The following is a 55565-nucleotide window of genomic DNA, read 5'->3' as shown; positions in this document are numbered from 1 at the left end:
ATGCCGTAGCGCGTGTTGACGGTGGTGCCTTCGACCAGCGGCAGCAGGTCGCGCTGCACGCCCTGGCGGGACACATCCGCGCCGCCGGATTCCTGGCGCGCGGCGATCTTGTCGATTTCGTCCAGGAAGACGATGCCGTTCTGCTCGACGTTGGTGATCGCCACGGCGCGCAGGTCTTCTTCGTTGACGCGCTTGGCGGCTTCTTCGTCGACGATCAGCTTGAAGGCTTCGCGGACCTTCATTTTCTTGGGCTTTTTCTTGTCGCGGGCCAGGCCGGCGAACATGCCGCGCAGCTGTTCGGCCATTTCTTCCATGCCGGGCGGCGTCATGACGTCCATCTGGGGCGCGGCCTGGGCGACTTCGATCTCGATTTCAAGATCGTCGATCTTGCCTTCGCGCAGGCGCTTCCTGAAGGTCTGGCGCGCGCTGTTGTCTTCGCCGCGCAGCGGTTCGCCGGAGGCGCCGCGGGGGGGCGGGACCAGGGCGTCCAGGATGCGGTCCTCGGCGGCGTCCTCGGCCTGGGTGCGCACGCGGCGCATTTCCAGCTCGCGCGTCTGCTTGATGGAGTATTCCGTCAGGTCGCGGATGATGGTGTCCACGTCGCGGCCCACGTAGCCGACTTCGGTGAACTTGGTGGCTTCGATCTTGATGAACGGGGCGTTGGCCAGCTTGGCCAGGCGGCGCGCGATTTCGGTCTTGCCGACGCCGGTCGGGCCGATCATCAGGATGTTCTTGGGGTGGATTTCGTGGCGCAGGGGTTCCGCGACCTGCTGGCGGCGCCAGCGGTTGCGCAGGGCTACCGCGACGGCGCGCTTGGCGCGGTTCTGGCCGACGATGTACTTGTCGAGTTCGGAGACGATCTCTCCGGGCGTCATGTTGGATGCGGACATGAGGGCGGATCCTTGGAGCTAAGGCGGGCTGGGAGGGCGCCGCGGCGCAGGCTGCGCCGCGCGGCGGGCGTCAGTCGCCCAGCGTTTCGATGACGTGGTTCTGGTTGGTGTAGATGCACAGGTCGCCGGCGATCTCGAGCGACTGCTTGATGATCGTTTCGGGCGGCAGATCGGTGTTGCGCAAGAGCGCCAGCGCGGCCGACTGGGCATAGGCGCCGCCGGAGCCGATGGCGGCCAGGCCGTGTTCGGGCTCCAGGACGTCGCCGTTGCCGGTGAGCACCAGCGTGTGCTCGGCGTCGGCCACGATCAGCATGGCTTCCAGCCGGCGCAGGACGCGGTCGGTGCGCCAGTCGCGGGTCAGCTCGACGGCCGCGCGCATCAGGTTGCCCTGGTGCTTTTCGAGTTTGGCTTCGAAGCGTTCCTGCAGGGTGAACGCGTCGGCGGTGGCGCCGGCAAAGCCAGCGAGGATCTTGTCGTGGTAGAGGCGGCGGATCTTGCGGGCCGTGCCCTTGATGACGATGTTGCCCAGGGTGACCTGGCCATCGCCGCCGAGCGCGACGCGGTTGCCGCGGCGCACACACACGATAGTGGTGGCGTGAAATTGTTCCATGCGTTCCTTCCTTTGAAAGGATTAGCTGGGGGCGGTCGCAGGGATATCAAGGTCTGGCCAGTGCGACAAAAAAGGCCATGCTGAACCAGCATGGCCTTGCAGTGGCGGTGCGAATGCGGGACGGGTCAGTCGCCGTACAGCTTTTGGCGCATCTCGCGGCGTTCCTGCGCTTCCAGCGACAGGGTGGCCGTGGGGCGGGCGAGCAGGCGGGGGATGCCGATGGGCTCGCCGGTTTCTTCACACCAGCCGTATTCGCCGCTGTCGATGCGGGCGATGGACTGCTGCACCTTCTTGAGCAGCTTGCGCTCACGGTCGCGGGTGCGCAGTTCCAGGGCGTGCTCTTCCTCGATGGTGGCGCGGTCGGCGGGATCCGGCACGAATTGCGTTTCACGCAGGTGCTCGGTGGTTTCGCCGGCGTTGGCCAGGATGTCCTGCTCGAGTTGTTTGAGCCGTTCCTTGAAGAACGCCAGTTGGCGGTCGTTCATGTAGTCGGACTCGGGCATGGCCAGCAATTCCTTTTCGCTGGGCAGATCAATCGCCGTATCGCTCGTCGACTTGCTTGATTTTTTGGTTGCTGCCTTGGTAGCCATGTAAACACTCCACTATGAATCGATCCTGGCGCGGGCGTCCATTCCCGGTCCGTGTTACTTGTTGCCTACGCTATCCGTACCTCACAGTACTGCCTTCGTCGCATCACGTCACGCAGGAATGGGGATTACCCCGCCAGGCACTGCTCCAAGCCCCGGGTGAAAATCTCCTGGGGCAGCTTACGTCCGATGAACACCATCTTGGTGGACGGTTTCTCGGCCGCGGTCCACGGCTTGCCGGGTTCGGCGCCCATCATCATGTGCACACCCTGGAACAACATGCGGCGGTTGATGCCCTTCATGTACAGGATGCCCTTGTAGCGCATCAGGTCGGGGCCGTAGACCTGCACGACGCCGCCCAGGAATTCCTCGAGGCGCGCGGGGTCGAACGGCTTGTTCGAACGGAACACGAAGGCGCCGATTTCGTCGTCGTGCTTCGGGTGGTGATGATGGGCATGATTGCAGTGCGCGCCGCATTCGCCATCGTGGTCGTGATCATGGTCATGGTCGTGACCGTGGTCATGGCCGTGATCGTGCCCATGGTCGTGATCGTGGGCATGGCTGTGGGCGGCGTCCGGATGCTCATCGGCCAGGAATTCCGGGTCGATGTCCAGAATGGAATTCAGGTTGAAGCCGCTGATGTCGATGATGGACTTGAGGTCGACGTCGCCGAAGTTGACGGCGGTGATGGGCGCGCGCGGGTTCATGTGAACCAGGCGGTGGCGCAGCGCTTCGTAGTCGACGTCGTTGACCAGGTCTTTCTTCGAGATCAGGATGCGGTCGGCGAAACCGACCTGCTTCTGGGCTTCGGGCTGGTTGTCGAGGGTGGCCATGCCGTGCTTGGCATCGACCACGGTGACCACCGCGTCCAGGCGGTAGTACTCGGCGATGTCGTCATCCATGAAGAACGTCTGGCAGACGGGGCCGGGGTTGGCCATGCCGGTCGTTTCGAGGATGACGCGTTCGAAAGTCAGTTCGCCCGCTTCGCGCTTGGCGCGCAGGTCGGACAGCGTGCGCATCAGGTCGCCGCGCACCGTGCAGCAGACGCAGCCGTTGGACAGTTCGATGATTTCTTCGTCGCTGTCCTGCACGAGCAGGTCGTTGTCGATGCTTTCCGGTCCGAATTCGTTTTCGATGACCGCGACGCGGCGGCCGTGGAATTCGGTCAGGATGCGTTTGAGCAGGGTGGTCTTGCCCGCACCGAGAAAGCCGGTGAGGATGGTGACGGGAACCATTTTGTCCAAACTGCGCGGGGTATTCATGGCGAAGCTGCTAGCGTGAAGTCAGGGCGTGGAACACAGCGCCTGACGGGGTTTTCAGTCCCTGCCGATTGATGTCTGCCACAGGCTGCGAAGGCCGCCGATGGCGGCCGGACGCAGGATTACAGCACAGTCGGGGGCAGGGGGCAAACCCCGGGCCAACCCGGGGGGCCGAGGCCGCCCGATGGCAGCCGTACGCCGTCAAGATATCAGGCGATAACTCTATTTGGGGGCGGTTTGCCGGCTTTCAAGGGCGGCTTGCGCGGCGGGCGCGGATGGCCCGGCCGTCGGGACGCATCCAAAGGATGAGCGGGGCGGCGCGGGGTCAGCCGTTCAGTGGTGGTGGTGATGATGTCCGGCGTCGGCCGGCTGCTTCTTCTGGCACTGCGGGCACAGCGCGCGGATTTCGGTTTCGTGCGTGGCCAGCGCAAAGCCCGTCTGGGCGACGCGTTCGGCCAGTTGCCGGCTCATGGCCGGATCGGAGACTTCGGCCACCGCGCCGCAACCGGTACAGACCACCAGCAGGTCGTGGGGCGCGCCGCCGGCGTCGTGGCAGGCGCTCCAGGCATTCACGGCGTCCAGGCGGTGGATCAGGCCTTCGTCCATCAGGAAATCCAGGGCTCGGTACACCGTGGGGGGCGCGGCGCCGGGGTGGACGGCGCGCATCGCGTCCAGCAGTTCGTAGGCTTTCAGGCTGCGGCCGTGACGCAGCAGGAGTTCAAGCACCTTGCGGCGGATGGGCGTGAGGCGGCGTCCGCGCTGCGCGCAGAGCGTTTCGGCGACGCTGAGCTGAGCGCCTACGGTATCGCTGCGGGGTGGACGGGACGGAGCGGACATGGCGGGCTTTATCTGAATGGAAAACGCGCGCGACGCGCGCGTGAGATGCCTGGAAGGTAGCAGAAAACCCCGGGGTGCGGGAGCCGGCGCCGGCGTCCGGATGGTTTGGTTATGATATAACATAATAAAACTGTCATTGCCGCGTTCCCTGTCGTCCCCCCATGTCCCATTTCACGCTCCTGCCCCCGCGGCCCGGCGCCGCGCCCGGCCGGGGCACGCCGCCCCGATCCGCGTTTCTCGTTTCCGCCTGCCGGCGCATGGCCTGGGCGCTGGCCGCGTCGGTCCTGCTGTGGGGCCTGACCGGCTGGGCGCTGGACTGGTGGCCGCGATGAATGCGGCGCCCATCACGGTGGAGCTGGCCGACGCATCGTTCGGCTGGCACGGGCGCGCGGCGCTGCGTTCGGTGTCAGGCAGCTTCGCGCCCGGCGGCATGACGGCCGTGGTCGGACCCAACGGCGCGGGTAAGTCGACGCTCATCAAGGGCATCATGGGCGTGCTGCGCCCGATGACGGGCAGCGTGCGCATACGCGGCGCGGGACGCTCCGCGCTGGCCTGGCTGCCGCAGGCGGCGGAGCTGGACCGGTCGTTTCCCACCACCGTGCTCGACCTGGTTGCGATGGGCGCGTGGCGCCGCGTGGGCGGATGGCGCGGTTTCGGCCGCGAGGAGCTGGACCGCTGCATGCAGGCGCTGGAAACGGTCAACCTGGCCGATGCCGCGGACCGGGGCGTGGATACGCTGTCGGGCGGGCAGATGCAGCGCACGCTGTTTGCCCGGATGCTGGTGCAGGATGCGCCGGTGCTGCTGCTGGACGAACCCTTCGCCGCGGTCGACAGCCACACGGCCGAGGAACTGATGGCGCTGCTTTGCGGCCTGCATGGCCAGGGCCGGACCGTGATCGCGGTCCTGCACGACCTGGACCTGGTGCGGGACCATTTCCCGGAATGCCTGCTCCTGTCCGGGTCGGTGGTGGCCTGGGGCGATACGTGCACGACGCTGAGCGACGCGCACCTGAAAGCCGCGCGGCAGCGGCAGGCGGGGGCCTGGGCATGACGCTGGCGCAGTGGGTGGTATCGCCGTTCGTGGATTTTGGCTTCATGCGTCGCGCGCTGGCGGGCGCCTGCGCGCTGTCGCTGGGCGCCGCGCCGCTGGGCGTCTTTCTGGTGCTGCGGCGCATGAGCCTGATGGGCGATGCGATGTCGCACGCCATCCTGCCCGGCGTGGCCGTCGGCTTCCTGATGGCGGGCCTGTCGCTGGGGGCGATGATGCTGGGAGGCATCGTCACCGGTCTGGCCGTGGCGTTGCTGGCCGGGCTGGTGGCGCGGTTGACGCCGCTGCGCGAAGACGCGAGCTTTGCCGCGTTCTACCTGATATCGCTGGGGCTGGGCGTGCTGCTGGTATCGCTGCGCGGCTCCAACATGGACCTGCTGCATGTCCTGTTCGGCACGGTGCTGGGGCTGGACGACGCCGCGCTGCTGCTCGTGACGGCCACGGCCAGCGTGACCCTGCTGGCGCTGGCCGCGATCTACCGCCTGCTGGTGGCCGAATGCCTGGACCCCGGTTTCCTGCGCGCAAGCGGCGGGCGCGGCGGCGTGGTGCACATGGGCTTTCTGGTGCTGGTCGTGGTGAACCTGGTGGCGGGCTTCCAGGTGCTGGGCACGCTGATGGTGGTGGGCATCATGATGCTGCCCGCGGCCGCGGCGCGCTTCTGGGTGCGCAGCGCGGCCCGCCAGATTCCGCTGTCGGCGGCGATCGGGGTGGCCGCGTCGGTGGCCGGCCTGCTGGTCTCCTATCACTTCGACGTGCCGGCCTCGCCCGCCATCATCCTGGCGGCCGGCGCCTGCTATCTGTTTTCCATCGTGGGCGGCCCGCATGGCGGCCTGCTGCGGGCGGCGCGACGCGCGCGCCCTGCCTGAGACTACTTAAGGAGATTCGCTATGCGTTCGAATTCGCCGGCCCGCCGCCGGGCGTTGCTGGCCATGGCCGGCCTGTGCCTGTCGGCCATCCTGGGGACCGCACAGGCGGCCGAGCCGCTGAAGGTGGTGGCCAGCTTTTCCATCCTGGGCGACATCGTGCGCGAGGTCGGGGGCGCCGACGTCAGCGTGACCACGCTGGTCGGGCCGGACGGCGACGCCCACGGCTACGAGCCCACGCCTGGCGACGCCAGGAAGCTGGCCGAGGCGCGCGTGCTGATCGTGAATGGCCTGGATTTCGAGACCTGGCTGCCCCGGCTGACCAAGGCGTCCGGATTCTCCGGGCAGACGGTGACGGCTTCGAAGGGCGTCAAGCCGCGCGCGTTCGGGAGCCCGGGCGAGGGCCATGGCGGCACCGACGGACACGATGACCACGACCACGACCACGACCACGACCATGACCACGATGACGATCACAAGCAGGGCCATCATCATCACCATGGCGCCGATCCGCACGCCTGGCAGAACCTGGCGAACGGCGTGATCTACGCGCGCAATGTGGCCGATGGCCTGGCAGCGGCCGATCCGGCGCACGCGCAGGCCTACCGCCAGCGCGCCGACGCGTACATCGCGCGGCTCAATGCGCTGGATGCCAGCGTGCGCAAGGCCTTCGACGCCATCGCCGCCGATCGCCGCAAGGTCGTCACTTCGCACGACGCGTTCGGCTATTTCGGCGATGCCTACGGCGTGACGTTCATTCCCGCGATGGGCGTGTCGACCGACGCCGAGCCGTCGGCGCGCGAGGTGGCCGCCATCATCGAGCAGGTGCGGCGCGAGAAGGTGCCCGCGGTGTTCGTCGAGAACATCAGCAGCCCCAAGCTCGTCCAGCAGATCGCGCGCGAGACCGGCGCCAAGGTGGGTGGTACGCTTTACTCCGATGCCCTGTCCAAGCCCGGACAGCCGGGCGCCACCTACCTGGAAATGTTTGAATGGAACGCACGTCAGCTTGCCACGGCCTTGCAGCCCTGAGCGCCGTGGCGGCGCTGCTGGCGGCGGGCGCCGCCAGCGCGCATCCGCACATGTGGATCGACGCCCGCGCGCAGATCGAGATCGATGCCGGGCAGCGCATCACCGCCGTCCGCCAGGTCTGGCGGTTCGACGAGATGTTCGGGGCCTATGCCACGCAGGGGCTGAAAAAGGGCAAGGACGGTTCGCTGCCCGCCGAGACGCTGAACGGCATGGCGCAGGACTGGATGAAGGCGCTGGGCGAGCCGATCTCCCATTACTTCACTCGGGTGACGGTGGACGGCAAAAGCGCCGCCTTCGCCGCGCCGCGCGATGCCCGCGTCGACTGGAATCCCAAGGCCTCGCGGCTGACGCTGACGTTCACTTTGCCGCTGGCCCAGCCCGTTGCGCCGGGCGCGGGCGGCGCGCAGGTGGATATCTACGACCCCACCTATTTCGTGGCCTACGCTTTTGACGAGAAGGGCGCGGTGTCGCTGGGCGGTCCGCGGAGCGCGGCCTGCACCGCCGACTATCGCAAGCCCAAGGAACTGGATTGGAAAACCATGCAGCAGCTGGCCGCGATCCCGGCCGACCCGGACGCGTTGCCGGACGAACTCTTTGCCATCACCAAGGGACTCACGCACCGGATCGACGTGCGGTGCCCCTAGGCCGTCGCGCGGCGGCGCTGGCGCTCCTGCTTGCGATGCTGGGCGAGATGTCCGCCGCGTTCGCGCAGGGCGCGCATCCCTTCGGGGTGCCGGAAAGCGGAACGGGACTTGCCGGCCCCGGCTGGCTCTCCAGCTTCTTCGGCAGCGTGTCCGTCTGGCAGTCGCATTTCTACCGGCAGTTGACGGGCGCGGTGCGCGCCTGGCAGGCAGACGGCGGCGCGGCGTGGGCGTTGGTGGGCCTGTCTTTCGCCTATGGCGTCTTTCATGCGCTGGGGCCCGGTCATGGCAAGGCGGTGATTTCCTCTTACGTGCTGGCCAACCGGCAGACCGCGCGCAATGGCGCGCTGCTGGCGCTGGCGTCCTCGCTGATCCAGGCGCTGGTAGCGATCCTGCTGGTGGCCGTCCTGGCCATGGTGTTCAACGCGACCGCGGCGACGATGAACGAGGCCACGCGCTGGCTGGAACTGGCGTCTTATGGGCTGGTGACGCTGCTGGGGGCCTGGCTGGTGTGGATCAAGGCGGTGCGGCCGCTGGTGCGGCGGGCGGCGGGCGCGAAGGGCGGGCGGGAGCACGGCCACGGCCACGGCCACGATCATGACCACAGCCACAGCCACAGCCACAGCCACGACCACGCGCACGCGCACGGTCACTCGCATGACCACTCGGCCAGCCACATCCCCGTCCATTCCCATTGCCACCACGGCCTCGATTGCGGCTGCGGCCATGCGCATGTGCCGGCGCCGGAGCAGGTTGCCGGGCCGCTGAACTGGCGCCGCGCGGGGTCGGCCATCCTGGCGGTGGGCCTGCGGCCCTGCAGCGGGGCGCTGATCGTGCTGGTGTTCGCGCTGTCGCAGGGGTTTTTCGCGGCGGGCGTGGCCTCGGCGTTGGCGATGGGCCTGGGCACCGGGTTGACGGTGGCGGCGCTGGCCTGCCTGGCCGTGGCGGCGGGCGGCGTGGCCACGCGCCTGGGCGGCCGCCTGTCCGGCGCGGGCGCGGCGCGGCTGCGCTATGCCATCGAGGCGCTGGCGGCGCTGGCGGTGCTGTTGCTGGGGGTGATGCTGCTGGGCGGCATGGTGGCCGCCGGCGGCTGAGCGCGGTACGTCGCAGACCCGTCCGTTCGTACACAAGGTTCGCGCGGGTCCCGGCCGCGCCGCCGGGCGGCCGTCAGCCCTTCAGGACTTGCGGCCGGCGCGCGGATGCGCCTGGTCGTAGGCCTTGGCCAGATGTTGGAAATCGAGCCGCGTGTAGATCTGGGTCGTCGAGATATTGGCGTGGCCAAGCATCTCCTGCACCGCGCGCAGGTCCTGCGCCGACTGCAGCACGTGGCTGGCGAAGCTGTGGCGCAGCACATGCGGATGCACGTGGGTGGGCACGCCGGCCGTCTGGGCGATGCGCGCGAGCTGCAGCTGCACCACGCGCGGCGAAATCCGGCGTCCGCGCGCGCCCAGGAACAGCGCGGCCGCATCCTCGGGCGGCGGCGCCGGCAGGGCAAGCTGCGGGCGGGCTTCGATCCACTTGCGCAGGGCCGCCAGGGCCTGCTGGCCGACCGGCACCGACCGGCGCTTGCCGCCCTTGCCCAGCACCACGACCTCGGCCTCATCCAGGTTGAGCCAGCCCCGCGATTCGTAGCCGGCGGCGCGTTCATAGCGCAGGTCCAGGCCCACCAGTTCCGACAGTCGCAGCCCGCTGGAATACAGCAGTTCGAGCATGGCCTGGTCGCGCAGCGCGGCCGGTTCGGTGGCGACCTGCGCCGGCGCGCGGTCCAGCAGGGCCTGGGTCTGCTCCACGGACAGGGCCTTGGGCAGGCCGCGGGGCGCCTTGGGGGCGCGCACGCCCGCGACGGGGTTGCCGGCCAGTTCCGCCGCCGGCGCCCACCATTGGTAAAAGCCGCGCCAGGCCGCCAGGGTGCGCGCCAGGCTGCGCGGGCCGCGGCCCTGCGCGTGCAGGCGCGCCACGAACTGGCGGATATGGCCGTTGCTGAGCTTGTCCAGCGGCAGGCCGGACTTGTCGGCCAGTTCGCGCAGGAATTGCAGCTCGCGCCGGTAGCCGTCCAGCGTATGGGGCGAATAGCGGCGGTGGGTTTCCAGATGGCGCAGCCAGGCGCTCATCGGGTCGGGCAGGGCGACGGGGGGCGAGTGGGCGTCGTGCGCGTCGCTGGGCATGGCGTGGTCCTTGTCCGCCCCGTTGCGCCTAGACCTTGGGCGAGGCCGGATTCAGCCGGTGCAGGGCCGCGGACGCGAGCTGGCCGACGGACTCCAGGAACGTCGTGCCCATTTCGGGCGTGAAACGTTCGGGGTCGTCGGAACCCAGCACCAGCAGGCCCACGGCCGGACCGTCGGCCTCCAGGCGCAGGGGCACCAGCGCCAGCGACTTGGGTTTGGCGTCCAGCCAGGACACCGCCTCGAAGGCCGTGTCGGTGCCGCAGTAGGGCGTCTTCAGGCTGTCGGTGAAGGTGCGCACGTCTTCGGACACGGGTTCGCCGTAGCCGTGGTCGGGCAGGTCGGACAGGTTCCAGAGGCGCAGCGCCACGTGGTTGAGCTCGAACTGTTCGGCCAGGCCCAGCGCGATTTCGCCCGGCACCAGTTGCGGATCGCATTCGGACAGCAGGCGGCAGCACCACTTGGCCACATGCGAGCCGATGGTCTCGTTGGCGGTGGCGTTGCGCACCAGTTCGTTCAGGCGCCATTCGAGTTCGCGGGTGCGTTCGCGCAGCGTGAGGATCTGGCGTTCGCCCAGCGAAATGGCGCGCGACCCGTGCGGATGCGGCACCTGCAGGGTGGCGAAGACGTCGGCGTGCTCGTCGAAGAAGCCGGGGTTCTCTTGCAGGAAGGCTGCGATGTCCTGGGCGGTGAAAGCGGTATCGGTCATAGGGTTATCGGTTCAGCGCCATGGAGAAGACGAGCTTGTCGATGTCGACCTGGCCCGTGAAGACGGATTCGGCGGGGCCGGTCATGCGGAGCTGTTCGCCGTTCCAGGCGACGGTCAGGACGCCGCCGCGGGTCTGCACGCGCACGGGCGAATCGAGCAGGCCGCGGCGGATGCCGGCCGCGACGGCGGCGCAGGCGCCCGTGCCGCAGGCCAGGGTTTCGCCGGCGCCGCGTTCGAAGACGCGCAGGCGGATGTTGTGGCGGTCGACGACCTGCATGAAGCCGGCGTTGACGCGGCGCGCAAAGCGCGGGTGATGCTCGATGAGCGGACCCAGCACGGCGACGGGCGCGGTGTCGACGTCATCGACGACCTGAACCGCGTGCGGATTGGAAATGGCGACGGCGGAGATGGCAACCGTGCGGGGCATGCCGGCGGGCGCGTCCAGGTCCAGTTCCCAGATCGTGTCCTGGCCCTGCGTGCGCGAAGGCAGGCCGGCCGGATCAAAGGGCAGGGCGGCGGGGTCGAAGCGGGTGCTGCCCATTTCCACGGTGACCTGCTCGTCGTCGCCTTCGTCCAGGACCAGGATGCCCGTGGCGATCTCGGCGCGCAGCGGGTTGCGGTCGGACAGGCCCTGTTCGTGCACGAACCGCACGAAGCAGCGGGCGCCATTGCCGCAGTGTTCGACCTCGCTGCCATCGGAATTGAAAATGCGGTAGCGGAAGTCCGCGTCCGGCCGCGTGGCGCGTTCGACCAGCAGGATCTGGTCGGCGCCGATGCCGAAATGGCGGTCGCCCAGCGCGCGCGCGCGTTCGGGCGTCATGTCGATGGCCTGGCGGACCCCGTCGAGCACAACGAAATCGTTGCCCGCGCCATGCATTTTGGTGAAGTTCCAGTTCATCACGGGATTATCGCCCATTATCGTGGCGCGGCGGGCGCGCGCCCGGCGTCAGTACAGCTTGGCTTCGCCCTGCGGCCGCGTCTTGAAGCGGCGGTGGACCCAGTAGTACTGGCTGGGGCAGCGCCGCACCCAGGTTTCCAGTTCGCGGTTCAGGCGGGCGGTGGCGGCTTCCAGGCCGTCGTCGCCCGGGAAGTCCTCGAGCGGCGGCAGGACGTCGACGTGGTACTTGCCGGTGTCCGGATTCCAGAAACCCACGATCGGCAGCACGGCGGCGTTCCACTTCTGCGCGAGCTGGGCGGTGGCGAGCAGCGTGGCGGCCGGGACGCCGAAGAACGGCACGAAGACCGAGCCCTGGCGGCCGAAGTCCATGTCGGGCAGGTAGTAGACCGGGCGGGGCGCGCGCAGGTGGCGGATCAGCTCGCGCACGCCATCCTTGCGGCTGACCAGGAAGACTTCGTTGAAGCGCGCGCGGCCGGCGGCCACGACGGCGTCGATGTGCGGATCGCTCTGCGGGGTGTACATGGTGGCCGCGCTGGGCACTTCCATGGTGAGGCGGGTGGCGGCGGCGTCCAGCGCGATGAAGTGCGGCGCCAGCAGGATCACGGAACGGCCCTCGGCCGTCAGGGCATTGATGCGCTCGGCGCCCGTCTGCGTAACCATCTCCCGGATGGCCTCGGGCGTGCCGTACCAGAGGACGCCGCGGTCGACGATGGATTGCGCCAGCGCGCGGAAGTGGTCGGCCACCCATTGTTCGCGCACGGCCGCCGGCTGGTCGGGAAAGCACAGTTCCAGGTTGCGGCGCACGATGCGCGCGCGCGACTTGGCCAGGCGGGGCGCCAGCCAGCCCAGGCAGGCGCCGATGCGCAGGCGCGTCGCCGGCTTGATGCGGCCGAACCATTTCAACAGGGAGACCAGCGTGCGCGTTTTTCTATCGTTCATGGATGTGGAATGAGACCGGGCGGCGGGATCGGCGGGGCGTCAGGCGGCCGGGGGCGCCGGTTCGGCGTCGGGCGCCGGGGGGGCGCCGCGCGGGGTCTTGTAGCGGTTGTAGCTCCAGAGGTACTGCTCGGGGCAGCGGCGGATCAGCGTTTCCATCGCGGCGTTGATGAGGGCGGCCTGGCCCTCCGGATCGGCGGGCAGCGGCTCGGGGACCCGGACGTAGTGGATGCGCCAGCCGCGGCCCTTGGGCAGGCGCTCGCCGGCGGTCAGGATGATGGGCACGTTCGTCTGGGTCGCCAGCTTGCCCGGCAGGGTCATGGTGTACGCCAGGCGGCCGAAGAACGGCACCCAGACGCCGTCGCCCACGCTGGGCGCCTGGTCGGGCAGCATGCCGACGGATTCGCCGCGGCGCAGGGCGCGCACGAATTCCCGCACGCCCTGCATGGTGGCGGGCACGGCATTGACCGCCGAGCTGTTGCGCGCCGTTTCCAGCAAGGGCGCCAGCACGTCCTTGCGCGGCGGGCGGAACATCACCGTCATGGGCATCTGCCGCGCCAGGTAGCGCGCCGTGATCTCGAAGCAGCCCAGGTGCGGGGTGAGGAACAGGATGCCGCGGTTTTCGGCGCGCGCGGCGGCGACCACGTGGTCATCGTCGGATACCACCTGCGCCAGGCTCTCCTGGTTGCGGAACCAGACGCGCGGATTCTCCAGGATCATGGCGCCGGCTTCGGCCGCCGCGCGGCGCGCGAACGCCGCGCCGGGATAGCCGGCCTGGGCCGCGTTGGCCTGCAGGCGGCGCCGGTACTTGCCCGGCCAGGCATAGACGGCGCGCCCGGCAAGCCGCCCGACGGCATGCGCGACGGGGAGCGGCAGGGCGGCAAATAGTCGAAACAGAGGCAGCAGCATGCGTCAAAAGGAGGAAATCGGGCCGGGTCGTGCCGCTGCTCGGGGTATATGCATACACCCTCGCCGCAAGCATAAGAACGGCATTTTCGCTTAAAATCCGACCAGTCGCCGAGTTAACCGACAACTTGCGGGGCGACGGCAAGGGTGCGGCGTTCTGCGCGGCCATTGCCAAATCCGCTAAAGCGTCGCGCCCAGTTGGCATTCGCAGTGCAGACCGGGGTGCAGCGCGCCTCGTGAACCTATGTGCCGGGAATCCCGGACAAGCAAGGACGCATCTGTGGCCAACAACGATTTTCTCTTCACTTCCGAATCCGTCTCCGAAGGGCACCCCGACAAGGTTGCCGATCAGATCTCCGATTCGATCCTCGACGCCATCTTCACGCAAGACCCGAACGCGCGTGTCGCAGCCGAAACGCTGTGCAACACGGGCCTGGTCGTGCTGGCTGGCGAAATCACCACCACCGCCAACGTCGACTACATCCAGGTCGCGCGCGACACGATCCGCCGTATCGGCTACGACAACACCGAATACGGCATCGACTACAAGGGTTGCGCGGTGCTCGTCGCCTACGACAAGCAATCGCCCGACATCGCGCAGGGCGTGGACCGCAGCTCGGAAGACTACCTGAACCAGGGCGCGGGCGACCAGGGCCTGATGTTCGGCTACGCCTGCGACGAAACCCCCGACCTGATGCCGGCTCCGATCTGGTACGCGCACCGCCTGGTGCAGCGCCAGAGCGAGCTGCGCAAGGATGGCCGCCTCGCGTGGCTGCGTCCCGACGCCAAGTCGCAGGTGACGTTCCGCTATATCGACGGCCGTCCCGCCGAAGTCGACACCGTCGTGCTGTCGACCCAGCATTCGCCCGAGGTCTCGCAAGAGACCATCCGCGAAGCGGTCATCGAAGACATCATCAAGCCCAGCTTCCCCGAAGGCCTGATCACGCCCAAGACCAAGTTCCTGGTCAACCCGACCGGCCGCTTCGTCATCGGCGGCCCGCAAGGCGATTGCGGCCTGACCGGCCGCAAGATCATCGTCGACACCTACGGCGGCGCATGCCCGCACGGCGGCGGCGCGTTCTCGGGCAAGGATCCGTCCAAGGTCGACCGCTCGGCGGCCTACGCCGCCCGCTACGTGGCCAAGAACATCGTGGCCGCGGGCCTGGCGCGCCAGTGCCAGGTGCAGGTCAGCTACGCCATCGGCGTGGCCGAGCCCATCAACATCACCGTGTACACCGAAGGCACGGGCGTCATCCCCGACGACCAGATCGCCAAGCTGGTGCGCGAGCACTTCGACCTGCGTCCGAAGGGCATCGTGAACATGCTGGACCTGCTGCGCCCGATCTACACCAAGACCGCCGCGTACGGCCACTTTGGCCGCTCGGAGCCGGAGTTCTCGTGGGAAGCCACGGACAAGGTGCAGGAACTGAAGAAGTCTGCCTGACGCCGGATCATCTCCACCCGGTTCAACGAAAAGCGCCCCGACGGGGCGCTTTTTTTTCGTACGGACGCGGGGTATCAGGTGAGGCGTGCGCGCAGGGCGAGCGGTTCAGGGGCGCGCCATTCAAAGACCCCAGGCCGACAGGTCGGGGCGATTCGCAACTGGAGACAGCACGCTTTCCAACGCCGCCGCGCAGTCCAGCAGCGCCGCGTCGCCGCCCGCGGGCGACAGCAACTGCACGGCGCACGGCATGCCATCCGCATCCAGGCCCGCCGGCAGCGCGATCGCCGCCGCGCCCAGGAAATTGGCCGGGCGCAACAGCTTGCCCAGGCCGGCGTGGCGCGTGTCCTGCGGGTCCAGTTCCTGCGCGGCCTGGTCGCAGGCGGGCATGAGCAGAGCGTCCACGCCCCGCATGGCCTGCGCGAAGTTCGCCATGTCGGCATGGCGGCGCCGCAGCGCGGCCTCGTAGCTCGCCTGCGTGATCCGGCCGCCCGCGGCGATGCGCGCGCGCACCACGTCCCACAGCGGTTGCGCGGGGTCGTCGGCCAGCGCGCCGTAGTAGCGGAAAGCCTCGTACGCCAGCACCACCGAATTGTCGTCGGCCATGCGGGCAAAGGACAGGGACGCGGGCGGGTGCCAGGCCGTGGGGGTATAGCCAGCCTGCGCGAGCCGGCCCTGCGCGTCATGCCAGGCCTGCAGCGCCTCGTCGGTGAGCGGGGCGGGCCAGGCTTGCGGCGCCAGCACGGCGACGGCGCCCGGCTTGCGCGTCTGCGCGTCGCGCAGGGCCGTGACGCAGGCGGCGGGCAGGCCGAGCGTGGCCGGGTCGTCGACGTCGGGCCCGGCCAGCAGTTGGGTCAAGAGGCGGGCGTCCGCGACGGTGCGCGTGATCGGGCCCAGCACGTCCAGCGTGTCGGACAGCGGCAGGCAGCCCGCGCGGCTGATGAGGCCGGACGAGGGCTTGTAGCCGACCACGCCGTTCAGCGCCGCGGGGGCGCGCACGGAGCCGCCGGTGTCGCCGCCCAGCGCCAGCGGTGCGAGGCCCGCCGCGACGGCGACGCCCGAGCCGCTGGAGGAACCGCCCGGCGCGCGCGCCGTGCTGGCGTCCCAGGGATTGCGCGCGGTGCCCTGGGTCGGGTTCTGGCCCGACAGGCCGAACGCGAATTCCGTCATGCGCGTCTTGCCCAGGATGACCATGCCCTGCGCCGTGAGCCGCTGCGTCGCGGCCGCGGTCTGCGCGCTGACAACCTCCGCGCGCGTCTGCGAGCCGCCGGTGGCCAGCGTGCCCGCCCATTGGATGCTGTCCTTCATCGCCACCGGCACGCCATGCAGCGGTCCCAGGCAGATGCCCGCGTCCAGCAGCCGATCCGCCGCGTCGGCCTGCGCCAGCGCGCGTTCGGCGGTGACCACGCTGTAGGCGGCCAGCGCCCCGCCGCGCTCGATGCGGTCCAGGAAATGCAGGGTGAGCGCGCGCGAGCGGATCTTGCGTTCGCGGATGGCGCGGGCCAATTGGCGGGCGTCTTGGAAGTGCAGGGGAGTGTCTTGGGCGGGCATGGCGTCTTCTCGAAATGAAAAAGCCTTCCGGTCCATTGCGGGACCGGAAAGCGTTCGGGGCGGGGTGCGTCCTGCGATGGCTATTTCAGGACCTGGCCCCGGGTTTCGGGCATGCGGATGAAGGTGACCAGCGTGATGACGGCGCCCGCCAGCACGTAATAGAAGAACCAGCGCTCCATGCCCTTGCTTTGCAGCCAGGTCAGCAGATAGGGCGTGGTGCCGCCCAGCAGCGCGACGACCAGGTTGTAGGGCGTGCCGATGCCGACGGCGCGCACGCTGGTGGGGAATTGCTCGGACATGATGGCCGGCGCGATCGAGGTGTACATCGCGTACAGCACCAGGCCGAAGAGCTCCACCGCCAGGATCGACCCGAACGACGGACCCAGCGTGGTCATGAGCGGATAGAAAAAGAGCAGGTAGCCGGCCGCGAAGAAGATGAGCTGCGGCTTGCGGCCGATGCGGTCGGACAGCATGCCGAAAAGGGGCTGCACCAGCATGAAGACGACCAGCGCGACGGTATTGGCGGCGAACGCGGTCTTGGGGTCCGCGCCGACCTGGCGGATGGCGTAGGTGGGCACGTAGGCCACGAAGATGTAGAACGCGAAGGTCGTCAGGACCGAAAAGCCCACGATGCGCAGCACTTCGCGCGGATGGTCGCGCAGCAGGGTGCGCAGGGGCTGCTTTTCGACGCCGGCCTTCTTGGCGTGCGAGAAGGCTTCGGTCTCCGGGATGGCGCGGCGGATCCACATGCCGGCCAGGCCGCCCAGCGCGCCCAGCAGGAAGGGAATGCGCCAGCCCCAGGCCGCCATGTCGGCCTTGGTCAGGACGGTGGTCAGGACCCAGCCGACGGCGGAGGCGGCCAGGATGCCGACCGCGGCGCTGAAGAATACGAAGCTGGAATAGAAGCCGCGCTTGTTGGGCGGCGCCATTTCCGCCAGGAAGGTCGTGGCCGAGGCATACTCTCCGCCCAGCGACAGGCCTTGCAGGAGGCGCGCCGCGGTCAGCAGCAGGGGCGCAGCAATGCCGATGGCGGCGTAGGTGGGCGTGATCGCGATGATGAGCGAACCGCCCGCCATCATCAGGATCGTCAGGCCCAGCGCGGCTTTGCGGCCATAGCGGTCGGAGAAGATGCCCAGCACCCATCCGCCCACCGGACGCATGAAAAAGCCCACCGCGAAAATGCCGAAGGACGCCAGCAGCGCGGTAGTCTCGTTGCCCGGGGGAAAGAACTGGCTGGAAAAGAAGATGGCGAACGACGCGTAGATGGTCCAATCGAACCATTCCACCGCATTGCCTACACTACCGGCCAGAATCGTGCGACCGCGCGAAACGGGCGGGGCGCTTGCCCCTTGCGCCTGGCGCAAGGTTGCGGATGTGCTGCTCATGACGTCCTCAAAGTGGTTTTATTTTTGGTCAAATAGACCAAGTAAATTTGTGTTTTTATCAATGCGCGAACGTTAGATTAATGGATATGGTCACGTCAAGTAAGGGTAACCCCCTAATCGCCGAGCTCGACGACACGGATCTCGCGTGCCTGGTCGCGCTGCAGGCCCAGCCCCGCGCCTCGTGGCGCGAACTGGGGGCGGCAACGGGCATCGCCGAGCGGACCGTGGCGCGGCGCATCAAGCGCCTGATGGACGCGGACGCGCTGCGCGTCATTGCCGAACCGGACCCGCTGGCCACCGGCCGCGGGGTGGTGCTGCATGCGTGGGTGCGCTGCCGGTCGGGCCGGGTGCCGGACGTGGCCGAACGGCTGGCGCGGCTGGACATCAGCCAGCTCGTCGTGACGCTGGCCGGGTCGGCCGACCTGATGGCCGAGCTGACGCTGGCGGACGCCGCGGATATGCCGGACGTCGTGACGCGGGTGCTGCCGTCGATCGATGGCGTGGAACACGTGGAGGCGCGGCTGGTGCTGCGGCCGTTCCGGCGCGCGGGCCAGTGGCGCATCCAGCCCCAGCCCGGCGGCGGTGCGGACGCGCCGGCGCTGCCGCCGCCGTCGGCGCTGTCGGATGCCGAACAGCGCATGGTCGCCCATCTGATGCGCGACGGGCGCGCCAGCCTGGCCGAGCTGGCCGAACGGGCCGGCGTGAGCGAGCCCACGGCGCATCGGCTGCTGCAGAACCTGGTGGAGCGCCGGGCGCTGAGCTTTCGGGTGGAAGTCGAGCCGGCGCTGGTCGGCTTTCCGGTGGAGGCGGTGATTTCGGTGCAGGTGCGTCCGCAGGCGGTGGACGCGCTGGCCGCGCACCTGGCGCTCGATCCGCACACGCGCTGCCTGTTCGGCACGAGCGGCGCGTCGCAGCTCTTCTGGCACGTGCTGTGCCGCGACAGCCTGCATCTGTGGGAAGTGGTGACGCGGCGCCTGGGCGAGCTGGTCGGCGTACTGAACAGCGACGTCGGCGTGGTGATGCGCGCGCACAAGCGTTGCGGCATCGTGCGCGCCGGGACGCGGCTGGGACCCGAAGCCGACTCGGGTCCAGCAGGCACGTGATGTCAGGCAAGAAATGCCGGACAAGAAATGTCAGGCAAATAATGTCAGGCAAGTAATGCCAGTCCCATAACGCACACGAAGGCCGCCCCGGCCGCTCCGGCCGCCACGCGGCCGGAGCGCGCAGGCTAGGCCCCCAGGTACGCGCGCGCCAGCGCCCCATCCTGCGCAATGTCGGCCGCTGCGCCATGCGCCGCGACCCGGCCGGATTCCAGCACGTACGCCCGGTCGGCCAGCGAAAGCGCCAGCGCCGCCATCTGGTCCACGAGCAAGATGGTCATCGATTCCTGGCGCAGCCGGTCCAGGGCCTCGAACAGTTCGTCGATGATCTTGGGCGCGAGACCCAGCGACGGCTCGTCCAGGAGCAGGATCACGGGCCTGGACATCAGGCCGCGCGCAATCGCCAGCATCTGCTGTTCGCCGCCCGACAACAGGCCGGCGCGCTGGTGCAGCCGTTCACGCAGCCGCGGAAACCGCGTAAGCATTTCTTCGACCCGCGCCTCGCGGTCCTGCGGATGCAGGAAAGCGCCCAGCCGGATGTTGTCCAGCACGCTCAGCCCGGGAAACACCTGGCGGCCTTCGGGCACCAGCACCAGGCCGCGCGCCACGATCCGGTCGGCGGACAGGCCCTGCAGTTCCTGGCCCTGCAGATGCATGCCGCCCTGCGCGGGCCGGTGCAACCCGGCCAGCGTGCGCATCAGCGTGGACTTGCCCGCGCCGTTCGCGCCCAGGAGCGCCACCATTTCGCCCTGCCGGACCTGCAGGTCGATGCCATGCAGCACCGGATTGGCGCCGTATCCCGTCGTCAGACTGCCCACGCCCAGCACTTCGGGCGGCAGGGTCTCGCCCGCCGGCCGGCGCCGCGCGGCGGGCGCCCGGCGGGCCGCCTCGTCGCCCAGGTAGGCCTGGCGCACCTCCGGGGACTGCTGGATTTCGGCGACGCTGCCCTGCGCCAGCTCGCGCCCGGCGTCGATCGCCACGATGTGGTCGGACACGCCCATCACCAGCGTCATGTCGTGCTCGACCAGCAGCACGCCCGCGCCCGCTTCGGCAATGCGGCGCAGCAATCCGGCCAGCCGCGTCTTGTCTTCGCGCGAGAGTCCCGCCGCCGGTTCGTCCATCAAGAGGATGTCGGCGTCGGTGGCGAGCGCGCGGGCGATCTCCACCAGCCGGCGGTCCACGTGGGGCAGGTCGGCCGCCGCGATGTCCAGCGCCCCTTCGTAGCCGCAGAACGCCAGCAGGGCGCGGGCGCGTTCGCGCGCGTCGGCGGCCAGGTAGCGGCGCGAGGCCAGCAGCCCGCCCAGGCGCCCGCGCAGCAGGCCCAGCGCGACGTTGTCCTCGACGCTCAGCGTGTCAAAGAGCTGCGAGGTCTGGTAGGTGCGCGCGATGCCGCTGCGCGCCACGCGATGGGCGGCCAGCGCGGCCAGCGGCGCGTCGCCCAGCGCCACAGCACCGCTGGTCGGCTGGTAATAGCCGCTTAGCATGTTGATGACGGTGGACTTGCCCGCGCCGTTGGGCCCGATCAGCGCGGTCACGGCGCCGGGCGGGACGGTGAAGGACACGCCCTGCACGGCGCGCACGCCGCCGAAGGTCATGGTGAGGGCGTCGGCGCGCAGCGTGCGGCGCGCGCGCGCGGACGTCGTCATGGCCCCGTGGCGAGGCGCCAGTCCGTGCGTCGGCGCGCCGCGCCGCCAGCGGGCCAGCAGGCCGGCGGCGCCTTCGGGCGCGGCCCACAGCACCACCAGCAGGAACACGCCGAAAAAGAGCAGGCGGTATTCCTCCAGGCTGGACAGCATCTCGGGCAGCAGGCCCACCACCACGGCGCCCAGCAGCGGACCGGCAAGCGATCCCGCGCCGCCGATCGTCACGGCCAGCACGAAAAGAATCGACTGCATGAAGTTGAAATTGTGCGGCGTGATCATGCCGGTCAGCGGTGCGTAGAGCCCGCCCGCCAGGCCGACCAGCGCGGCCGACACCATGAACGCGACCGCCTTGACCGCCAGCGGATTGATGCCGATGGACTCGCTGGCCGTCTCGCTGTCCTTGACCGCGCGCATGGCGGCGCCCCAGGCGCCGCGCGACAGCAACGCATAGGCGGCCAGCGCCACGAATACGGCCACGATGGCCAGCATGGCCACGCCGCGGTCGCCGCCCAGGCTGCCGATCGCGGGCTGCACGATGCCCATCAGGCCATTCTGGCCGCCCGTCAGCGAACCGCCTTCGATCAGGGCGTGCTCCACGATGAAGCCGAAGGCGATGGTGATCATCGCCAGGTACGGCCCCTTCACGCGCAGCGCCGGCACGGCCAGCAGCAGGCCGAAGGCGCTGCAGACCAGCGCGGCGGCCGGCCAGGCCAGCCAGAAACTCCATCCCGCCTGCCCGGTCAGGATTGCGACCGTGTAGGCGCCGATGGCGTAAAAGCCCGCATGCCCGAACGACATCTGGCCGGTCAGGCCCAGCAGCACGTTCAGGCCGATACCGGCCAGCGCCAGCAGCGCGACGTTGCCCAGCACGAAAACGTAGTAGCCGTTGACGGTGGCCGCCAACGCCAGGGCCGCGGCCGCCAGCAGGGCATAGATCGCCGGCGGCAGCCAGCGCGTTGCGGATTGCTTGTTCATCAGACCTTCCTCACATCGGCGCGCCCGAACAGGCCATTGGGCAGCACGGCCAACATGACGATCACCAGCGTGAAACTGATGATCTGCGTGTACCCCGAGCCCAGCGCCACGGTGATCAGCGCTTCGACCACGCCGAACAGCAGGCCCGCGATCATCACGCCCCAGGCGCTGGTGATGCCGCCCAGGATCGCAACCACATAGGCTTTCAGGCCGAACAGCGTGCCCATGTCGGCCTGCACGTTAAAGAGCGGCGCAACCAGCGCGCCGGCCACGCCCGCGAACAGCGTGGACACGGCGAAGGCGGCCATGATGGCGCGGCGCACGGGGATGCCCATCAGCCGCGCGGCGTTCTGGTTCTGCACCACCGCCAGCAGCGCCACGCCCCACCGGGTGCGGCGCGACAGCGTGTGCAGCGCGGCCGCCAGCGTCAGTCCCACCACCGGGATCAGGAGCTGCAGCGGGTAGATGCCCAGGCCCAGCCCGCCGATCTCCAGCGGCGCCTGGGCCAGCGGCGAAGGCAGGCTGCGCGGCTCCTTGCCGAACGTGAACATGACCACGTTGTCCAGCACGATGCCCAGCGCCACCGTGGACATGAGCCAGGCGTTGGAACCGCGGCTGGCGAATGGCCTGACCGCCAGCCGCTCCACGACCAGGCCATAGAGCGCGCAAAGCGCCAGCGCCAGCGCCAGGGCGGCCGCCAGCGGCCAGCCCAGCGTCTGGGCGAACGTATAGGTCAGCACGGCGCCCAGCATCATAGAACTGCCCTGGGCGAAGTTCACCGTGCCGGACACGGCGTAGGTCAGGTAAAAGCCCAGGGCCATCAGGCCGTACATGCTACCCAGGCCCAGGCCGCTGACGATGGCGGACATCAACAACATGCGCGTCTCCCGCGGGGTCCGGCCGCTTTACTGCACGCCCTTGACGGGCAGGATGCGGTTGTCGATGAAATGCGTCCACACGTAGTCGTCCTCGCGCAGCGCGTCGTGCGAGGTCGGCGTGAAGGGCTGCTCGTAGGTCTTGATCAGGCCGTCGTACTTGCCGATCTTGTAGAAGCCCTCGCGCACCGCGTCGCCGTCGGTGGAACCGGCCTGCGCGATGGCCAGCGCGGCAAGCTGCATGCCGTCGTAGGCGTTGGCCACGCCCACCGCGGGCGTGATGTCCTGCGGCCCCTTGATGTCGGAATACTTGGTCTTGAGCGCCTGCATGACCTTCTCGCCCACCGGGCCCTGCTTGCCGAAGAAGCTGTAGGTCTGCACGAAGTGCACGTTCTTGGCGTTGGGGCCGGCCAGCTCCGTGAAGCGGCCGCCGGCGGGACCCCAGTGCGACACCACGGGCACCTTCCAGCCCATGCGGTCCAGCGACTTCACGACCTGCGCCGAGGGACCCACGTTGCCGACCAGGAACAGCGTGTCGGCGCCCGCGGCCTTCAGGCGGCTGAGCTGGGGCACGATGTCCAGATCGTTGGGCTGGAACTTCTCGACGCCGGCGGGCGTGACCTTGGCCGCGGCCAGCGCGGCGTTCAAGCCCTTCTCGTTGGATTCGCCCCAGGGGTTGTTCACCAGGATCATGCCGGGCTTGGCGCTTTGGAAAGTCTTCTGCGCGTACTTCACCATCGCGCTGTCGACGATCTCGTCCATGGCGGACACGCGGAACACGAAGTTGGGATTGCCCTTGTTGTGCGTGATGGCGGTGCCCGCCGCCCAGGGTCCCACGAAAGGCACTTTCTCCTGGTTGACGATCGGCACGATGGCCATGGAGACCGGCGTGTCCAGGCCGCCGAACAGCACGGCGACCTTCTCCTTGTAGATGAGCTCGCGCGCGGCGGCCATGCCCTTGGCGGGATTGCCCTCGTCGTCGCGGCGCACCAGCACGATCTGGCGGCCGCCCAGCAGGCCGCCGCGCGCGTTGATCTCGTCGATGGCAACGGTCATGCCGCGCGTGAGCGCCTCGCCGGCGCGCGCCGACTCCCCGGACAGGGCGGTGATCAGGCCGATCTTGATCGGGTCCGCTGCCAGCGCCGGCTGCATGGCCAGGCCCGCGGCGAAGAGGGCGGCGGCAGTCGCGCGGAGCATGAAGGAACGACGGGTCGGGGTCATCGGGCACTCCTGGAAAAAGTGGAATGAATCTTGCATGGGGTTAAGTGCTGCGCCGTTCCCTCATGCAAGATCCATGCCACCTGCTTCGCGCCCGGTGTTCGCCGCCGCCAACGCCCTGCCGCCACGGGGCAGGCGGGACCCCAGGGACGGGAATTGCGCACATAGAACCGAGTTTTTGTCGCCAAAAGATCCGCAGTTTTGTTCACAATCATGCATCAGGATTTGCACCAAAATGAATCCATCTTCGCTACAAGGCACTAATCCGGGGCGCGGCGGCCAGGCCGCGTGGACGCCGGAGCCGCTCGCCTGCCACGGCCGATTTCCTTACCGGGCCATCGCTGGCCGGCCCGACTACGTCTGGCCCAACGGCGCCCGCCTGGCCGTCTACCTGGGGTTCAACATCGAGCACTTCGCTTTCGGGGAAGGGCTGGGCGCGGAACTGGGGCCGGCGTCGCCCCATCCGGACGTGCTCAATTACGCGTGGCGCGAATATGGCAACCGCGTGGGCGCCTGGCGCTGCCTGGAACTCTTCGACGCCCTGCGCCTGCCTGCCGGCGTGCTGATCAACACCGCGCTGTATGACCATTGCCCCGACCTGGTGGATGCCTTCCTCGCACGGGGCGACGAACTGATCGGACATGGCTACAGCAACGCGCACCGGCAGGGCGGGATGCCCGAAAGCGAGGAAAAGGCGCTGCTCGCGCACTGCCGCGAGCGCATCCTGCGGCACGCCGGCAGCGAGCCGGCCGGCTGGCTGTCGCCGTGGATCTCGGAAAGCCACGCCACGCCCGACCTGCTGGCCGAGGCGGGCTACCGCTACACGCTGAACTGGTGCCACGACGACCAGCCGATGCGCATGCGCACGCGCGCCGGCGACCTGTGGGCGATTCCCTATCCGCAGGAACTCAACGACATCCCGATGATCATGGGCCGCAAGATGGACGCGCGCGATTTTGCCGATATGATCCTTGACCAGTTCGAGGAAATGCGCGCGCAGGCGGTCCGCCAGCCGCTGGTCATGGGCATTGCGCTGCACCCCTACATCGTCGGCCAGCCGTATCGGCTGCGGCACCTGCGGCGCGCGCTGGCGCCGCTGGCTGCGGCCCGCGACCGCGGCGAGATCTGGTTCACCACGCCCGGCGAGATCTGCCGGCACGTGGACGGCCTGCCCCCGGGCGTCATCGCCTAGCGTCCGCGCGGCGCGCGGCCCCGCGTGAACCCAGGCCGCCGCCGTCCCGATGAACCCTTCTTTTTGTTGAACCGAGTCACGCATGTCCACCCGAAGCCCCGCCAAGCCCCGCAGCCCCGGCACCGCCCGGCCCAAGACCGCCAAGCCGTCCGCGGCCCGCGCCCGCCACGACAGGGTCAACGCCCTGCTGGACGAGGGCACGCCCGCCCCGCCGTCCGAAGGCAGCCCCGACGCCGACATGGAGCGGCGCATCTGCGAAGCCGTGTACGAAAGCGTGATGAGCCAGCGCCTGACGCCGGGCACCAAGCTCCCCGAGGCGGCGATCTGCGAGCTGTTCGGCGTGTCGCGGTCGGTGGCGCGCAAGGCGTTGCAGCGTCTGGCGCACGAGCATGTGGTGGACCTGCACCACAACCGGGGCGCCGTCGTGGCCGAGCCCACGCCCGAGGACACGCGTCAGATCTTCCAGGCGCGCCGCGCGCTGGAGGCGGCGCTGGTGCCCCTGGCCGCGGCCCGCGCCACCAAGGCGGACTACGCGTCGCTGCGCAAGCAGCTGCGCGACGAACACGCGCTGCTGCACCACGCCGGCCAGCCCGCGTGGGCGCGGCAGGCCAGCGCATTCCACGTCCGCCTGGGCGAACTGTCCGGCAACACCATCCTGCACGGCTACCTGGCCGAGCTGGTGTCGCGCTGTTCGCTCATCGTGGCCCTGTACGAGCCGCCCGGCAATGCGGCCTGCGAGCACGGCGAACACGTGCTGATCGTGGACACGATGGAACGCGGCGACGTCGCCGAGGCCGTGCGGATCAACGACAACCACCTGGCGGACCTGGAGCGGCGCATCAGCCTTGAGCGCCCGCAGCCCGCGCAAACCCTTGCCCAGATGCTGGGACTGGCCTGACATGGAAATCGACTTCGACGCTATCACCGAATACCAGCGCTACAAGCTGATGGCCAGCCTGATCGTGCCCCGGCCGATCGCGCTGATCACCACCCTGTCCGCGACCGGCGTGGTGAACGCCGCGCCGTTCAGCATGTTCAACATGCTCGGCGAGGACCCGCCCATCGTGATGGTCAGCATCAACCGCCTGGAAGACGGCGGCCTGAAGGACACGGCGGTCAACATCGTGCGCGACAAGGAATTCGTGGTCCACCTGACCGACGAGGCCATGGCGGAAAAAATGCACCGCTGCGGCGACCGCCTGCCGTCCGACGTCAGCGAGCTGGCGCATGCCGGCCTGGACGCCGCGCCGAGCCATCGCGTGGCGCCGCCGCGCATCGTGCAGGCGCCGGTCGCGTTCGAATGCACGCTGTTCGAGACGCTGGAGACCGCCAGCCGCCAGATCTTCATCGGCCAGGTGCGCTGGCTGCATGCGCGCGACGGCCTGATCGACACCGACACCTGGCGCGTGCGGCTGCAGGACTATTTTCCGGTGGGGCGTTTCGGGGCGAGCTTCTACGTCAGGACGCGGGACCGCTACGCCATCGACGCCGGCAGCGCGCCGGCGGGCGCGGCGGCCAGCACGCCCATCGACGAGATCTGACGCCTCACCACACCGCGGCGTCGGACCCCGGCGCCCGCACGTGGCGCGAGAATCGCCGCGACAGGAAGTCGACGAAGGCCAGCGTCTTGGCGGGCAGGTTCAACCGCTCCGGATACAGCGCGTGGATATCGGCGGGCGGGGTGCGCCAATCGGCCAGCACTTCGCGCAGCCGGCCGGCGCGCAGGTGCGCCGCGGTTTCCCATTCGGACCGCATGACGATGCCGTGGCCGTCCAGCGCCCATTCCAGCGCGCTCTGCCCGTCGTTCGAGCTGACCGGCCCGCGCACCTTCACGGTTTCCGCGCGCGCGCCGGATTCCAGCCGCCAGGTGCCATAGGCCACGTCGTTCTCGCGCACGACGATGCAGCGATGGCGCTGCAGATCGCCGGGCGTGCGCGGCTCCCCGTGGGTGTCCAGATAGCGCGGCGAGGCGCAGAGCAGGCGCCGGTTGGACGCGATCTTGCGCGCGGTCAGGCGCGCGTCCGGCAGATCGCCGAACCGCACCGCCACGTCGAAGCCTTCTTCGATGAGGTTCAGCGGTCTGTCGGTCAGGCGCATCTGCACTTCGACGTCCGGGTACTGGCGGCAGAAGTCGGACACGGCCGGCACGATGTGGGCGCGCCCGAACCCGAACGTCGCGTTCAGGCGCAGCAGGCCCTGCGGCTGGGCGCGCGCGCTGGACACCGAGCGTTCCAGCGCCTGCAGGTCTGCCAGGATGCGCGTGCCTTCGGCGAGGTACAGCTCGCCCTCCTGCGTGACGCTGACGCGGCGGGTGGTGCGGTTGAGCAGGCGCACCCCCAGGCGCTGTTCCAGCTTGGCCAGTCGCGTGCTGACCGCCGGGGGCGTCAGGCCCAGTTCGCGCGCCGTGGCCGACAGGTTGCCGTGCTTGACCACCAGTGAAAAGAAGGCGAGATCGGAGAGCGCGTCCACGATTATTTATAAATTGAATTTAATAAAGCTTTATAAATTCGAAGAATTATAAGAGCCACTACGGTCTATACACTGGGCTCACCGATACAGAGCCGCACAACGCGGCCAACCGAGGAGACCAGGAAATGAAGATAGCCAGAATGGCCGGCGCATTGTGCGCGGCCCTCGCCGCATCCTGTTGGGCCCCTTCCGCCTCAGCGGCCAACGCCTTTCCCGAACGGGCGGTGACGCTGATCGTCCCCTTCGCGCCGGGCGGCAGCGTGGACATCGCCGCGCGCCTCATTGCGGACGCCTGGGCGCGGGAACTGGGGCAGAGCGTGATCGTGGAAAACCGCGCCGGCGCCTCCGGCAACATCGGCATGACGGCCGTGGCGCGCGCCGAGCCCAATGGCTACACGCTGGGCATCAACACCATGTCGCTGGCCATCAACCCGGCGCTCTTCAAGACCATGCCGTTCGACACCGCGAAGGACCTGCGCTCGGTGGGCACGGTGGGCACGTCCCAGCACGTGCTGACGGTGACCAATTCGCTGCCCGTGGCCTCGGTGAGCGAGCTCCTGGCCTATGTGCGCGCCCGTCCCGCCAATGACCTGAGTTTCGGCTCGGCCGGCACCGGCAGCACCTTCCACATGGCCGCGGAGCTGTTCAAGTCCGTGTCCAAGACGCAGATCATGCACGTGCCCTACAAGGGCGGCGGCCCGGCCATGCTGGACACCATCAGCGGTCAGGTGCAGATGAGCTTTCCGGTGCTGTCCGCGGCCAAGCCGCAAGTCGACGGCAAGAAGCTGCGCGCGCTGGGCGTAACGGGCACGACGCGTTCGCCGCTGCTGCCGGACGTGCCCACCATCGCCGAATCCGGCTTGCCGGGCTACGAATTCAATACCTGGTTCGTCGTCAGCGCGCCCGCCGGCACGCCACAGGCGGTGATCGACACCTTGAACGCGAAGCTGACGCAGGCCCTGCAATCGGCCGCGCTCACGCAACGCATGCAGAAAGAGGGATATGAACCCCTCATCTCCACGCCTGCGAAGACGGACGCCATGGTCGCCGCCGAGATGGCGCGCTGGGCCGGCATCGTGAAGGATGCGGGAATCCAGGCGAACTGAGCGGCTGCCATCCGCCCATCGACGCCCATGCATTACCCGGAAACCGCCCGCGCGCGCCGCGGGCGGCGCCCACACACCAAGGAAGCACAGACATGCCCGGCATGACGCTATACGACAAACTGGTGGCCAGCCATGAGGTGGCCCGGATCGACGCCGAGCATGTGCTGCTCTACGTCGACCTGCACATCATGAACGAATACACCAGCCCGCAGGCCTTCAGCGGCCTGGCCGCGCGCGGCCGCGACGTCTTGCGCCCCGGTCAGCAGATGGCGGTGGTGGACCACATCATCCCCACGCATCCGGTCCCGGCGGCGTTGCGCGTGATTGCCGACGATGCGTCATCGCGGCAGGCCCTGAACCTGAAGCGCAATTGCGACGCGCAGCGCATCGCGCTTTTCGACACCACCGATCCGCTGCAGGGCATCGAGCACGTCATCGCGCCGGAACACGGCATGATCCTGCCGGGCATGGTGGTGCTGTGCGGCGACAGCCACACCACCACCTATGGCGCGCTGGGGGCGCTGGGCTTTGGCATCGGAACGAGCGAGGTCGAGCACATCCTGGCCACGCAGACGCTGGTGTACCGCGTGGCGCGCAACATGCGGATCCGCATCGACGGGGCGCTGCCCGCCCATGTGTCGGCCAAGGACCTGGTCATCTACGTCGTGCATCGCATCGGCGCGCAGGGCGCGCGCGGGCACGCGGTGGAGTTCTGCGGCGAGGCGGTGGCCGCGCTGTCCGCCGAGGCCCGCATGACCTTGTGCAACATGACTGTCGAGGCCGGCGCGCGCGCGGCGCTGATCGCCCCGGACGCCGTCACCGACGCCTATGTGGTGGCGCACGCGCCGCAACTGCGCGGCGACGCGCTGGAAGACGCCCGCGCCTGGTGGGCCACGCTGCGCTCCGACGATGACGCGCGTTTCGACGTCGAGCACGTCTTTGACGCGGGCCGGATCGCGCCCTTCGTGACCTGGGGCACCAGTCCGGACCAGGCCATGCCGATCGACGGCGCGGTGCCCGATCCGCGCGATGAACCCGACGCGCTGGCCCGGCTGGCGCTGGAAAAAGCCATGGACTACATCGGCCTGGCCGCGGGCGCGCCCATTGCCGGGCTGCCCATCGATCGCGTGTTCATCGGTTCCTGTACCAACGGCCGCATCGAGGATCTGCGCGTGGTGGCGGCGCTGGCGCGTGGCAGGAAGGTCGCGCCCGGCGTGCGCGCCATGGTCGTGCCGGGTTCCGGCGCGGTGCGCGCGCAGGCCGAAGCCGAGGGGCTGGCGGCCGACCTGATCGCGGCGGGCTTTGAATGGCGCCAGCCCGGCTGTTCGATGTGCCTGGCCATGAACGACGACGTGCTGCGCCCGGGCGAGCGCTGCGCGTCCACGACCAACCGGAATTTCGAGGGACGCCAGGGGCGGGCAGGGCGCACGCACCTGATGAGCCCGGCCATGGCCGCGGCCGCCGCGCTGGCGGGCCGCATCGTCGACGTGCGCGCATGGGGAGACGCCAAATGACTGCAATGATCGAAGGCGTCGCCGCGCCGCTGCCGTATTCCAACCTGGACACCGACCAGATCATGCCCAAGCAGTTCCTGCGCATCATCGACAAGGCGGGCCTGGACCAGGGCCTGCTGTACGACCTGCGCTTTGACGAGCATGGCGCGCCCCGGCCCGACTGCGTGCTGAACCAGCCCGCCTACGCGGGCGCCTCCATCCTGGTGGCCGGTCCCAACTTCGGCTGCGGCTCCAGCCGCGAACACGCCGTGTGGGGCCTGCAGCAGTTCGGCATCCGCGCCGTGATCGCCTCCAGCTTCGGGGAGATCTTCTACTTCAATGCGCTCAACAACGGCCTCTTGCTGGTCACCCTGCCGCCCGAGGCGGTCGACGCCTTGCTCGCGCGGGTGTCCAATACCGCAGTGGCGCAGGGCAACCGGGTCGGCATCGACGTGATGGCGGGCCAGGTGCGCGCCGCAGACGGTTGGTGTGCTGGCTTTGACCTGCCCGACCGGCATCGCCGCATGTTTGCCCAGGGACAGGACATGGTGGGCGCGACGCTGCAGCACCTGTCCGACGTGGAGCGTTTCGAGGCCCGGCATTGGGCGCGCTTTCCGTGGATGAAGGACGTGGCGCGCCAGGTGCGCGACCGGCTGGACGCCGCCTGATCCCGGCAGTGCGGCGCGACGACTTCAGGAGACCATGCAGATGACCGACTTTTTCGACCTGCCCGTGCGCCGCTTCCAGGCCAACGGCGTGGACATCGCCGCCCGCATCGACGGCGCGGGGCCGCCCCTGCTGCTGCTCCACGGGCATCCGCAGACCCACGCCATCTGGCATCGCGTATGGCCGGAACTGACGCGGCATCGCACCTGCGTGGCCGCCGACCTGCGCGGTTATGGAGACAGCGGCAAGCCCGCCGCCAGCGCGGATCACTCGGCGCATTCCAAGCGCACGATGGCCGCGGACATGGTGGACCTGATGCGCGGGCTGGGATATGCGCGCTTCGAGGTGCTGGCGCATGACCGGGGCGCCCGGGTGGCGCATCGCCTGGCGCTGGATCATCCCGCCGCCGTGAGCCGCATGATGCTGCTGGACATCGCGCCCACGCTGGACATGTACGAGGGCACGACGCGCGCCTTCGCGCAGGCCTATTTCCATTGGTTCTGGCTGATCCAGCCCGCGCCGGTGCCCGAGACCATGATCGAGCACGACCCGGTTTTCTACCTGCGGTCGGTGATGGGCGGGCGCCCCGGCGGGCTGGCGCATTTCTCCGCCGAGGCCATGGCCGAATACGAACGCGCGGCGCGCCAGCCCGGCTGGGCCACCGGCCTTTGCGAGGACTATCGCGCCTCCGCCACGATCGACCTGGAGCACGACCGGTCGGGACGCGCCGCGGGCGAACGCCTGCGCATGCCGGTGCGCGTGCTGTGGGGCGAACGCGGGGCCGTGGGCCGCAATTTCGACGTGCTGGCGCTTTGGCGCGCGGTGGCCGACGAGGTGACGGGCGGTCCGCTGCCCGGGGCGCATTATCTGGCGGAGGAAACGCCTGACGCGCTGCTGGCCGACGCAGGAACGTTCTTCGGCTGGCGCTGAGGCGGCGGCCGGTGGCAAGGGGCCAAGCCTGGGCTGACGCCAGGGATATGCAAAAAGGGACGCAACCCCGGTGTTAACCTTCGGCCCATGAATCGTTACTTCGCCGACCTTTCCGAATTGCCCGATGCCGAGGACGCGCAACGCGCCTTCAAGGCCTCGGATTCCCCCTGCGTGGCCGTGTGCTCCACGCTGTTCGACGACATCTGCCGCGGCTGCGGCCGCACGGCCATGGAAGTCGCCAACTGGGTGTTCATGACGGAAGCGGAAAAGCGCGAGGTCTGGATCCGCATCAAGGCGCAGGGGTACCCGCGGCGCAACAACTGAACGCCCGGCATCGCGCATTTCCCGCCGCGCGGAAAGCGGACCCCGTCCCCGTCTTGGTCGTGTCACATGGCGCAGGCTGAATAGCGCCATCGCCCACTTCCGGGTCCACCTTCCGGGCTCCCTCATGCGCATCGTTCTGGTCACGGATGCCTGGCATCCGCAAGTCAACGGCGTCGTCCGCACCTGGACGACCATGCAGCAGATCCTCGGCGAATGGGGCCACGAACTGATCGTGGTCAGCCCCCAGGGCAGCCGGACCATTCCCGCGCCCTCCGAGCCCGACCTGCGGCTGTGCCTGCAACCCGGCCGCCAGCTGCGCCGCATCCTGGGCGACACCATTCCCGATGCGCTGCACATCGCGACGGAAGGCCCCTTGGGCCTGGCCGCGCGCCGGATGGCGCTGCGGCGGGGATGGCGCTTCACCACATCCTTCCACACCATGTTTCCGGACTATCTGCAGGCGCGCATGGGCATTCCCGCCGCGCTGCCGTGGCGCTACCTGCGCTGGTTCCACCGGCCCTCGCAGTGCGTGCTGGTGCCCACGCCCACGGTCCGCGACGTCCTGGTGCAGCGCGGGCTGCAGAACCTGCGCGTCTGGTCGCGCGGGGTCGATCCGCGCAAGTTCCAGCCCTATCCCAGCCTGGCGTTCCAGGACCTGCCGCGGCCCGTCTGGCTGAGCGTGGGCCGCGTGGCCAAGGAAAAGAACCTGGACGCCTTCCTGTCCCTGGACCTGCCGGGCAGCAAGGTGGTGGTGGGCGCGGGGCCCGACGAGGCCCGCCTGAAAAAGCGCTTCCCGGACGCGGTGTTCCTGGGCATGCAGCAGGACGGCGCTTTGCCCGGCTTTTATGCGGCGGCCGACGTGTTCGTGTTTCCCAGCCTGACCGACACCTTCGGCCTGGTCATGCTGGAGGCCATGGCCTGCGGCACGCCCGTGGCGGCCTTTCGCAGCGAGGCGCCGCTGGCGGTGGTCGAGGAGGGCGTGACGGGGTTCCTGGACAACGACCTGGGACGCGCCTGCCGGACGGCGCTGGCGCTGGACCGCGACGCCGTGCGCGCCCGGGCGCTGACGCGCAGCTGGGACTCGGTGGCGGCGGACCTGCTGGATTCACTGGTGCCGCTGACCCAGGGCGACCCGCAAGGCGCGGCGCGCGTTTGGGCTCCCACCCCCTGATACCGTCGCAAGCCCTGTTTTCGCTACCCCCGGCGCACGCCAACCTTGTACAATGCCCGGCAATCCTGAGGAGCGTTGCGACGACCCTGCGGTCCCCCCATGTGGCTACCCCATGCGGACCCCGGCTCGCCAGGCTCAGGAATCCTTGTTCAAGCGCCGCGCCCCGCGCGTCGCTACAGCAACGGCGCTCACCTTTGTCGCGTATGGCGGGAAAGGCGAGCACTCGACTGTCGTGGTGTATTCGCGTTGTCCGGCCATATCGTGCGCCGTTCGATATTCACGTGGAGCCTACACACCATGAACGCTGTGACCGATAAATCTTTTTCCGACTACCTCGTCGCCGACATGTCGCTGGCCGGCTGGGGCCGCCGCGAGCTCGCCATCGCCGAAACCGAAATGCCCGGCCTGATGGCCATCCGCGAGGAATTCGCCGCGTCGCAGCCGCTCAAGGGCGCGCGCATCGCCGGCAGCCTGCACATGACCATCCAGACCGGCGTGCTGATCGAGACGCTGGTGGCCCTGGGCGCCGAAGTGCGCTGGGCCTCGTGCAACATCTTCTCCACGCAGGACCACGCCGCCGCCGCCATCGCCGCGTCCGGCACGCCGGTCTTCGCCGTCAAGGGTGAAACCCTGGCAGAGTACTGGCAGTACACCCACAAGATCTTCGAATGGCCCAATGGCCAGAACGCCAACATGATCCTCGACGACGGCGGCGACGCCACGTTGATGCTGCACCTGGGCACCAAGGCCGAAAAGGACATCTCGGTCCTGGCCAACCCGGGCAGCGAAGAAGAGCGCGTCCTGTTCGCCGCCATCAAGGAAACCCTCAAGCGCGATCCCAAGTGGTACTCGACCCGCCTGGCGCTGATCAAGGGCGTGACCGAAGAAACCACGACCGGCGTGCATCGCCTCTACCAGATGTCGCAGAAGGGCGAGCTGGCGTTTGCCGCCATCAACGTCAACGACTCGGTCACCAAGTCCAAGTTCGACAACCTGTACGGCTGCCGTGAATCGCTGGTGGACGGCATCAAGCGCGCCACCGACGTGATGGTCGCCGGCAAGATCGCCGTCGTGGCCGGCTACGGCGACGTGGGCAAGGGCTGCGCCCAGGCGCTGGTCGCGCTGCGCGCCCAGGTGTGGGTCACCGAAATCGATCCGATCTGCGCCCTGCAGGCCGCCATGGAAGGCTTCAAGGTCGTGACCATGGAAGAAGCCGCCGCCCACGGCGACATCTTCGTCACCGCCACCGGCAACTACCATGTGATCACCCGCGAGCACATGAACGCCATGAAGGACCAGGCCATCGTCTGCAACATCGGCCACTTCGACAACGAAATCGACGTCGCCAGCCTGGCCGATTGCCAGTGGGAAGAGATCAAGCCGCAGGTCGACCACGTCATTTTCCCGGACGGCAAGCGCATCATCCTGCTGGCCCAGGGCCGTCTCGTGAACCTGGGTTGCGCCACCGGCCACCCCTCGTTCGTGATGTCGTCCTCGTTCGCCAACCAGACGATCGCCCAGATCGAACTGTTCACGCGCAACGACGCCTACCAGTCCGGCCAGGTCTACGTGCTGCCCAAGCACCTGGACGAGAAGGTCGCGCGCCTGCACCTGAAGAAGCTGGGCGTGAAGCTCACGACCCTGCGCCAGGATCAGGCCGACTACATCAGCGTGCCGGTCGAGGGCCCCTACAAGCCCAACCACTATCGCTATTGATCGATGTAGCACAATAGGGAAATGCCGCGCCATGTCGGCGCGGGTTTTCCGGTCCGCGGGTCACGCCCGTCCTTGCCGGTTGGCGACGGGTCCGCGGAGCGTCAATACAGGAGTTCGAACATGGTGACACTGATACTCGTCTGGATCCTGAACGCAGTGGCCCTGCTGGCCGTTGCCTACCTGCTGCCGGGCATCACGGTGGCCAGCTTCGGGTCGGCGCTCATCGCCGCGCTGGTGCTGGGGCTGGTGAACATGCTGGTCAAGCCGGTCCTGGTGCTGCTGACGCTGCCCATCACGATTGTCACCCTGGGTCTGTTCCTCATCGTCATCAATGCCTTGTTGTTCTGGTTCGTGGGCTCCGTGCTCAAGGGCTTCCAGGTCAACGGGTTCTGGTGGGCCGTGGGCGGCGCAGTCCTGTACAGCATCATCTCCGGCCTTCTGACCAAACTCATCCCCTGATGGGACCCACCCCCGAAGCGCTTCGCGCTTCCCCCTCAAGGGGGCGTGCCTGCGGACCGGCAAAGCCGGCTCCGCGGCACCCCGAGGGGTGAGACGCCTGTTGCTTGCGGCGCGTAGCGTCATCGATTACTGATATGTCCGAATCCAACTCTCCCGCTTTCAGCCTGGAATTCTTCCCCCCGCGCGACCTGGCCGGTCAAGAGCGGCTGGTGCGCGCGGCCAAGCAGATGCTGGCCATCCAGCCCAAGTACGTCAGCGTGACGTTCGGCGCGGGCGGTTCCACGCGCGCCGGCACGGCGGACGCCGTGCGCACGCTGCGCAACCTGGGCTGCGACGCGGCGCCGCACCTGTCGTGCGTGGGCGCATCGCGCCAGGATCTGCGCGACATCCTGCAGGCCTACAAGAACGATGGCGTGCGGCGCGTGGTGGCGCTGCGCGGCGACCTGCCTTCGGGCATGGGCGGCGACGCCGGCGAACTGCGCTACGCCAACGAACTGGTGTCGTTCATCCGCGAGGAAACCGGCGACTGGTTCCACATCGAAGTGGCGGCCTATCCCGAGATGCATCCGCAGGCGACCAACCCTTCGGCCGACCTGACGCATTTCGTGGCCAAGGTGAAGGCCGGCGCCAACGCCGCCATCACGCAGTATTTCTTCAACGCCGACGCCTATTTCGACTTCGTCGACCGGGCGCGGGCCAAGGGCGTGGACGTGCCGATCGTGCCGGGCATCATGCCCATCACGAACCACACGCAACTGCTGCGCTTCTCGGAAATGTGCGGCGCGGAAGTGCCGCGCTGGATCCGCCTGCGCCTGGCCGAATTCGGCGACGACAAGGCGTCCATCCGCGCGTTCGGCGTGGACGTCGTGACCGAGCTGTGCCAGACGCTGCTGGACAACGGCGCGCCGGGTCTGCACTTCTACACCCTGAACCACGCCGAGGCGCCGCTGGCGATCTGGAAGGAACTGTCGGTGTAAAGGGCGGCGGCGTTCGGCGCCGCACACCGCATACCGCAAGCAGAAATGGCAAGGCCGGCGACGTCGCCGGCCTTGTTTTTTTGCGCGTGAAACTCAGTCGGCGTACACGCCCGCCTTGCGGATGACGCCGCCCCATTTGTCGACTTCGGATTGGAGCCACGTCTGCAGGCCCTGCGGCGTCTGCTTGGACTCGGGCACGATCTCGGCGCCCAGCTCGGCCATCTTCTGCGTGAAGGCCGGGTCCTTGAGCGCGGCGCGCAGCGCGGCATTGAACTTGTCGATGGCCTCGGGGGGCGTGCCCTTGGGCGCATAGACGCCGTGCCACACCTTGACCTCGAAGTCCTTCAGGCCGCCTTCCCGCAGCGTGGGCACGTCGGGCAGGGCCTTGATGCGTTCCTGCGTGGTGACGCCGTAGAGCTTGACGCGCTCGGCCTTGATCTGGGGGATAGTCTGCGTGGTCTGGTCGCACAGCACGTCCACCTGTCCGCCCAGCAGCGCGGTCATGGCGGGGGCGGTGCCCGCGTAGGGCACGGTCGTGAACTGCACGCCCAGCGACTCCTGCAGCAGCATGCCGCAAAGCTGGGACACGGCGCCCAGGCCGGCGTTGGCCAGGTTGATCTTGTTGCCGTTGTCCTTGGCGTACTTGATGAAGGCCGCCATGCCGTCGGCCGGCAGGTCCTTGCGGCCCAGCAGGGTCATGGGCACGTCCGCGACCTGGCCGACATAGGCAAAATCGGTCAGCGGGTTGAAGGGCAGCTTGCGGTACAGCGCGGGGGCGGTCGCCATGCCGTTGTGGTGGATCAGGAAGGTGTAGCCGTCCGGCGCGGCGCGCGCCACGTGTTGCGAGGCCAGCGTGCCGCCCGCGCCGGTGCGGTTTTCGATGACGATGCTCTGGCCCAGCGTCTTGGCCATGGACGCGCCCAGGCTGCGGGCCACGACGTCGGTCGGGCCGCCGGCCGCAAACGGCACCACCAGGGAAATCGGATGATTCGGGTAGGCCCCTTGCGCGCTGGCGTTGCCAACCGCCAGGCAGGACAGGGCCAGCATGGGCCAGGCTGCGCGCTTGAACGCGCGCGCGTATCGGTGGGACATGTCTCGCTCCTTGTTGTCTTTTCGGCCCGCGATGCCGCGCGGGGCGGGCAGGCATCAGCAGTGTGGCGCGAGACGGGCGAGGAGGGGAATTCGCGGTTTCGCAAGCCGGGCTTCGGCGCGCGAAAATGCGGGTTTACGCGGACTTGCCCACAGAAGCGCTACAAATCCTGCATGTAAGGCCCGGGCTGGGTCCTGGCCCGGGCCTCGGCCATCACGGCTCCGGAATGTTTTCCCGGAAGATCACCTGCAGCCGCGGCAGGTAGCTGGGTTCGGGCGCGCCCTTCACGGCGGCCACCAGCAGTTTGACGATCTCGCGCGCCTCGACGCGCGGGTTCTGGTCGATCACGGCGTCCATGGTGCGATCGAGCAACAGGCGGCGCGTGGCTTCGGTGAGGTCGTGGCCCACGAAGACAATGCGTGGGGCGAAGGCGCCCTGACTTGAGCGCGCTTCAGCAGGCCGCGCCTCTTTCAGCGCCCGCGCGATGCCCTGATTGCCGGCCCCGATGTTGTAGATCGCGTGCGGCGGGTCTTTGCGCAGCAGATCCTGCGTGACGGCAAAGGCGCGGTCGCGGTCGTCGCCGATCTCCAGGATGTGGGCGATGCGCAGGTGCGGAAACTCTTCGCTCAACAGCGAGCGAAAACCCATCTCCCGCTCTTCGTGGCCGCGATAGGCCAAGGACCCCACGAACACCGCGACCTTGCGTTCGGTGTGCTGCGGCAGAAACCGGCCCAGCAACAGCGCGGCCAGGCGGCCCGCGGCGCGGTTGTCGATGCCCACGTACCCCAGGCGCGCCGAGATCGGAATGTCCGACACCAGGGTGCTCACATGCACGCCGCTGTCGCGCAGCGCCATGATGGCGTCTCGCACTTGGGGATGGTCCAGCCCGACCAGGCCAACTGCCTGCGTCTGCTCGCGCAGCTCGTAGAGCTTTTTCGCGAGCTTATTGGCGTCGAATCCCTCGATCAGATGCAGGCGGGCCTGCACGTCGGGGCGGGCGGCGGCTTCTTCGAGCAGGTGCCGGCCCAACGCGGTCATGAAGCTGTTGGTGCCGGCGGGCAAAACGAAATCGACCCGCACGTCCTGCCGGGCGGCATCGGCGCCCTGGACGAAGTAGCCCAGGCGGTTGGCAATCGCCAGCACGCGGTCGCGCGTCTTGCCGCGCACGCCGTCGCGGTCGTTCAGCACCCGGTCCACGGTGGCGGTGGACATGCCGGCTTCTCGGGCAATGAGGGAAATGGTGGGGCGCATGCGGGAACGGGCTCTCAAGACACCATCAGGGCGATGGCAGCGCGGCCATCATAAACCATCATTTGCAATCATTCAGGATCAAAAAGGTAACGCCGTCGTCCTATGACCGCCAATCGCCTTTACCCCTGATTGTTTTGATGTGATTATCGCGGCTCAATTACATCAAACACCGCACGGCAGGATGCCAGGCAGTCGACAGTGCATACCGAGCCGGCAGGAGGAGCACATGTCGCACCCTACCCTGGTGCCCGACCCACCCGTCCGGGAACGGCGCTTTCGCATCGGCTGCATCGGCGCCGGCATGATCATGGCCGAGTGCCATCTGGCGGCTTACCAGCAGGCCGGCTTCACGGTGGCGGCGATTGCGTCGCGCACCCGCAGCAAGGCGGCCCAGGTCGCCGAACGCTACGGCATCCCGCGTGTGCATGACGATCCTCTGGCCCTGATCGCCGATCCGCAGATCGAGATCGTGGACATCGCGTATCCGCCCGACCAGCAGCCCGCGCTGATCCGCGCCGCATTGGCCGCCCCGCACGTGCGCGGCGTGCTGGCGCAGAAGCCCCTGGCCCTCTCGCTGGATGAAGCCCGCGCCTTGCGCGACGAGGCGCGGGCCGCCGGCAAGATCCTGTCGGTCAACCAGAACATGCGCTACGACCAATCGATGCGCGCGCTCAAGCAGCTGCTCGACCAGGGCGTGCTGGGCACGCCGGTGTTCGCGCAGATCGACATGCACGCGATCCCGCACTGGCAGGACTTCTTGCGCGGCTATGACCGGCTGACGCTCTCGAACATGAGCGTGCATCACCTCGATGTCCTGCGCTATCTGTTTGGCGAGCCCACCGAGATCACCAGCATCACCCGCCCGGATCCGCGCACCGAGTTCGCGCATCAGGATGGGCTGGTGACGACCACGCTGCGCTTTGGCAACGGCCTGCTCGCGCTGTCGCTCGAAGATGTGTGGTCGGGCCCGCGGGCCGAGGGATACCCCGACGACCAGCACATCCGCTGGCGCGTGGAAGGCACCGAGGGCGTCGCGCGCGGCACCATCGGCTGGCCCACCGGCGAGCCGTCGACCCTGAGCTACGCCTCGCGCGCGGCCCAGGGCCATACCGACGGGCGCTGGGTGACGCCCACGTGGGACACGATGTGGTTTCCGCATGCCTTCATCGGCGTGATGGAGCAGTTGCAGTACGCGCTGGCCAGCGGCACCGAGCCTGCGTTGAGCGTGACCGACAACGTACGCACGATGGCGCTGGTCGAGGCCGCGTATACGTCCATCGCCGAAGGCCGCACGGTACGGCTGCCGGCAGTCGAATAACCAGATCGATAAAACAGACGGAGACAACCATCATGATCCAGACCGGAATCTTCTCGGGCTACTTTCCCTATGAGCTGGAGCGCACGGCCAAGGTGATCCGCTCGCACGGCTTTAACACCGTGCAGCTGGACCTGCATTTCAAGGACATGGAGCTCGGCCCCGGGCAGCTGACCGCGCAGAAATGCACGCAGATCCGCGACACCTTCCGCAACTACGACCTGCCGGTCTCCTGCATCTCGGCCTACACCAATATCGTTCATCCCGACCCCGCCGAGCGCCAACGCCGCAACGGCTATCTCAAAGAGATCCTCACGCACGCGCGCCAGTTGGGTTCGCCCTACGTGATCTCGGAAACCGGCACGTTCGCCACCGACAGCGACTGGGTGCATCACCCCAAGAACAAGACCGAGGAAGGCTGGGACCAGTGCCGCGCCGTGATCGCCGAGCTGTCGCAACATGCCTATGACCATGGCGCGGTGTTCCTGCTTGAGACCTACGTGAACAACGTGGTGGGATCGGTCGAGGAAACGCTGCGCATGTTCGCCGAAGTGGATCATCCCGGCCTGGGCCTCCTGATGGATCCGACGAACTACTTCGAAGCGCACAACATCGACCAGATGGACCGCACGCTCAACCAGGTATTCGACGCGCTCTCCGACAAGATCTGCATCGCGCATGCCAAGGACGTGAAGCGTTCGGGCGATGACAAGTCCGAAAAGCACAGCGACATCGGTGACGAGGGCGCGGCCGAAAGCCATACCTTCCGCGGGGTGGGCGAGATCGAGTTGCCGGCGCCGGGCCTGGGCGCGCTCAATTACGACCTGTATTTGCAGCGCCTGGCAAAGAAGCACCCCAACATTCCCATCATCATCGAACACCTGACCGAAGACGACGTGCCGCGCGCCAAGCGGTTCCTTGACGAGCGGCTGCGCGCGAACGGTCTGTAGCCCGGCGCCGCACGCGATTGCACGCGCACCGCGAAGCTGTCATCCAACACGGCCCGCGGCGCGCCTCTCGAACCCGATTCTGAACACCGACACCGGCAGATGCGCGCCCGCGCATCCGCCAGGGAGAACTCATGCCTGACATTTACGGGACCTGGATGACGCGCCGCGACGTAGAGGCGCGCACCGGACAGCTTGCGCAGTTTGCCGGCGTACGCCTGATGACGCTGGACGACGGGCTGGAGCGCGGTATCCGCATGCTGGAGTTCCGCAGCGGCACGGGCTTGCGCTTCACGGTGCTGGTGGATCGCGCGATGGACATCGCCGACTGCGAGTACCGCGGCTACGCCATGGGATGGCAATCGCCCTCGGGCTTTCGCCATCCCGGACTGCATGACTACGAAGGCGAGGGCGGACTGGGCTGGATGCGCTCGTTTTCGGGCCTCATGATCACCTGCGGGCTGGACCACATTCTGTTCATGTACGACGCGCCGGCCGACAACTACGTGTACGGCCCGCGCAAGACGGCAAAGCAGTCCATCCATGGCCGCGTCGGCACCATTCCCGCGCGGCTGACCGGCTACGGCGAACGCTGGGATGGCGATCGCTGCGTGCTGTGGGCCGAAGGCGTGGTGAGCCAGGGCACCGTGTTCGGCGAGCATCTGGAGCTGCACCGCCGCATTGAGATCGAGGTGGGCAGCAACGACATCAAGCTGTCGGATCGTGTCGTGAATCGGGGCTTTTACCGCACGCCGCATATGCTCTGCTATCACATCAACCTGGGCTATCCGGTGCTGGACGCCGGCTCGCGCTATCTGGCGCCGATCCGCGACGTGGTGTGGGCCGCGCACGAGCAGGACTACCGCAAGCAGGGCGTGGGCTATCGCCGCATGCCGGCGCCGCAGCTGGGCTTTCATGAGCAGGTGTGGCAGCACGAGATGGCGGCCGCGGCCGACGGCAGCGTGCCGGTCGCCCTGGTGAACGATGCGCTGGGTCTGGGCATGCAGGTCAGCACCTACAAGCATCAATTCCCCTGCCAGTACCAATGGCAGAACCTGCAGTCGGGCCAGTATGCGATGGGCATCGAGCCCTCCACCAACCACGTGCTGGGCCAGGGCGCGGCGCGCGAGCGCAACGAGCTCATCTGGCTCGAGCACGGCGACGAGCGGCGCTACGACACCACGTTCAGCGTGCTGGGCTCGGCCGACGACATCGCGGCCTGCGAAGCGCGCATCCGCGAGATCGCGGTGCAGCCCGAGACTGACTATCCGCCGTTGTCGGGGCGCTTTGCGCCCATCGCGGGGCGGTCATGAGCGCGCGCTTCTCATTGCAAGGCCGCCGCGTGCTGTACACGGGCGCGGCGGGCGGTTTTGGCGTGGACACCACGCTTGCGCTGCTGGATGCGGGCGCAAGCGTGATCGCGCTCGACAACCATGCCGGGCATATCGACCGCCTGCGCAGCACCGTGCCGGCGCAGTTTGCCGGCCAGCTTCAGATCCTGCAGGCCGACCTCGCCGACGCCGGCGCGCTGCAATCGCACCTTGAGCGGCTGACCGCCGAGGGCGCGATCGATGTGGTCATCAACAACGCGGCGATCTATCCCTCGCGCCCGTTCGAGGAATATAGCGATGCCGAGCTGGCGCGCGTGCACCGCGTCAACGTGGAGGCGGCCGTGCAGATCGTGCGCGCGGCGCTGCCGGGCATGCGCGAACAGCAATGGGGCCGCGTCATCAACATCTCGTCGATCACGCTGTCGGGCGGTTGGGAAAACCTGCTGCCCTACGTGCAGTCCAAGGGCGCGATGGTGGGCGTCACGCGCGCCTTCGCGCGCGAATTCGGCAAGTGGGGAATCACGGTCAACGCCATCTCGCCGGGCGCGTTTCCGACCGACGCCGAGAAGATCCATCCCGATCCCGAGGGCTACAACCGCATGGTGCTCGAACGCCAGTCGGTCAAGCGCCGCGGGCACGCCGGCGACATCGCCGCGGCCATCTTGTTCCTGGCCTCGGATGAGGCGGGTTTCATTTCCGGACAGACGCTGGCGGTGGACGGCGGCTGGGTCATGCATTGAGGCGCATCGGCGCACGATAGAGGGTAGAAGCAATGAGCATTCTTTCTGGCTACAAGGTTCTGGACTGCTCCATCGCCATGGCGGGGCCGTTCGCGGCGCAACGCCTGGGCGACCTGGGCGCCGACGTGATCAAGATCGAACCGCCCACCGGAGAATGGCAGCGGCACGCGCCCGCCGGCGGCATCACGGGCAACAAGATCAACGTGTCCTTTCTTTCGCTGAACCGCAACAAGCGCTCGCTCGCGATCGACCTGAAGAGCGCCGGCGGCAAGGAGATCATCCAGAAGCTCGCGGCGCAGGCCGATGTGTTCATCCAGAACTACCGGCCGGGCGTCGCCGGCCGCCTGGGCGTGGACTACGAGACCCTGTCGGCCCTGAACCCGCGCCTCATCTATGTGTCCATGTCGGGCTTCGGCGAAGACGGCCCCTATGCCACCCGCCCGGGTCAGGACCTGCTGTTGCAGGCGATGTCAGGCGCGATGCTGTCGTCGGGCCGGGCCGGCGAAGCGCCCCGCGCGGCGGGCCAGTATGTGGTCGACGCCGTCACCGCGTATTGCGCCTTCGAAGGCGTGCTGGCCGCGCTGCTGCACCGCGAGCGCACCGGCGAAGGCCAGAAGGTCGAGGTCAACATGCTGGATGCGATCACCACGATCCAGATGCAGGAGCTCTCGGTGTATACCGTGGGGCACAAGCCGCAGGTGCGCAGTGCCGAGCCGCACGCCCACGTGTACATCCGTGCCCCCTATGGCACCTTCGCGACGAGCGACGGCTATCTGGCGCTCGCCATGCCCGACATGAACGTGCTGGCGCGCGTGACCGAAGAGCCGCGGCTGGCCGAGTACACCGGCGAGCGCGACGGTTGGGAAAAGCGCGACGAGATCTACGCGCTCGTGCGCGACACGTTGGCAAAGGCTTCGACTGCCGACTGGTTCGCCAAACTCGATGCCGCCGGCATCTGGTGCAGCCCCGTGTATGGCTACGCCGATCTGGTCGACGATCCGCAGATCGCGCACAACGGCACGTTTGTCGAATACGACCATCCAACCGAAGGCCGCATCAAGACGCCGGGCTTTCCGATCCGCTTCTCCAAGACCCCCAGCCAGGTGGTGCGCGGCGCGCCGCTCACCGGTCAGCACACCGACGAAGTGCTGCGCGATTTTGGCTTCAGCGCCGACGAGATCGCCGCGCATGCGGCCTCGGGCGCGGTGCTGCGCGGGGCCTCGGAATGAGCGAGCGCGCGCTGCCCTATCGCGGCCTCACCTGGGATCATCCGCGCGGCTTCAACGCCCTGCACGCGGCTGCCGCCCACACGCCGCTGGTGCACTGGGACAAGCAATCGCTCGAGGGCTTCGAGTCGGCGCCCATTGCCGAACTCTGCGCCCGCTATGACCTGGTGGTGCTGGATCACCCCCATCTGGGCGAAGCCCTGGCGCACGATTGCCTGCAGTCGCTGGACACCGTGTTCGCGCCCGACGAGCTGGCGCGGATCGCACGGGACAGTATCGGGCTGTCTTACGACAGCTATCGCATGGCCGGTCGCCAATGGGCGCTGCCGCTGGATGCGGCCACGCAGGTGATGGCCACGCGCGCGGATCGGTTGGGCGGCCCCGCGCCGCGCACCTGGCACGAGGTGCTCACGCTGTCGCAACGCAGCGGCTCGGTCGCGCTCAGCTGGGGCGGACCGCATCCGTTTCTGTCGCTGCTGTCGATCGCCGCCGCCATCGCGCCCGATACCGACCTGCGGCCGCACGGCGCCTGGCACGACGAGGCGACGCTCGCCGGCGCGTGCGACGTGCTCACCGAACTGGCGCGGCGCACGCCCGCGCAAGCGCTGGCCTACAACCCGATCGCGCTGCTTGGCCACATGAGCTCGCGCGACGACATCACGCTCTGCCCGCTGGTCTATGGTTACGTGAACTACGCCACGTCCGCGGTCGCCAAACCGCTCACGTTCCGCGACGCGCCCCAGGCCGATGCCGGCCGGCCGGGTTCGATCCTCGGCGGTACGGGCATTGCGATATCGCGGCGCTGCACCGTGGGGCCGGAGCTGCGCGCGCATCTATTGTGGTTGCTGGCCGCCGATACCCAAAGCCGCTTCATCCCGCAGCACGAAGGCCAGCCTAGCCATCGCGGCAGCTGGGCCGATGCGGACGTGAATGCGGCAAGCGGCAACTTCTATGCCAACACGGCCCGCACGCTCGAAGCCGCCTCGATCCGGCCGCGGCACGACGGCTACATCGCCTTCCAGGCCGAGGCCTCGCAGTTCCTGCGCGATGGCGTCGCCGCCCGCGCTTCCTCCCACGCATTGGCGCGCGGCCTGACCCAGCGCTTCCAGGCCAGCCTGGCCGCCGCTCCCCAGCACACCACCGCATAAGGACTTCGTCGTGAGCGCACTCGTCAATCTCAGTATCGATGGCCATGTCGCCATCATTGAACTCAATCGTCCCGAGAAGCTGAACGCGATGACGCCCGAGATGGCCGACCTGCTGATCGCGGCGGTAGAGCAATGCAATACCGACCCGCAGGTGCGCGCGGTGATCCTGACCGGCGCGGGCCCCAAGGCCTTCTGCGCCGGCTCGGACATCACCGAGCTTGACCGCTACGCCACGCCCTGGGATTTCCGCAACCGACTCGACTACTGCGACTGCGTGCGCATGTTGAAGAAGCCCACGGTGGCGGCGATCAACGGCTATACCTTCGGCGGCGGCCTGGAGATGGCATTGGCCTGCGATATCCGCATCGCCGCCGACAACGCGCGCCTGGGCGCGCCCGAGATCAAGCTGGGCTGGATCGGCGGCGGCGGCATGACGGCGCAGCTCGTCCATGCGATCGGTCCGAGCAACGCCGCGATGATGGTGATGACCGGCGACCCCATCCGCGCCGAGCAGGCGCTGGCCTGGGGCCTGGTGAGCGAGGTGGTGCCGCAGGACCAGTTGCGCGAGCGCGCGCAGGCGCTTGCCGCCACCATCGCCTCGCGCGCGCCCATCGCGGCGGAGACGGCACGCGTCAATCTGCGCGCCGCGCTGTCGATGCCGCTGGAGAAGGCCGTGGAATACGAGCGCGATCTGCAGGCGATCTGCTTTGCCACGGCCGATGCCAAAGAAGGCCGCAAGGCATTTGAAGAAAAGCGCGCGCCGAAGTTCGAGCGGCGCTGACGGGGGGAGGAGCGGCCCGCCCCGCGCCGCACCTGACGCGCGCCCGTTCGGGTCGGTTGCCGGGCTCGCGATCACCCAACCTTGCGTTCCTCATCAGCCCAGAATGCATCCCGCATCTGCTTTCTGGCGACCTTGCCGTTGGCGTTTTTTGGCAGTTCGGCCAGCAGTTCGACGCTCCGCGGTTTTTTGAAGTCGGCCAGTTGCTTGCGGCAATGCTCGATCAGGTCGGCCGGGGTGGCCGTTTCACCCGGCTTGAGGACGATCATCGCCTTGACGGATTCGCCCCACAGTTTGTCGGGCACACCGAACACGCAGGCTTCGTAAACGGCGGGGTGCTGGTAGAGCGCCTGCTCGACCTCGGTCGGGTAGATGTTGAAGCCGCCCGAGATGATCATGTCCTTCTTCCGGTCGACGATGTACATGAAGCCTTCGTCGTCGGTGCGCGCCAGGTCGCCCGTATGCAGCCAGCCGTCGCGCAGCGCCTGCGCCGACAGTTCCGGCTCTTGCCAGTAGCCGGCAAAGACGTCCGGACCGCTGACGGTAATTTCGCCGATTTCGCCGGGCGCCACTTCCTGGCCATTTTCATCGACCAGCCGGACTTCACTTTCGCCGAAGGGCCGGCCGCAGGACAAGAGGCGCTCCGGATGGCCCGCCATCGCGTCGGCGTGATCCAACGCGCTTAGCAGAACCAGGCCGCCCGTTGTCTCGCCGGCGCCGTAGCCCTGGCTGAGCTTGGGTCCCAACGCTTCCCAGGCCTCGCGGATGCGGGCGGGAGCCATGGGCGCGCCGCCATAGGAGATCTGCCGCAGCGCAGACAGATCATGGCGATGCAGGTTCGGATGCGCGATCAGCATGTTGACCATCGTGGGCACCATGAAGCTGAAGGCCGCGCGGTGGCGGGCGGCTGACGCAAGAAAGGCCTCGGGCTCGAAGCGGTCGTGCAGCAGGATCGTGCCGCCCTGAAACAGGAACGGTTGCATGAACATGCCGCTGGCGTGCGTGATCGGCCCGGCCAGCGCCAGGACTTCGCCAGGATTCGCGCGCATGCGGCCCATGACGACCTTGCGCAGCGATGCCAAGCGGTTGCCGACCGTCTGCATGGCGGCCTTCAGCTTGCCGGTTGAACCCGACGTGAAATGGAGCACGGCCAGGTCTTGCGGCTGCATGGGCACATCCGGGTTGCGGTCGGCGGCAGCCTCCAGCAGGCGTTCGTAGGACCGCCATTCGCCTGTGTCCCGGCTTCCGGTCACCACGTGGTGGCGAACGGTTTCGAAGGCGTTGCGACGCGACTCGGCGTCCTCCAGATGCGCCGGATCCACGATAAACACAGAGGCCTGCGCGTTGTTGACCGAGTCCACCATCTCCTGCGGGGACAAGCGGGCGTTCAAGGCCACTTTGACCAGTCCCGCCTTGTACAGGGCGCATTCCAGTTCGATGATTTCGGGGCAATTCCAGGCCTGGATGGCGACGCGGTCGCCTTTGGTCAGGCCCAGCCCGAGCAGGGCATTGGCCAGTCGATTGGAACGGGTCTCCAACTGACCGAAGGTTATGGTGCGGTCGCCAAAAATGATGGCGGGACGGTCGCGCCAGTAGCGCGCATTGCGGGTGGTGTATCGGCCTTGGTTCATGACGGCTCCGTTTCGAATTTGGCTTGCCGCTATGCTGCGCGGCGCGGAGCACGGCCGCATAACCGGGACGCAAAACCTCATGCCGCTGCGTTATCGCGTCGGCGCGATTCCTGTACGTTATGGAGATCACCGGGTGTGGCATGACGCGGCGTCTGGCGCTGGGTTACCTCTATGCCAAAGGGGAGGCGACGGTCCGACCCCGACAAGAAACAGGAGACAGCAGTGGACAAACGACATATTCGGTTCGGAGTGAGGGGGGTTCGTCGCCTGGCAGAGGCGACCCTTGCCTTGGCAGGCCTGGCCGCCATCGCGCCGGCGCAGGCCGCGGACGCGGCGGCCAAGTATCCCGAAAAGCCCATACGCCTGATTGTTCCGTTCACGGCGGGCGGGCAGTTCGACTACATCGCCCGGCTGGTGTCGGTGCCGCTGGGCAAGGAGTTGGGGCAGACCATCATTGTCGAGAACGTGGGGGGCGGAGGAGGAAATCTGGGCGGCGGCAAGGTCGCCAGCGCGGCGGCTGATGGCTACACCCTGCTTGAATATGGCGGCAACTTTGCCATCGCGAAGCATTTGTCGCCCAAGCTGACGTTCGATCCGATCGCCGACCTGGCGCCGGTGTCGGGCCTGAGCATTGCGCCCCACGTGGTCCTGGTCAACAGCGCGTTGCCGATCAAGACGTTCGCCGAACTGCAGGCGTACGCCAAGGCCCATCCGGGCAAGCTCAGCTATGGCAGCCCGGGCGTGGGCTCGTCCATGCACCTGACGTTCGAAACCATCAAGCAGCACTTCGGCCTGGATGCCATCCACGTGCCATACCGCGGCGGCAGCAACGCGTTGAACGACTTGGCAGGCGGACAGATCGACATGGGCATCGTGGCCGTCGCGCCCGCCATGCCCTTTATTTCGTCGGGGAAAATCCGCGCGCTGGCCGTCACCAGCGAGCAGCGTGCGGCGTCCCTGCCTGACGTGCCGTCGATTGCCGAACTGGGCTACGCGGGCTTTGACAGCGGAAGCTGGGCGGGCATTGCCGTGCCGAAGGGCACGCCGCCCGCCGTGGTGGACCGGCTGAACGCGGCGATCCGCCGGGTCATGGCCGACCCGCAGGTCCTGCAAGCCCTGGAGTCGCAGTCGTTCAAATCCATCGCCGGGTCGCCGGCCGACATGGGCAAGCTCATCGACCAGGAGTCGGCGCGCTATGGACCGCTCATCCAGCGCCTAGGCCTGACGGCCGAATAGCGGACACCGCCCGGGACGCCGGCGTTATTTCACCTGCGCGCGTCGCTGCGCGTGCTGGCGCAGGATCTCCAGCAGCCGTTCGGTCAGCGGCGACTGGTAGCTGTTGCGCCGCGTCAGCACGCCGATCTGGCGATGCCAGGTCAGGTCCTCCAGCGGCACGATGGCAAGGTCATGGCCGGCGTGCGCCGACAGGGTCATTTCACTGACCAGCGTCAGCAGGTCGGTGCCATGCAGGATGCTCAGCAGGTTCGACACGGACGCATTGGATTCAATGGTCACTTCGGGCGGGGGCGAGCCGTGCTGCTCGAATCGGGTTTCCAGCCAGCGCCGGGAGGCGGCCTGCGGGCCGGGCAGCATCCACTTGTAGGGAGCAAGGTCGGCAAAGCGGACCTTGCGGCCGCTCAGCAAGGGATGGCCCGGCCGCGCCGCGGCATACAGGCGGTCGGCAAACAGCGGCTCGCAATCGAATTCGGCCGCGGTGGCGGATTCAAACAGCGAGCTGATCGCAAAGTCCAGGTCTCCCTGGCGCAGGGCGGGGATCAAGGCGTCGTTCAGGCTGACCATGACCTGCACCTTGGCCGCCGGCCGCTGCGACAGCAATTCGATGCAGGCGGGATTGAAGAACGGCTCGGCCAGCAGCGGGGTGACCCCCGCGCGCAGTTGCCCGATGCTGCCCCGATGCAGATCACCGGCTTCCTGCATCGCGTCGTCAAGCTCGCGCCGGGCCTGCACCGACCGTTGATAGAACGCGCGTCCGGGGATGGTCAGCTCCATGCCTTTGGGCGTGCGCAGGAACAACTGCAGCTTCAGTTCGTCTTCCAGGCGGCGGATTCCCTTGGTCAGCGCGGGCTGGCTGATGCCGATGCTGTCCGCGGCGCGGCCCACGTGCCCCAGGCGGGCAACGGCCAGGAAATAGTCCAGATCTTCCAGTCTCATGATTCCGCACGGTTATCAAGATCGAAGAAAAGATAATCACGAGGATGGTTGGCGCTGTCAAGCTGGGCACTACCAAGACAGGAGACATCATGCCCAACGACATACCGCTTACCCTGGCCGAGCTGCGCGAGCGGCTGCGGCAGTATCTGCAGGACGAACTGCTGCCGCTGGAGCGGTCGCTCAACCTGGGATACGAAGACACGTTCGAGCGCAGCCTGGTGCAATCCGTATGGAAACGGTGCCGGACCCTCGGACTGTATGGCCCGCAGCTTCCGGTGGCGCTGGGCGGGCAGGGCTTGTCCTATCGGGATCTGTGCGTGCTGAAGGACGACGTCGCCGCTTCCGGCGCCATCCTGTTTCCGCATGTGCTGGGCGACTGGGGCGGCCCGTCGCGCATCGGCAATCTGGTGCGCCATGCGACCCCGTATCAGCTGGAACGCTACATCATGCCCGTGATCCACGCCGAGCGCGGGGCCTGCTTTGCCATGACGGAACCGCAGTCGGGCTCCGATGCGACCCGGCTGCAGACCACTGCGGTCGAGGACGGCGACGACTACATCGTCACGGGCACCAAGCACTACATCACGGCGTCGATGTTCGCGGACTTCGCCATCACGATGTGCGTCACCGACCCGCAGGCAGGGACCGACGGCATCTCGGCGATATTCATCGACCTGGACAGCCCCGGCGTGCGGCTTGTGCACGACTGCGTGCCGATGACGGGCCAATACGTGGACGCGGACATCGTGTTCGACCAGGTCCGCGTGCCGAAGAAGAACCTGATCGGAGCGCCCGGGCAGGGCTTCAAGATCGCCATGAACCGCATCAGCGTAAACCGGCTGCTGCATTGTCCGACGATGATCGGCCTGGCGCGTCAGGCCTTCAGGCTGGCGGTGGACTACGCCAAGCACCGTCAGCAATTCGGCGGCCCGATCAGCCGCTTCCAGGCCATTCAGCACATGCTGGCCGACATGGCGACTGCGCTGTACGCCTGCGAACACATGGTGCTGGCGACGGCGGCAAAGGCCGACGCGGGCGAAGACGTGCGGGACGAGGCCGCCATGTGCAAGCTGTTCGTGTCCGAGCGTTGCTTCGACATCGCCGACAAGGCCATGCAGATCCACGGAAACGTGGGTGTGACGAAGAACCATCCCGTGGAGTTCATATTCCGCCGCCTGCGCCTTTACCGCATTGTCACCGGCACCAGCGAAATCCAGCGCAATACGATCGCCAAGGGAATCCTGGCATGACACGCGGCGGCGGCTATCTCAGCGGATTGACTGTGCTGGACCTGGGCCAGTTGCACCCGGGCCCATACACGGCGATGCTGCTCGGCCAGCTTGGCGCCACCGTGATCAAGGTGGAAAAGCCGCAGGGCGACACGGCGCGCCAGCTGGGCGCGGAGACGTTTGCCAAGTACAACCGCGGCAAGCAATCCATCTGCCTGGACTTCACGCGCGAGGAAGACCGGCGCACGCTCTTGCAGTTGGCGTCACGTAGCGACGTGCTGGTCGAAGGCTTCCGGCCCGGCGTCATGGCCAGGATGGGGTTGGACTACACCCGCCTGGCGCAAGCCAATCCACGCATCGTGATGTGTTCGATTTCGGGCTTTGGCCAGACAGGCCCCTACGCGCAGCGACCCGGCCACGATGTGAACTACCTGGCCCTGTCCGGCTATTGGGCCGTCCCATCGCAGGTGCGCGACGTGATGGGACGTCCGCGTTTGCGCCTGTCGGACTATTGCGCGGCCATGCATGCCGCCCTGGCGATCCTGGCCGCTGTCGACGACGCGCGCGTCTCGGGCGTGGGCCAGCATCTGGACGTGTCCATCCATGATGCGCTGACCGCCTGGATGGCGCCGGCCCTGCAGGCGATGAACGGGCCCGCCGGCGCGGCCATCGAGAACCTGCCGCATGTCATGCCCGACAACGACGTGTTCGAGACGGCCGATGGACGGCATCTTGCCCTGGGCATCCTGGAAGAGGCCTTCTGGCAAAACCTCTGCGAGGCGCTCGCGGCGGACTGTCCCGAATTGACCGCCGAGACCTACCGAACGCGGGCGGGACGGCTGGGCGACAAGCGGGCGCTGAACGACCGGCTGCGGGCATTGTTTGCCAGCCGCAGCCTGGATTATTGGGAAGGCGTGTTCCGCGGCCGCGACATTCCGTGGGCGCCGGTGCTTCGGCATGACGAGGTCTTCGACGATCCGCACGTCCGGAATCGGGGCGTGGTTGCCGAAACGCCGGACGGGCTTCGCGTGGCGTTTCCGGTCAAGTTCTCCAAGCCGCTGCCGGTACCGCCGGCGGCGGTGCCCGAACTGGACGGGAACCGGGATGAGATCCTGGCCTGGGCAAGCGGACGCGGGCCGACATAGGCGGGACGCCATGACCCGGAGGCTTCATGCGCGACAGATCGCGCGACAAGCGCCTCAGTTGGGCTGGTCCTTGCCCGGCTCCTCGGCCAGCACCTGCGGCGTGTTGTACGCGGCGTTGGGCGCATCGACGGGCTCCATGCGCAGCGGCTGATGCACCCGCGACGGCGGCACCAGCGACGCGGGGTCGTGCGGGTTGGTCCACAGCGGGTCCGGAATTTCCGCGAAGACCTGGCGCAGGCGTTCGCCCCAGGTGCCGCGGATCATGCGGAAGTACTCGTTGTGCTCGTCGATGCTGGCAAAGTGCGTCACGCGCAGCGAATTGGCGTCGTACACCAGCAGATCCAGCGGCAGGCCGACCGAGATGTTCGAGCGCAGCGTGGAGTCCATGGAGATCAGCGCGCACTTGGCGGCCTCGTCCAGCGAGGTGTCGGGCCGCAGCACGCGGTCCAGGATGGGTTTGCCGTACTTGGCCTCGCCGATCTGGAAATACGGGCATTCCTGGCCGGCTTCGATGAAGTTGCCCGCCGAATACACCTGGAACAGGCGGCATTGCTCGGCGCCGATCTGCCCGCCGAAGATCATGCTGACGTTGAAGTCCACGCCCTGCTCGTGCAGCGCGTCGGCCTCGCTGCGGTAGACCTCGCGGACCGCGGCGCCGACCAGGCGCGCGGCCGCGAACATGTCGGGCACGTTCCAGAGGGTGTCGGCGCCTTCCTCGCGCTGGCGGGTCAGCACGTTCAGCACGGCCTGGCTGACCGCCAGGTTGCCGGAGGTCATAAGGACCATGACGCGCTCGCCCGGCCGTTCAAAGACGGTCATCTTGCGAAAGACGCTGATCTGGTCGACGCCGGCGTTGGTGCGGGAGTCGGAAAGAAAAACCAGGCCGGATTCGAGGCGGGCCGCTACGCAGTAGGTCATGATCGAAAATAGGGGAAAACCACCACGCATTGTATTGCGGCGCGGCGGGCCGGATGTCAAGGCCCGGATTTACCGTCCGGACGTCGGCGCCCGGCCGTTACTGCTGCGCGCCGGCCTGGACCTGGACGGTGATTTCCATGGACTCCTCGCCGCCGCCGGTGCGCACGCCGCGCACCGGCGAGGCCGAGTCGTAATCCCGTCCCACCGCCAGCCGGCAATGGCACTCGGAGGCGAACTGGCTGTTGGTGATGTCCACGCTGGTCCACCCCACGTCGGATAGCCACACGTCGGCCCAGGCGTGGCTGGCCGCGTGTTCCGCGGTGGTGTACAGATAGCCGCTGACGTAGCGGGCGGGCACGTTCAGGCCCCGCACGCACGCCAGGAACAGGTGGGCGTGGTCCTGGCACACGCCGTGTCCCAGGGCGAGCACCTGGTTGGCGGCGGTGGTCACGTCCGTGGTGCCGGGCTCGTAGGCGACGCGCTCGTGGATCGCGGCGGCCAGGGTCAGGATGTCGTCCGACGTGGTCAGCCCGTTCGGCAGCACCGCGCGCGCGAATTGATGGATGGTCTCGTCCGCCTGCGTCAGCGGTGTCGGCACGCAATAGGCGTGCACCGGCAGGCGGCTGTCTTCGCTGCCCAGGACGCCGCGCGTCAGGGGCGCCACCAGCACCTGGCCGGAAACGCGCAGCGCGATATCGGTATGCGGCTGGTTCAGGGTCAGCGTGTGCGTGATGTTGCCGTAGGCGTCGACCTGCTTGTCCAGGTGGCCCGGCGCCTCGATGTTCCAGCGCAGCACGCGCTGGTGTTCGTCGTCGCGCGGCGTCAGGCGCAGGGTCTGGATGCTGTAGTTCACCGGCGCGGTGTAGCGGTAATGCGTGACGTGCGTGATGATCTGCTTCATTGCTGCCTCCTTGTTATGCCGACAGGGGCACCAGGAAATCCTGGCTGATCCGGTTGCCCAGGTCGTTGATGCGGTCCAGGAAGCGGTCCAGGTATTGATGCAGCCCGCTGGCCAGAATGTCTTCGACGCGGCCGTACTGCAGCTCGGCGCACAGCATGCCGGCGCGCCGCTCGGTCTCGGTCGAGCGTTGGTTCGCGACGCGCGCCAGGTCGTCGGCCACGGCTTGCATCGAGGCCAACAGCGACCGCGGCATGTCCCCGTGCAGGATCAGCAGGTCGGCCACGCGGTCGGGCGTGATGACGTCGCGGTAGACCTTGCGGTAGATCTCCAGGCCCGACACGGAACTGAGCAGGGCCGACCAGCGGTAGAATTCGCTCTGCACGCCCACGGCGTTGACCGGGTCGGCGCGGCCGTCCTGCGTGCTGGCGCCGCCGCGCTCATGGAACTTGACGTCCAGCATCCGCGCCGTGTTGTCGGCGCGTTCCAGGTGCATGCCGATGCGCATGAAGTACAGCGCCTCGTCTTCCAGCATGGTCCCGATCGTGACGCCGCGCGCCAGGTGCGAGCGGAACTTCACCCATTCGAAGAATTCGCCCGGATTGCGCTCCAGCAGGCCGGTGTGCAGATGCTTCAGCAGCTCCAGCCAGGTGGTGTTGTAGGTTTCCCAGACCTCTGTCGTGAGGCTGCCGCGCACGGCGCGCGCATTTTCACGGGCGGCGCGCATGCAGGAATAGATCGACGAGGGATTCTCGGGATCGCGCACCATGTATTCCAGCACGTCGCGCGGCGAGATCGACGCGTATCTGCTCTGGTACAGGCCCTGCAGCTCGGAAATGCGCAGCACGCCCAGCCAGGAGCCTTCGCGGGTGCGCGTGTCCTGCGGCAGCAGCGACATCTGCAGGTTCACGTCCAGCATGCGGGCGGTGTTCTCGGCGCGTTCGGTATAGCGGCACATCCAGAACAGGTTGTCGGCGGTTCGGCTCAGCATGGTCAGTCCTCCAGCACCCAGGTGTCCTTGGTGCCGCCGCCCTGGCTGCTGTTGACCACCAGCGAGCCCTCGGTCAGCGCGACGCGGCACAGGCCGCCCGGCACGGTGCGGATCTCCTTGCCGCACAGCACGTAGGGACGCAGGTCCACGTGGCGCGGTGCGACCCCCGATTCCACGTAGGTGGGCGTGGTCGACAACGCCAGCGTGGGCTGCGCGATGTAGTTGGCGGGATTGGCCCGCACGCGGTCCCTGAACGCATCGACCTCGGCGCGCGAGGCCGACGGCCCGACCAGCATGCCGTAGCCGCCGGCGCCGTGCACTTCCTTGACCACCAGGTCATGCATGTTGGCCAGCACGTGGGACAGCTCGTCCGGCCGGCCGCAGCGCCAGGTCGGCACGTTCGACAGGATGGGCTCTTCGCCCAGGTAGAAGCGGATCATGTCGGGCACGTACAGATAGGTGGACTTGTCGTCGGCGATGCCGGTGCCGATCGCATTGGCCAGCGTGACGCGGCCGGCGCGGTAGACCGACAGCAGTCCCGGCACGCCCAGCGCGGAATCGGCGCGAAACGCCAGCGGATCGAGGAAATCGTCGTCCAGCCGCCGGTAGATCACATCCACCTTGCGGGGGCCGCGGGTGGTGCGCATGTAGACGGTGTTCTGCTCGACGAACAGGTCCTGGCCTTCCAC

The 55565-nt window shown here is 68.0% G+C and carries 54 protein-coding genes and 1 riboswitch (2 of these 55 cut by a window edge); of the genes, 30 read left to right on the top strand and 24 right to left on the bottom strand.

The window, feature by feature from the left end; all coding sequences use genetic code 11:
* From hslU to BMW75_RS11525, 5 genes are all read right to left on the bottom strand, one after another.
* Window positions 1-890, bottom strand: the 5' portion of a protein-coding gene (hslU, locus tag BMW75_RS11545; protein WP_076518428.1) for an ATP-dependent protease ATPase subunit HslU. It extends 445 nt beyond the left edge of the window; the window shows 890 of its 1335 coding nt (coding positions 1-890); its start codon is at window positions 888-890; the stop codon falls past the left edge of the window.
* A 70-nt stretch (window positions 891-960) separates the two neighbouring features.
* A complete protein-coding gene (gene hslV, locus BMW75_RS11540; RefSeq protein ID WP_056327243.1) occupies window positions 961-1500 on the bottom strand; it encodes an ATP-dependent protease subunit HslV in 540 nt (179 codons plus the stop codon).
* Window positions 1501-1625: 125 nt separating this feature from the next.
* A complete protein-coding gene (gene dksA, locus BMW75_RS11535) occupies window positions 1626-2090 on the bottom strand; it encodes an RNA polymerase-binding protein DksA (RefSeq protein WP_056327244.1) in 465 nt (154 codons plus the stop codon).
* Between the two features lie 125 nt (window positions 2091-2215).
* Window positions 2216-3349, bottom strand: a complete 1134-nt coding sequence (locus BMW75_RS11530) for a CobW family GTP-binding protein (protein WP_092579386.1) — start codon at window positions 3347-3349, stop codon at window positions 2216-2218.
* Between the two features lie 330 nt (window positions 3350-3679).
* Window positions 3680-4183, bottom strand: coding sequence for a Fur family transcriptional regulator (locus tag BMW75_RS11525; protein WP_076518430.1), 504 nt, complete (start codon window positions 4181-4183; stop codon window positions 3680-3682).
* A gap of 161 nt (window positions 4184-4344) precedes the next feature.
* Here BMW75_RS11525 and BMW75_RS29445 point away from each other — a divergent pair, with 161 nt between their 5' ends.
* From BMW75_RS29445 to BMW75_RS11500, 6 genes are read left to right on the top strand one after another with little or no spacing between them, the layout of a single operon-like run.
* Entirely contained in the window at window positions 4345-4515 is a 171-nt protein-coding gene (locus BMW75_RS29445; protein ID WP_175493149.1) for a hypothetical protein, read from the top strand.
* Window positions 4512-5234, top strand: coding sequence for a metal ABC transporter ATP-binding protein (locus BMW75_RS11520; RefSeq protein ID WP_076518431.1), 723 nt, complete (start codon window positions 4512-4514; stop codon window positions 5232-5234). The genes BMW75_RS29445 and BMW75_RS11520 overlap by 4 nt, the downstream gene beginning before the upstream one ends.
* Window positions 5231-6097 carry a metal ABC transporter permease gene (locus tag BMW75_RS11515; protein WP_092579384.1) on the top strand — a complete coding sequence of 289 codons (867 nt, stop codon included), beginning with the start codon at window positions 5231-5233 and terminating at the stop codon, window positions 6095-6097. Before BMW75_RS11520 ends, BMW75_RS11515 begins: the two co-directional genes overlap by 4 nt.
* Window positions 6098-6118: 21 nt before the next feature.
* Window positions 6119-7123 (top strand): metal ABC transporter substrate-binding protein, encoded by a 1005-nt coding sequence (locus BMW75_RS11510; RefSeq protein WP_092579382.1) that lies wholly within the window; start codon window positions 6119-6121, stop codon window positions 7121-7123.
* Entirely contained in the window at window positions 7084-7767 is a 684-nt protein-coding gene (locus BMW75_RS11505) for a DUF1007 family protein (RefSeq protein WP_092579380.1), read from the top strand. The genes BMW75_RS11510 and BMW75_RS11505 overlap by 40 nt, the downstream gene beginning before the upstream one ends.
* Window positions 7758-8858, top strand: coding sequence for a nickel/cobalt transporter (locus BMW75_RS11500; protein WP_371466965.1), 1101 nt, complete (start codon window positions 7758-7760; stop codon window positions 8856-8858). The genes BMW75_RS11505 and BMW75_RS11500 overlap by 10 nt, the downstream gene beginning before the upstream one ends.
* A gap of 81 nt (window positions 8859-8939) precedes the next feature.
* Here the strand turns inward: BMW75_RS11500 and xerC are convergent, their stop codons facing one another.
* From xerC to BMW75_RS11475, 5 genes are read right to left on the bottom strand one after another with little or no spacing between them, the layout of a single operon-like run.
* The gene (gene xerC, locus BMW75_RS11495) at window positions 8940-9929 is read right to left on the bottom strand and encodes a tyrosine recombinase XerC (protein ID WP_092579376.1); all 990 of its coding nucleotides are present in this window, start codon (window positions 9927-9929) and stop codon (window positions 8940-8942) included.
* A gap of 28 nt (window positions 9930-9957) precedes the next feature.
* Entirely contained in the window at window positions 9958-10635 is a 678-nt protein-coding gene (locus BMW75_RS11490; RefSeq protein WP_076518437.1) for a DUF484 family protein, read from the bottom strand.
* A gap of 4 nt (window positions 10636-10639) precedes the next feature.
* Window positions 10640-11551 carry a diaminopimelate epimerase gene (gene dapF, locus BMW75_RS11485; protein ID WP_092579374.1) on the bottom strand — a complete coding sequence of 304 codons (912 nt, stop codon included), beginning with the start codon at window positions 11549-11551 and terminating at the stop codon, window positions 10640-10642.
* 30 nt (window positions 11552-11581) lie between these two features.
* Window positions 11582-12472, bottom strand: coding sequence for a lysophospholipid acyltransferase family protein (locus BMW75_RS11480; protein ID WP_092579372.1), 891 nt, complete (start codon window positions 12470-12472; stop codon window positions 11582-11584).
* 39 nt (window positions 12473-12511) lie between these two features.
* Window positions 12512-13378 (bottom strand): lysophospholipid acyltransferase family protein, encoded by an 867-nt coding sequence (locus BMW75_RS11475; RefSeq protein ID WP_076518440.1) that lies wholly within the window; start codon window positions 13376-13378, stop codon window positions 12512-12514.
* A 277-nt stretch (window positions 13379-13655) separates the two neighbouring features.
* Here BMW75_RS11475 and metK point away from each other — a divergent pair, with 277 nt between their 5' ends.
* Window positions 13656-14819, top strand: a complete 1164-nt coding sequence (gene metK / locus BMW75_RS11470; protein ID WP_076518441.1) for a methionine adenosyltransferase — start codon at window positions 13656-13658, stop codon at window positions 14817-14819.
* A gap of 120 nt (window positions 14820-14939) precedes the next feature.
* On the opposite strand, the gene BMW75_RS11465 is transcribed toward metK, so the two are convergent.
* Both BMW75_RS11465 and BMW75_RS11460 read right to left on the bottom strand, forming a co-directional pair.
* The gene (locus tag BMW75_RS11465; protein ID WP_092579370.1) at window positions 14940-16367 is read right to left on the bottom strand and encodes an amidase; all 1428 of its coding nucleotides are present in this window, start codon (window positions 16365-16367) and stop codon (window positions 14940-14942) included.
* Window positions 16368-16447: 80 nt separating this feature from the next.
* Window positions 16448-17752, bottom strand: coding sequence for an MFS transporter (locus tag BMW75_RS11460; protein WP_092579368.1), 1305 nt, complete (start codon window positions 17750-17752; stop codon window positions 16448-16450).
* An 80-nt stretch (window positions 17753-17832) separates the two neighbouring features.
* Between BMW75_RS11460 and BMW75_RS11455 the strand changes: the two genes are divergently transcribed.
* Window positions 17833-18855, top strand: coding sequence for an Lrp/AsnC family transcriptional regulator (locus BMW75_RS11455; protein WP_092579366.1), 1023 nt, complete (start codon window positions 17833-17835; stop codon window positions 18853-18855).
* 125 nt (window positions 18856-18980) lie between these two features.
* Here the strand turns inward: BMW75_RS11455 and BMW75_RS11450 are convergent, their stop codons facing one another.
* Genes BMW75_RS11450 through BMW75_RS11440 form a run of 3 tightly spaced genes read right to left on the bottom strand, consistent with a single transcriptional unit; the run spans window position 18981 to window position 23566 of the window.
* Entirely contained in the window at window positions 18981-21470 is a 2490-nt protein-coding gene (locus tag BMW75_RS11450) for a branched-chain amino acid ABC transporter ATP-binding protein/permease (RefSeq protein ID WP_092579364.1), read from the bottom strand.
* A complete protein-coding gene (locus BMW75_RS11445; RefSeq protein ID WP_092579362.1) occupies window positions 21470-22348 on the bottom strand; it encodes a branched-chain amino acid ABC transporter permease in 879 nt (292 codons plus the stop codon). Before BMW75_RS11445 ends, BMW75_RS11450 begins: the two co-directional genes overlap by 1 nt.
* Before the next feature lie 27 nt (window positions 22349-22375).
* Window positions 22376-23566: an ABC transporter substrate-binding protein gene (locus BMW75_RS11440; protein ID WP_092579360.1), complete on the bottom strand. Its 1191-nt coding sequence runs from the start codon at window positions 23564-23566 to the stop codon at window positions 22376-22378.
* A 232-nt stretch (window positions 23567-23798) separates the two neighbouring features.
* Between BMW75_RS11440 and BMW75_RS11435 the strand changes: the two genes are divergently transcribed.
* The 3 genes from BMW75_RS11435 to BMW75_RS11425 all read left to right on the top strand — a co-directional run bounded on the left by BMW75_RS11435 (window position 23799) and on the right by BMW75_RS11425 (window position 26296).
* Window positions 23799-24755: a polysaccharide deacetylase family protein gene (locus BMW75_RS11435; RefSeq protein ID WP_139208524.1), complete on the top strand. Its 957-nt coding sequence runs from the start codon at window positions 23799-23801 to the stop codon at window positions 24753-24755.
* A gap of 82 nt (window positions 24756-24837) precedes the next feature.
* A complete protein-coding gene (locus BMW75_RS11430) occupies window positions 24838-25653 on the top strand; it encodes a GntR family transcriptional regulator (RefSeq protein WP_092579358.1) in 816 nt (271 codons plus the stop codon).
* Between the two features lies 1 nt (window position 25654).
* On the top strand, window positions 25655-26296 hold the full coding sequence (locus BMW75_RS11425; protein WP_076518450.1) for a flavin reductase family protein: 642 nt from the start codon (window positions 25655-25657) through the stop codon (window positions 26294-26296).
* Between the two features lie 4 nt (window positions 26297-26300).
* Here the strand turns inward: BMW75_RS11425 and BMW75_RS11420 are convergent, their stop codons facing one another.
* Window positions 26301-27224, bottom strand: a complete 924-nt coding sequence (locus tag BMW75_RS11420; protein WP_092579356.1) for a LysR family transcriptional regulator — start codon at window positions 27222-27224, stop codon at window positions 26301-26303.
* Between the two features lie 125 nt (window positions 27225-27349).
* On the opposite strand from BMW75_RS11420, the gene BMW75_RS11415 reads away from it, so the two are divergent.
* The 9 genes from BMW75_RS11415 (at window position 27350) to metF (ending at window position 36066) form a co-directional block, all read left to right on the top strand.
* Window positions 27350-28330 (top strand): tripartite tricarboxylate transporter substrate binding protein, encoded by a 981-nt coding sequence (locus tag BMW75_RS11415; protein ID WP_092579354.1) that lies wholly within the window; start codon window positions 27350-27352, stop codon window positions 28328-28330.
* A 92-nt stretch (window positions 28331-28422) separates the two neighbouring features.
* Window positions 28423-29844: a 3-isopropylmalate dehydratase large subunit gene (gene leuC, locus BMW75_RS11410; RefSeq protein WP_092579352.1), complete on the top strand. Its 1422-nt coding sequence runs from the start codon at window positions 28423-28425 to the stop codon at window positions 29842-29844.
* Window positions 29841-30491, top strand: coding sequence for a 3-isopropylmalate dehydratase small subunit (gene leuD / locus BMW75_RS11405; RefSeq protein WP_092579350.1), 651 nt, complete (start codon window positions 29841-29843; stop codon window positions 30489-30491). Before leuC ends, leuD begins: the two co-directional genes overlap by 4 nt.
* 40 nt (window positions 30492-30531) lie before the next feature.
* Complete coding sequence (locus BMW75_RS11400) at window positions 30532-31419, top strand: alpha/beta fold hydrolase (RefSeq protein ID WP_092579561.1); 888 nt, start codon at window positions 30532-30534, stop codon at window positions 31417-31419.
* Window positions 31420-31506: 87 nt separating this feature from the next.
* Complete coding sequence (locus tag BMW75_RS11395; RefSeq protein ID WP_076518455.1) at window positions 31507-31743, top strand: DUF1289 domain-containing protein; 237 nt, start codon at window positions 31507-31509, stop codon at window positions 31741-31743.
* 124 nt (window positions 31744-31867) lie between these two features.
* Complete coding sequence (locus BMW75_RS11390; protein ID WP_092579348.1) at window positions 31868-32914, top strand: glycosyltransferase family 4 protein; 1047 nt, start codon at window positions 31868-31870, stop codon at window positions 32912-32914.
* Between the two features lie 61 nt (window positions 32915-32975).
* Window positions 32976-33111, top strand: a riboswitch (S-adenosyl-L-homocysteine riboswitch).
* Between the two features lie 100 nt (window positions 33112-33211).
* Window positions 33212-34630: an adenosylhomocysteinase gene (gene ahcY, locus BMW75_RS11385; protein ID WP_092579346.1), complete on the top strand. Its 1419-nt coding sequence runs from the start codon at window positions 33212-33214 to the stop codon at window positions 34628-34630.
* Window positions 34631-34753: 123 nt separating this feature from the next.
* Window positions 34754-35089 carry a phage holin family protein gene (locus tag BMW75_RS11380; RefSeq protein ID WP_076521895.1) on the top strand — a complete coding sequence of 112 codons (336 nt, stop codon included), beginning with the start codon at window positions 34754-34756 and terminating at the stop codon, window positions 35087-35089.
* Between the two features lie 134 nt (window positions 35090-35223).
* Window positions 35224-36066 (top strand): methylenetetrahydrofolate reductase [NAD(P)H], encoded by an 843-nt coding sequence (metF, locus tag BMW75_RS11375; protein ID WP_092579344.1) that lies wholly within the window; start codon window positions 35224-35226, stop codon window positions 36064-36066.
* A gap of 93 nt (window positions 36067-36159) precedes the next feature.
* Here the strand turns inward: metF and BMW75_RS11370 are convergent, their stop codons facing one another.
* Together BMW75_RS11370 and BMW75_RS11365 are read right to left on the bottom strand one after the other, a co-directional pair.
* On the bottom strand, window positions 36160-37158 hold the full coding sequence (locus BMW75_RS11370) for a tripartite tricarboxylate transporter substrate-binding protein (RefSeq protein WP_076518459.1): 999 nt from the start codon (window positions 37156-37158) through the stop codon (window positions 36160-36162).
* Window positions 37159-37369: 211 nt separating this feature from the next.
* Window positions 37370-38407: a LacI family DNA-binding transcriptional regulator gene (locus BMW75_RS11365; RefSeq protein ID WP_092579342.1), complete on the bottom strand. Its 1038-nt coding sequence runs from the start codon at window positions 38405-38407 to the stop codon at window positions 37370-37372.
* A gap of 226 nt (window positions 38408-38633) precedes the next feature.
* On the opposite strand from BMW75_RS11365, the gene BMW75_RS11360 reads away from it, so the two are divergent.
* The 7 genes from BMW75_RS11360 (at window position 38634) to BMW75_RS11330 (ending at window position 45895) form a co-directional block, all read left to right on the top strand.
* Window positions 38634-39725 (top strand): Gfo/Idh/MocA family protein, encoded by a 1092-nt coding sequence (locus BMW75_RS11360; protein ID WP_092579340.1) that lies wholly within the window; start codon window positions 38634-38636, stop codon window positions 39723-39725.
* Between the two features lie 32 nt (window positions 39726-39757).
* Window positions 39758-40672, top strand: a complete 915-nt coding sequence (locus BMW75_RS11355) for a sugar phosphate isomerase/epimerase family protein (RefSeq protein ID WP_092579338.1) — start codon at window positions 39758-39760, stop codon at window positions 40670-40672.
* A 131-nt stretch (window positions 40673-40803) separates the two neighbouring features.
* Window positions 40804-41982 (top strand): aldose 1-epimerase family protein, encoded by a 1179-nt coding sequence (locus tag BMW75_RS11350; protein WP_092579336.1) that lies wholly within the window; start codon window positions 40804-40806, stop codon window positions 41980-41982.
* On the top strand, window positions 41979-42740 hold the full coding sequence (locus BMW75_RS11345; RefSeq protein WP_092579334.1) for an SDR family NAD(P)-dependent oxidoreductase: 762 nt from the start codon (window positions 41979-41981) through the stop codon (window positions 42738-42740). The genes BMW75_RS11350 and BMW75_RS11345 overlap by 4 nt, the downstream gene beginning before the upstream one ends.
* Before the next feature lie 32 nt (window positions 42741-42772).
* Window positions 42773-43969 (top strand): CaiB/BaiF CoA transferase family protein, encoded by a 1197-nt coding sequence (locus tag BMW75_RS11340; RefSeq protein WP_092579332.1) that lies wholly within the window; start codon window positions 42773-42775, stop codon window positions 43967-43969.
* A complete protein-coding gene (locus tag BMW75_RS11335) occupies window positions 43966-45114 on the top strand; it encodes a type 2 periplasmic-binding domain-containing protein (RefSeq protein WP_217646944.1) in 1149 nt (382 codons plus the stop codon). The genes BMW75_RS11340 and BMW75_RS11335 overlap by 4 nt, the downstream gene beginning before the upstream one ends.
* Before the next feature lie 10 nt (window positions 45115-45124).
* The gene (locus tag BMW75_RS11330) at window positions 45125-45895 is read left to right on the top strand and encodes an enoyl-CoA hydratase/isomerase family protein (protein ID WP_092579330.1); all 771 of its coding nucleotides are present in this window, start codon (window positions 45125-45127) and stop codon (window positions 45893-45895) included.
* A gap of 71 nt (window positions 45896-45966) precedes the next feature.
* On the opposite strand, the gene BMW75_RS11325 is transcribed toward BMW75_RS11330, so the two are convergent.
* The gene (locus tag BMW75_RS11325) at window positions 45967-47523 is read right to left on the bottom strand and encodes an AMP-binding protein (protein WP_092579328.1); all 1557 of its coding nucleotides are present in this window, start codon (window positions 47521-47523) and stop codon (window positions 45967-45969) included.
* A 288-nt stretch (window positions 47524-47811) separates the two neighbouring features.
* On the opposite strand from BMW75_RS11325, the gene BMW75_RS11320 reads away from it, so the two are divergent.
* A complete protein-coding gene (locus tag BMW75_RS11320; protein WP_175493148.1) occupies window positions 47812-48759 on the top strand; it encodes a Bug family tripartite tricarboxylate transporter substrate binding protein in 948 nt (315 codons plus the stop codon).
* 24 nt (window positions 48760-48783) lie between these two features.
* Here the strand turns inward: BMW75_RS11320 and BMW75_RS11315 are convergent, their stop codons facing one another.
* The gene (locus BMW75_RS11315; protein ID WP_092579324.1) at window positions 48784-49695 is read right to left on the bottom strand and encodes a LysR family transcriptional regulator; all 912 of its coding nucleotides are present in this window, start codon (window positions 49693-49695) and stop codon (window positions 48784-48786) included.
* Window positions 49696-49784: 89 nt separating this feature from the next.
* On the opposite strand from BMW75_RS11315, the gene BMW75_RS11310 reads away from it, so the two are divergent.
* The gene (locus BMW75_RS11310; protein WP_092579321.1) at window positions 49785-50945 is read left to right on the top strand and encodes an acyl-CoA dehydrogenase family protein; all 1161 of its coding nucleotides are present in this window, start codon (window positions 49785-49787) and stop codon (window positions 50943-50945) included.
* Entirely contained in the window at window positions 50942-52069 is a 1128-nt protein-coding gene (locus tag BMW75_RS11305; protein ID WP_092579319.1) for a CaiB/BaiF CoA transferase family protein, read from the top strand. Before BMW75_RS11310 ends, BMW75_RS11305 begins: the two co-directional genes overlap by 4 nt.
* A 54-nt stretch (window positions 52070-52123) precedes the next feature.
* Here BMW75_RS11305 and BMW75_RS11300 read toward each other — a convergent pair whose 3' ends face one another.
* From BMW75_RS11300 to BMW75_RS11285, 4 genes are all read right to left on the bottom strand, one after another.
* The gene (locus tag BMW75_RS11300; RefSeq protein ID WP_076518472.1) at window positions 52124-52987 is read right to left on the bottom strand and encodes a proteasome-type protease; all 864 of its coding nucleotides are present in this window, start codon (window positions 52985-52987) and stop codon (window positions 52124-52126) included.
* A gap of 97 nt (window positions 52988-53084) precedes the next feature.
* Window positions 53085-53888, bottom strand: a complete 804-nt coding sequence (locus BMW75_RS11295) for a transglutaminase family protein (protein WP_092579317.1) — start codon at window positions 53886-53888, stop codon at window positions 53085-53087.
* Between the two features lie 13 nt (window positions 53889-53901).
* The gene (locus BMW75_RS11290; RefSeq protein WP_092579315.1) at window positions 53902-54876 is read right to left on the bottom strand and encodes an alpha-E domain-containing protein; all 975 of its coding nucleotides are present in this window, start codon (window positions 54874-54876) and stop codon (window positions 53902-53904) included.
* A gap of 2 nt (window positions 54877-54878) precedes the next feature.
* Window positions 54879-55565, bottom strand: the end of a protein-coding gene (locus BMW75_RS11285) for a circularly permuted type 2 ATP-grasp protein (protein WP_076518475.1). Its footprint extends 744 nt past the window's final position; only the last 687 of its 1431 coding nucleotides appear in the window; the start codon falls outside the window, past its right edge; its stop codon occupies window positions 54879-54881.

This window comes from Achromobacter sp. NFACC18-2 (assembly GCF_900108985.1).
In the GTDB taxonomy this organism is placed as follows: domain Bacteria; phylum Pseudomonadota; class Gammaproteobacteria; order Burkholderiales; family Burkholderiaceae_B; genus Achromobacter.
The sequence above is the reverse complement of the archived record's forward strand: the minus strand, read 5'-3'. Positions and strand labels throughout refer to the sequence as shown.

Bases quoted from the DNA above. Each gene is read 5' to 3' on its own strand.
- hslV (WP_056327243.1), bottom strand. From the start codon at position 1,500: ATGGAACAATTTCACGCCACCACTATCGTGTGTGTGCGCCGCGGCAAC.
- dksA (WP_056327244.1), bottom strand. From the start codon at position 2,090: ATGGCTACCAAGGCAGCAACCAAAAAATCAAGCAAGTCGACGAGCGAT.
- BMW75_RS11530 (WP_092579386.1), bottom strand. From the start codon at position 3,349: ATGAATACCCCGCGCAGTTTGGACAAAATGGTTCCCGTCACCATCCTC.
- BMW75_RS11525 (WP_076518430.1), bottom strand. From the start codon at position 4,183: ATGTCCGCTCCGTCCCGTCCACCCCGCAGCGATACCGTAGGCGCTCAG.
- BMW75_RS29445 (WP_175493149.1), top strand. From the start codon at position 4,345: ATGTCCCATTTCACGCTCCTGCCCCCGCGGCCCGGCGCCGCGCCCGGC.
- BMW75_RS11520 (WP_076518431.1), top strand. From the start codon at position 4,512: ATGAATGCGGCGCCCATCACGGTGGAGCTGGCCGACGCATCGTTCGGC.
- BMW75_RS11515 (WP_092579384.1), top strand. From the start codon at position 5,231: ATGACGCTGGCGCAGTGGGTGGTATCGCCGTTCGTGGATTTTGGCTTC.
- BMW75_RS11510 (WP_092579382.1), top strand. From the start codon at position 6,119: ATGCGTTCGAATTCGCCGGCCCGCCGCCGGGCGTTGCTGGCCATGGCC.
- BMW75_RS11505 (WP_092579380.1), top strand. From the start codon at position 7,084: ATGGAACGCACGTCAGCTTGCCACGGCCTTGCAGCCCTGAGCGCCGTG.
- xerC (WP_092579376.1), bottom strand. From the start codon at position 9,929: ATGCCCAGCGACGCGCACGACGCCCACTCGCCCCCCGTCGCCCTGCCC.
- BMW75_RS11490 (WP_076518437.1), bottom strand. From the start codon at position 10,635: ATGACCGATACCGCTTTCACCGCCCAGGACATCGCAGCCTTCCTGCAA.
- dapF (WP_092579374.1), bottom strand. From the start codon at position 11,551: ATGGGCGATAATCCCGTGATGAACTGGAACTTCACCAAAATGCATGGC.
- BMW75_RS11480 (WP_092579372.1), bottom strand. From the start codon at position 12,472: ATGAACGATAGAAAAACGCGCACGCTGGTCTCCCTGTTGAAATGGTTC.
- BMW75_RS11475 (WP_076518440.1), bottom strand. From the start codon at position 13,378: ATGCTGCTGCCTCTGTTTCGACTATTTGCCGCCCTGCCGCTCCCCGTC.
- BMW75_RS11465 (WP_092579370.1), bottom strand. From the start codon at position 16,367: ATGCCCGCCCAAGACACTCCCCTGCACTTCCAAGACGCCCGCCAATTG.
- BMW75_RS11460 (WP_092579368.1), bottom strand. From the start codon at position 17,752: ATGAGCAGCACATCCGCAACCTTGCGCCAGGCGCAAGGGGCAAGCGCC.
- BMW75_RS11455 (WP_092579366.1), top strand. From the start codon at position 17,833: ATGGATATGGTCACGTCAAGTAAGGGTAACCCCCTAATCGCCGAGCTC.
- BMW75_RS11450 (WP_092579364.1), bottom strand. From the start codon at position 21,470: ATGAACAAGCAATCCGCAACGCGCTGGCTGCCGCCGGCGATCTATGCC.
- BMW75_RS11445 (WP_092579362.1), bottom strand. From the start codon at position 22,348: ATGTTGTTGATGTCCGCCATCGTCAGCGGCCTGGGCCTGGGTAGCATG.
- BMW75_RS11440 (WP_092579360.1), bottom strand. From the start codon at position 23,566: ATGACCCCGACCCGTCGTTCCTTCATGCTCCGCGCGACTGCCGCCGCC.
- BMW75_RS11435 (WP_139208524.1), top strand. From the start codon at position 23,799: ATGAATCCATCTTCGCTACAAGGCACTAATCCGGGGCGCGGCGGCCAG.
- BMW75_RS11430 (WP_092579358.1), top strand. From the start codon at position 24,838: ATGTCCACCCGAAGCCCCGCCAAGCCCCGCAGCCCCGGCACCGCCCGG.
- BMW75_RS11425 (WP_076518450.1), top strand. From the start codon at position 25,655: ATGGAAATCGACTTCGACGCTATCACCGAATACCAGCGCTACAAGCTG.
- BMW75_RS11415 (WP_092579354.1), top strand. From the start codon at position 27,350: ATGAAGATAGCCAGAATGGCCGGCGCATTGTGCGCGGCCCTCGCCGCA.
- leuC (WP_092579352.1), top strand. From the start codon at position 28,423: ATGCCCGGCATGACGCTATACGACAAACTGGTGGCCAGCCATGAGGTG.
- leuD (WP_092579350.1), top strand. From the start codon at position 29,841: ATGACTGCAATGATCGAAGGCGTCGCCGCGCCGCTGCCGTATTCCAAC.
- BMW75_RS11400 (WP_092579561.1), top strand. From the start codon at position 30,532: ATGACCGACTTTTTCGACCTGCCCGTGCGCCGCTTCCAGGCCAACGGC.
- BMW75_RS11395 (WP_076518455.1), top strand. From the start codon at position 31,507: ATGAATCGTTACTTCGCCGACCTTTCCGAATTGCCCGATGCCGAGGAC.
- BMW75_RS11390 (WP_092579348.1), top strand. From the start codon at position 31,868: ATGCGCATCGTTCTGGTCACGGATGCCTGGCATCCGCAAGTCAACGGC.
- ahcY (WP_092579346.1), top strand. From the start codon at position 33,212: ATGAACGCTGTGACCGATAAATCTTTTTCCGACTACCTCGTCGCCGAC.
- metF (WP_092579344.1), top strand. From the start codon at position 35,224: ATGTCCGAATCCAACTCTCCCGCTTTCAGCCTGGAATTCTTCCCCCCG.
- BMW75_RS11370 (WP_076518459.1), bottom strand. From the start codon at position 37,158: ATGTCCCACCGATACGCGCGCGCGTTCAAGCGCGCAGCCTGGCCCATG.
- BMW75_RS11365 (WP_092579342.1), bottom strand. From the start codon at position 38,407: ATGCGCCCCACCATTTCCCTCATTGCCCGAGAAGCCGGCATGTCCACC.
- BMW75_RS11360 (WP_092579340.1), top strand. From the start codon at position 38,634: ATGTCGCACCCTACCCTGGTGCCCGACCCACCCGTCCGGGAACGGCGC.
- BMW75_RS11355 (WP_092579338.1), top strand. From the start codon at position 39,758: ATGATCCAGACCGGAATCTTCTCGGGCTACTTTCCCTATGAGCTGGAG.
- BMW75_RS11350 (WP_092579336.1), top strand. From the start codon at position 40,804: ATGCCTGACATTTACGGGACCTGGATGACGCGCCGCGACGTAGAGGCG.
- BMW75_RS11345 (WP_092579334.1), top strand. From the start codon at position 41,979: ATGAGCGCGCGCTTCTCATTGCAAGGCCGCCGCGTGCTGTACACGGGC.
- BMW75_RS11340 (WP_092579332.1), top strand. From the start codon at position 42,773: ATGAGCATTCTTTCTGGCTACAAGGTTCTGGACTGCTCCATCGCCATG.
- BMW75_RS11335 (WP_217646944.1), top strand. From the start codon at position 43,966: ATGAGCGAGCGCGCGCTGCCCTATCGCGGCCTCACCTGGGATCATCCG.
- BMW75_RS11325 (WP_092579328.1), bottom strand. From the start codon at position 47,523: ATGAACCAAGGCCGATACACCACCCGCAATGCGCGCTACTGGCGCGAC.
- BMW75_RS11315 (WP_092579324.1), bottom strand. From the start codon at position 49,695: ATGAGACTGGAAGATCTGGACTATTTCCTGGCCGTTGCCCGCCTGGGG.
- BMW75_RS11310 (WP_092579321.1), top strand. From the start codon at position 49,785: ATGCCCAACGACATACCGCTTACCCTGGCCGAGCTGCGCGAGCGGCTG.
- BMW75_RS11305 (WP_092579319.1), top strand. From the start codon at position 50,942: ATGACACGCGGCGGCGGCTATCTCAGCGGATTGACTGTGCTGGACCTG.
- BMW75_RS11300 (WP_076518472.1), bottom strand. From the start codon at position 52,987: ATGACCTACTGCGTAGCGGCCCGCCTCGAATCCGGCCTGGTTTTTCTT.
- BMW75_RS11295 (WP_092579317.1), bottom strand. From the start codon at position 53,888: ATGAAGCAGATCATCACGCACGTCACGCATTACCGCTACACCGCGCCG.
- BMW75_RS11290 (WP_092579315.1), bottom strand. From the start codon at position 54,876: ATGCTGAGCCGAACCGCCGACAACCTGTTCTGGATGTGCCGCTATACC.